Origin of the sequence: Paeniglutamicibacter antarcticus (assembly GCF_039544305.1) — a bacterium.
GTDB classification, from domain to species: Bacteria; Actinomycetota; Actinomycetes; order Actinomycetales; family Micrococcaceae; genus Paeniglutamicibacter; species Paeniglutamicibacter antarcticus_C.
Genome location: NZ_BAABLK010000035.1, coordinates 56,227 through 113,897, shown reverse-complemented (window position 1 = coordinate 113,897; position 57,671 = coordinate 56,227). Strand labels below are relative to the sequence as shown.

45 protein-coding genes and 2 tRNA genes (2 of these 47 only partly in view) are annotated in these 57,671 nt (G+C 64.0%); 24 read left to right on the top strand and 23 right to left on the bottom strand.

The window, feature by feature from the left end:
• From ABEA12_RS13585 to ABEA12_RS13565, 5 genes are all read right to left on the bottom strand, one after another.
• On the bottom strand, window positions 1–728 hold the 5' portion of the coding sequence (locus tag ABEA12_RS13585) for a metal ABC transporter permease (RefSeq protein ID WP_210100343.1). It extends 151 nt beyond the left edge of the window; the window shows 728 of its 879 coding nt (coding positions 1–728); it begins with the start codon at window positions 726–728; its stop codon lies beyond the left edge, outside the window.
• A gap of 5 nt (window positions 729–733) precedes the next feature.
• Window positions 734–1,513 (bottom strand): metal ABC transporter ATP-binding protein, encoded by a 780-nt coding sequence (locus tag ABEA12_RS13580; RefSeq protein ID WP_210102508.1) that lies wholly within the window; start codon window positions 1,511–1,513, stop codon window positions 734–736.
• 70 nt (window positions 1,514–1,583) lie between these two features.
• Window positions 1,584–2,543 carry a metal ABC transporter solute-binding protein, Zn/Mn family gene (locus tag ABEA12_RS13575; protein WP_210100342.1) on the bottom strand — a complete coding sequence of 320 codons (960 nt, stop codon included), beginning with the start codon at window positions 2,541–2,543 and terminating at the stop codon, window positions 1,584–1,586.
• Between the two features lie 69 nt (window positions 2,544–2,612).
• On the bottom strand, window positions 2,613–3,680 hold the full coding sequence (locus tag ABEA12_RS13570) for a hemolysin family protein (protein WP_210100341.1): 1,068 nt from the start codon (window positions 3,678–3,680) through the stop codon (window positions 2,613–2,615).
• Window positions 3,677–5,032: a hemolysin family protein gene (locus tag ABEA12_RS13565; RefSeq protein ID WP_345468626.1), complete on the bottom strand. Its 1,356-nt coding sequence runs from the start codon at window positions 5,030–5,032 to the stop codon at window positions 3,677–3,679. The genes ABEA12_RS13570 and ABEA12_RS13565 overlap by 4 nt, the downstream gene beginning before the upstream one ends.
• A gap of 469 nt (window positions 5,033–5,501) precedes the next feature.
• Between ABEA12_RS13565 and ABEA12_RS13560 the strand changes: the two genes are divergently transcribed.
• From ABEA12_RS13560 to ABEA12_RS18720, 3 genes are all read left to right on the top strand, one after another.
• Entirely contained in the window at window positions 5,502–9,299 is a 3,798-nt protein-coding gene (locus tag ABEA12_RS13560; protein WP_210100340.1) for a multifunctional oxoglutarate decarboxylase/oxoglutarate dehydrogenase thiamine pyrophosphate-binding subunit/dihydrolipoyllysine-residue succinyltransferase subunit, read from the top strand.
• Window positions 9,300–9,440: 141 nt separating this feature from the next.
• On the top strand, window positions 9,441–10,046 hold the full coding sequence (locus ABEA12_RS13555) for a GDSL-type esterase/lipase family protein (protein ID WP_210100339.1): 606 nt from the start codon (window positions 9,441–9,443) through the stop codon (window positions 10,044–10,046).
• Between the two features lie 100 nt (window positions 10,047–10,146).
• Entirely contained in the window at window positions 10,147–10,221 is a 75-nt protein-coding gene (locus ABEA12_RS18720; RefSeq protein WP_372342882.1) for a 50S ribosomal protein bL37, read from the top strand.
• A gap of 165 nt (window positions 10,222–10,386) precedes the next feature.
• On the opposite strand, the gene rsrA is transcribed toward ABEA12_RS18720, so the two are convergent.
• Both rsrA and ABEA12_RS13545 read right to left on the bottom strand, forming a co-directional pair.
• Window positions 10,387–10,653 (bottom strand): mycothiol system anti-sigma-R factor, encoded by a 267-nt coding sequence (gene rsrA / locus ABEA12_RS13550; RefSeq protein ID WP_210100338.1) that lies wholly within the window; start codon window positions 10,651–10,653, stop codon window positions 10,387–10,389.
• Entirely contained in the window at window positions 10,653–11,372 is a 720-nt protein-coding gene (locus tag ABEA12_RS13545; RefSeq protein ID WP_425571784.1) for a sigma-70 family RNA polymerase sigma factor, read from the bottom strand. Before ABEA12_RS13545 ends, rsrA begins: the two co-directional genes overlap by 1 nt.
• A gap of 381 nt (window positions 11,373–11,753) precedes the next feature.
• Between ABEA12_RS13545 and aroA the strand changes: the two genes are divergently transcribed.
• A complete protein-coding gene (gene aroA, locus ABEA12_RS13540; RefSeq protein ID WP_210100337.1) occupies window positions 11,754–13,079 on the top strand; it encodes a 3-phosphoshikimate 1-carboxyvinyltransferase in 1,326 nt (441 codons plus the stop codon).
• A 4-nt stretch (window positions 13,080–13,083) separates the two neighbouring features.
• Entirely contained in the window at window positions 13,084–14,187 is a 1,104-nt protein-coding gene (rsgA, locus tag ABEA12_RS13535; RefSeq protein ID WP_210100336.1) for a ribosome small subunit-dependent GTPase A, read from the top strand.
• A gap of 449 nt (window positions 14,188–14,636) precedes the next feature.
• Here the strand turns inward: rsgA and ABEA12_RS13530 are convergent, their stop codons facing one another.
• Complete coding sequence (locus ABEA12_RS13530; RefSeq protein WP_345468621.1) at window positions 14,637–15,290, bottom strand: PHB depolymerase family esterase; 654 nt, start codon at window positions 15,288–15,290, stop codon at window positions 14,637–14,639.
• A 1,041-nt stretch (window positions 15,291–16,331) separates the two neighbouring features.
• Window positions 16,332–16,505: a hypothetical protein gene (locus ABEA12_RS13525; RefSeq protein WP_210100335.1), complete on the bottom strand. Its 174-nt coding sequence runs from the start codon at window positions 16,503–16,505 to the stop codon at window positions 16,332–16,334.
• Between the two features lie 585 nt (window positions 16,506–17,090).
• Between ABEA12_RS13525 and hisN the strand changes: the two genes are divergently transcribed.
• Together hisN and ABEA12_RS13515 are read left to right on the top strand one after the other, a co-directional pair.
• Window positions 17,091–17,891, top strand: a complete 801-nt coding sequence (gene hisN, locus ABEA12_RS13520) for a histidinol-phosphatase (RefSeq protein WP_210100334.1) — start codon at window positions 17,091–17,093, stop codon at window positions 17,889–17,891.
• Window positions 17,891–18,532 (top strand): metal-dependent transcriptional regulator, encoded by a 642-nt coding sequence (locus ABEA12_RS13515; protein ID WP_210100333.1) that lies wholly within the window; start codon window positions 17,891–17,893, stop codon window positions 18,530–18,532. Before hisN ends, ABEA12_RS13515 begins: the two co-directional genes overlap by 1 nt.
• A 233-nt stretch (window positions 18,533–18,765) precedes the next feature.
• On the opposite strand, the gene ABEA12_RS13510 is transcribed toward ABEA12_RS13515, so the two are convergent.
• The 5 genes from ABEA12_RS13510 to ABEA12_RS13490 form a co-directional block, all read right to left on the bottom strand.
• Window positions 18,766–20,313: a YrdB family protein gene (locus tag ABEA12_RS13510; protein ID WP_210100332.1), complete on the bottom strand. Its 1,548-nt coding sequence runs from the start codon at window positions 20,311–20,313 to the stop codon at window positions 18,766–18,768.
• A gap of 246 nt (window positions 20,314–20,559) precedes the next feature.
• Window positions 20,560–20,633 (bottom strand) — tRNA-Met (locus tag ABEA12_RS13505).
• A 282-nt stretch (window positions 20,634–20,915) separates the two neighbouring features.
• Window positions 20,916–20,989: transfer RNA gene (locus ABEA12_RS13500), tRNA-Met, on the bottom strand.
• A gap of 110 nt (window positions 20,990–21,099) precedes the next feature.
• Window positions 21,100–24,045: a UPF0182 family membrane protein gene (locus ABEA12_RS13495; protein ID WP_210102505.1), complete on the bottom strand. Its 2,946-nt coding sequence runs from the start codon at window positions 24,043–24,045 to the stop codon at window positions 21,100–21,102.
• 285 nt (window positions 24,046–24,330) lie between these two features.
• Window positions 24,331–25,497 (bottom strand): YlbL family protein, encoded by a 1,167-nt coding sequence (locus ABEA12_RS13490; RefSeq protein ID WP_210100331.1) that lies wholly within the window; start codon window positions 25,495–25,497, stop codon window positions 24,331–24,333.
• A 206-nt stretch (window positions 25,498–25,703) separates the two neighbouring features.
• On the opposite strand from ABEA12_RS13490, the gene ABEA12_RS13485 reads away from it, so the two are divergent.
• Window positions 25,704–27,185: a zinc-dependent metalloprotease gene (locus tag ABEA12_RS13485; RefSeq protein ID WP_210100330.1), complete on the top strand. Its 1,482-nt coding sequence runs from the start codon at window positions 25,704–25,706 to the stop codon at window positions 27,183–27,185.
• Between the two features lie 127 nt (window positions 27,186–27,312).
• On the opposite strand, the gene ABEA12_RS13480 is transcribed toward ABEA12_RS13485, so the two are convergent.
• On the bottom strand, window positions 27,313–28,005 hold the full coding sequence (locus tag ABEA12_RS13480) for a M48 family metallopeptidase (protein WP_210100329.1): 693 nt from the start codon (window positions 28,003–28,005) through the stop codon (window positions 27,313–27,315).
• Between the two features lie 225 nt (window positions 28,006–28,230).
• On the opposite strand from ABEA12_RS13480, the gene ABEA12_RS13475 reads away from it, so the two are divergent.
• Complete coding sequence (locus ABEA12_RS13475; protein ID WP_210100328.1) at window positions 28,231–29,241, top strand: ThiF family adenylyltransferase; 1,011 nt, start codon at window positions 28,231–28,233, stop codon at window positions 29,239–29,241.
• A 19-nt stretch (window positions 29,242–29,260) separates the two neighbouring features.
• On the opposite strand, the gene ABEA12_RS13470 is transcribed toward ABEA12_RS13475, so the two are convergent.
• Both ABEA12_RS13470 and nudC read right to left on the bottom strand, forming a co-directional pair.
• Complete coding sequence (locus ABEA12_RS13470; RefSeq protein WP_210100327.1) at window positions 29,261–31,402, bottom strand: ATP-dependent DNA helicase UvrD2; 2,142 nt, start codon at window positions 31,400–31,402, stop codon at window positions 29,261–29,263.
• A 3-nt stretch (window positions 31,403–31,405) separates the two neighbouring features.
• Window positions 31,406–32,371 (bottom strand): NAD(+) diphosphatase, encoded by a 966-nt coding sequence (nudC, locus tag ABEA12_RS13465; RefSeq protein WP_210100326.1) that lies wholly within the window; start codon window positions 32,369–32,371, stop codon window positions 31,406–31,408.
• Between the two features lie 236 nt (window positions 32,372–32,607).
• Here nudC and ABEA12_RS13460 point away from each other — a divergent pair, with 236 nt between their 5' ends.
• Entirely contained in the window at window positions 32,608–34,008 is a 1,401-nt protein-coding gene (locus ABEA12_RS13460) for a phosphotransferase (protein ID WP_345468614.1), read from the top strand.
• Window positions 34,009–34,159: 151 nt separating this feature from the next.
• Entirely contained in the window at window positions 34,160–34,831 is a 672-nt protein-coding gene (locus ABEA12_RS13455; RefSeq protein WP_210100325.1) for a hypothetical protein, read from the top strand.
• A gap of 91 nt (window positions 34,832–34,922) precedes the next feature.
• On the opposite strand, the gene ABEA12_RS13450 is transcribed toward ABEA12_RS13455, so the two are convergent.
• Genes ABEA12_RS13450 through ABEA12_RS13440 form a run of 3 tightly spaced genes read right to left on the bottom strand, consistent with a single transcriptional unit; the run spans window position 34,923 to window position 42,204 of the window.
• Window positions 34,923–38,441 carry an ATP-dependent helicase gene (locus tag ABEA12_RS13450; RefSeq protein ID WP_210100324.1) on the bottom strand — a complete coding sequence of 1,173 codons (3,519 nt, stop codon included), beginning with the start codon at window positions 38,439–38,441 and terminating at the stop codon, window positions 34,923–34,925.
• Window positions 38,438–41,788: an ATP-dependent helicase gene (locus ABEA12_RS13445; protein WP_345468611.1), complete on the bottom strand. Its 3,351-nt coding sequence runs from the start codon at window positions 41,786–41,788 to the stop codon at window positions 38,438–38,440. Before ABEA12_RS13445 ends, ABEA12_RS13450 begins: the two co-directional genes overlap by 4 nt.
• 8 nt (window positions 41,789–41,796) lie before the next feature.
• Window positions 41,797–42,204 carry an MGMT family protein gene (locus ABEA12_RS13440; RefSeq protein ID WP_345468609.1) on the bottom strand — a complete coding sequence of 136 codons (408 nt, stop codon included), beginning with the start codon at window positions 42,202–42,204 and terminating at the stop codon, window positions 41,797–41,799.
• A gap of 119 nt (window positions 42,205–42,323) precedes the next feature.
• On the opposite strand from ABEA12_RS13440, the gene ABEA12_RS13435 reads away from it, so the two are divergent.
• The 5 genes from ABEA12_RS13435 to ABEA12_RS13415 all read left to right on the top strand — a co-directional run bounded on the left by ABEA12_RS13435 (window position 42,324) and on the right by ABEA12_RS13415 (window position 46,858).
• On the top strand, window positions 42,324–43,004 hold the full coding sequence (locus ABEA12_RS13435) for a 3'-5' exonuclease (RefSeq protein WP_210100322.1): 681 nt from the start codon (window positions 42,324–42,326) through the stop codon (window positions 43,002–43,004).
• A gap of 404 nt (window positions 43,005–43,408) precedes the next feature.
• Window positions 43,409–44,389, top strand: a complete 981-nt coding sequence (locus tag ABEA12_RS13430; RefSeq protein ID WP_210100321.1) for a methionine ABC transporter ATP-binding protein — start codon at window positions 43,409–43,411, stop codon at window positions 44,387–44,389.
• A 3-nt stretch (window positions 44,390–44,392) separates the two neighbouring features.
• On the top strand, window positions 44,393–45,073 hold the full coding sequence (locus tag ABEA12_RS13425; RefSeq protein ID WP_210100320.1) for a methionine ABC transporter permease: 681 nt from the start codon (window positions 44,393–44,395) through the stop codon (window positions 45,071–45,073).
• Window positions 45,074–45,193: 120 nt separating this feature from the next.
• Complete coding sequence (locus ABEA12_RS13420; protein ID WP_210100319.1) at window positions 45,194–46,045, top strand: MetQ/NlpA family ABC transporter substrate-binding protein; 852 nt, start codon at window positions 45,194–45,196, stop codon at window positions 46,043–46,045.
• A gap of 246 nt (window positions 46,046–46,291) precedes the next feature.
• Window positions 46,292–46,858 (top strand): MarR family winged helix-turn-helix transcriptional regulator, encoded by a 567-nt coding sequence (locus tag ABEA12_RS13415; RefSeq protein WP_345468605.1) that lies wholly within the window; start codon window positions 46,292–46,294, stop codon window positions 46,856–46,858.
• A gap of 261 nt (window positions 46,859–47,119) precedes the next feature.
• On the opposite strand, the gene ABEA12_RS13410 is transcribed toward ABEA12_RS13415, so the two are convergent.
• The 3 genes from ABEA12_RS13410 to ABEA12_RS13400 all read right to left on the bottom strand — a co-directional run bounded on the left by ABEA12_RS13410 (window position 47,120) and on the right by ABEA12_RS13400 (window position 51,219).
• Entirely contained in the window at window positions 47,120–48,751 is a 1,632-nt protein-coding gene (locus ABEA12_RS13410; RefSeq protein ID WP_210100317.1) for a protoporphyrinogen/coproporphyrinogen oxidase, read from the bottom strand.
• Window positions 48,752–48,910: 159 nt separating this feature from the next.
• The gene (locus ABEA12_RS13405; RefSeq protein ID WP_210100316.1) at window positions 48,911–50,401 is read right to left on the bottom strand and encodes an SDR family oxidoreductase; all 1,491 of its coding nucleotides are present in this window, start codon (window positions 50,399–50,401) and stop codon (window positions 48,911–48,913) included.
• Window positions 50,398–51,219, bottom strand: coding sequence for a tryptophan-rich sensory protein (locus ABEA12_RS13400; RefSeq protein ID WP_210100315.1), 822 nt, complete (start codon window positions 51,217–51,219; stop codon window positions 50,398–50,400). Before ABEA12_RS13400 ends, ABEA12_RS13405 begins: the two co-directional genes overlap by 4 nt.
• A 125-nt stretch (window positions 51,220–51,344) precedes the next feature.
• Between ABEA12_RS13400 and ABEA12_RS13395 the strand changes: the two genes are divergently transcribed.
• The 8 genes in view from ABEA12_RS13395 to ABEA12_RS13360 are tightly spaced (at most 35 nt apart) and all read left to right on the top strand, a layout consistent with a single transcriptional unit that may run on beyond the window.
• A complete protein-coding gene (locus tag ABEA12_RS13395) occupies window positions 51,345–51,842 on the top strand; it encodes a MarR family winged helix-turn-helix transcriptional regulator (RefSeq protein WP_210100314.1) in 498 nt (165 codons plus the stop codon).
• A complete protein-coding gene (locus tag ABEA12_RS13390) occupies window positions 51,839–52,930 on the top strand; it encodes a polyprenyl synthetase family protein (protein WP_210100313.1) in 1,092 nt (363 codons plus the stop codon). Before ABEA12_RS13395 ends, ABEA12_RS13390 begins: the two co-directional genes overlap by 4 nt.
• 4 nt (window positions 52,931–52,934) lie before the next feature.
• Window positions 52,935–53,813: a phytoene/squalene synthase family protein gene (locus ABEA12_RS13385; protein ID WP_210100312.1), complete on the top strand. Its 879-nt coding sequence runs from the start codon at window positions 52,935–52,937 to the stop codon at window positions 53,811–53,813.
• Entirely contained in the window at window positions 53,810–55,435 is a 1,626-nt protein-coding gene (gene crtI, locus ABEA12_RS13380) for a phytoene desaturase family protein (protein ID WP_210100311.1), read from the top strand. The genes ABEA12_RS13385 and crtI overlap by 4 nt, the downstream gene beginning before the upstream one ends.
• Entirely contained in the window at window positions 55,432–55,770 is a 339-nt protein-coding gene (locus ABEA12_RS13375; RefSeq protein ID WP_210100310.1) for a lycopene cyclase domain-containing protein, read from the top strand. Before crtI ends, ABEA12_RS13375 begins: the two co-directional genes overlap by 4 nt.
• Complete coding sequence (locus ABEA12_RS13370) at window positions 55,767–56,093, top strand: lycopene cyclase domain-containing protein (RefSeq protein ID WP_210100309.1); 327 nt, start codon at window positions 55,767–55,769, stop codon at window positions 56,091–56,093. The genes ABEA12_RS13375 and ABEA12_RS13370 overlap by 4 nt, the downstream gene beginning before the upstream one ends.
• Complete coding sequence (locus tag ABEA12_RS13365; protein WP_345468599.1) at window positions 56,093–56,947, top strand: prenyltransferase; 855 nt, start codon at window positions 56,093–56,095, stop codon at window positions 56,945–56,947. The genes ABEA12_RS13370 and ABEA12_RS13365 overlap by 1 nt, the downstream gene beginning before the upstream one ends.
• 35 nt (window positions 56,948–56,982) lie before the next feature.
• Window positions 56,983–57,671 carry the start of a cryptochrome/photolyase family protein gene (locus tag ABEA12_RS13360; RefSeq protein ID WP_345468597.1) on the top strand. Its footprint extends 715 nt past the window's final position, so 689 of the gene's 1,404 nt are visible here — the first part of the coding sequence; its start codon is at window positions 56,983–56,985; its stop codon lies off the right edge, out of view.

Below are 57,671 nucleotides of genomic sequence, written 5' to 3'. Positions count from 1 at the left end.
ACCACCGACGTCATCGCGAAGGCCACCGAGAGCACCACGGTCACCACCGGGTTGGCGGCCACCTTCATGGCCGCGGCCGCCGGCGTGATCAACAGGGAAAGCACCAACAACGCACCGACCACCTGGATCGACAGCGCGACGGCCAGGCCCAGGACCACCATGAAGGCCACCGAGAGCCGTCCGGCGGGCACCCCGCGCGCAGCAGCCACGGCGGGGTCGACGGAAATGAAGGTCAGCGGGCGCCACATGGCAACCAGCGCCACCATCACGATCACCGAGCAAACCGCCAGCAGGCCCAGCTGGACCGTGTCAACGGCAACGATCTGGCCGGTGAGCAGCCCGAACTTGTTCGCGCTGCGGCCCTGGTACAGCGCCAGGAACAAGATCCCCAGGCCCAGGCCAAAGGGCATCAGCACCCCGATGATGGAGTTGCGGTCCTTGGCCGCGGCCCCCATCAATCCCAGCACCAGTGCGGCAAACACGGATCCGACCAGCGATCCGATCACCACGTTGGCACCGATCAGCAGCGCAAAGGCCGCCCCGGCGAAGGAGAGCTCGGCGATGCCGTGCACGGCAAAGGCCATGTCGCGCATCATCACGAAGATGCCGATCATGCCGCCGACCAGGCCCAGCAGCGCGCCGGCGATCAACGAGTTGGACACCAGCGGCAGGATCTGCGCATAGTCCTGGAAGCTGAAGACGGTGTTCCAGAAATCGGAAAAGTCCATGGTTCCTAGGCTCCTTGCTGCGGGTGGGCGTGGTTGACGGTCTCGGGCATGCCCACCACGACGATGCGGCCATTGGATTCAAAGACCTCGATCGGTGAACCGTAGAGTTCGGAGAGCACCTCGGAGCGCATGACCTCCGCCGGGGTACCGACGTGGAACCGTCCGCCGGCCAGGTAGAGCACCCTGTCCACGTATTGCAGGATCGGGTTGATCTCGTGGGTCACGAAGACCACCGCGGCACCGTGGTCGCAGGCCTGGCGGTGGATCAGCGAGGAGACCGCCTGCTGGTGGTGCAAATCAAGGGAGAGCAAGGGCTCGTCGCACAGCAGCAGTCTCGGATCATCGGCCAGGGCCTGGGCTGCGCGCAGGCGTTGCTGTTCCCCGCCGGAGAGCACCCCGATGGGCCGCTCCGCGTATTCGGTGGCGCCGACGAGCTCAAGAAGCTCATCCACGCGCCGACGCATCTTGGCTCGGCCCAGCCTGATGCCCCATTTGTGTCCGTCGATGCCCAGGGCGACAAGGTCGCGGGCCCGCAGCGGGGTGTTGTTGTCGAAGGATCGCTGCTGCGGGATGACGCCGATCTGGCGCGATCCGCGGGTCGCCGGCTTTCCGGCGACCTTGACGGTTCCCCCGGAGAGTTCCTGCAAACCCATCAGGGTGCGCAGCATCGTGGTCTTGCCCGACCCGTTGGGGCCCAGCACCGCGAGGAATTCCCCCGCGGCGATGTCCAGGTCCAACCCGTCCCAGAGCAGCCGCTCGCCAAAACGCAGCGAGGCGTTGCGCATGCTGACCACCGGTTGGACCTTCGGCCCACCCCCGGCGGGCGGGTTCGAGGCAATTGCTTCGGAGCTGGTGCTAGCGACCAAGGGCCACCTCGAGTTCTTGCACGTTCGTTCCCATCCAGGAGATGTAGTCATGGCCCTCGGGCACGGTTTCGGTCAGGTCCAGCACCGGGACGCCGGCATCCTTGGCCATCGTGGCGACCTGCTCGGTTTGCGGCCCGGAAGTCTGCGTGTTCACCGCCAGCACCGAGTATTCCCCGGCAGCCAGCCCGTCACCGAGCCTCTTGAGCAGCAGCGGCGGCACGTCCTCGCCCGCTTCCATCGCGGCGCTCATTCCCTCCGGGGTCCCGTCGGTCATCCCGGCATCGGTGAGCAGGTAGAAGCCCAACGGTTCGGTCATCGCGAACTTCTTGCCCTTCGCCACTGCCCGCAGGTCCGTGATCGATGCGCCTAGTGAGTCGATGCTTTCCTCGAAGGCCGCTGCGGAGGCCGTGAATTCATCGCTCTTTTGGGGCATCAACGTCGAGTATTCCTGCGCCAGCCCCTCGGCCAGCGCACCGACGGTATGGACGTCGTACCAGACGTGCTCGTTTCCCTCACCGTGGTCGTGGCCGCCGTGCCCGGCATCCTTGCCTTCGGTAGAGTCGGCAGGACTCTCGTGCCCCTCCTGGAAATCGACGGCGTGGATCATCGCACCGGCGGGCAGCGTGAGCCCTTGGGCCAGCGCGTCCATGAACGGGTCGTATCCCCCGCCGTTGGCGATGATGACGTCGGCCTTGGCCAGGGCAAGCTTGTCGCGCGCCGTGGCCTCGTAGGAGTGCGGGTCCTGGGAGGTCTTGTCGACGATCGCCTGGACCTGGACCGAGGAGCCGCCGACCGCACGTGCCACCTCGGCATAGACAGAGGTGCTGGCAACCACCCGAAGCACCGCACCCCCGTCCGTGCCCCCCGGGCTAGCCGGCGCCGTGGCGGCGCAACCGCCCAAAAGCAACATGGAAGTGGCCAGGGCGAGGACGCGGAGTGGTTTGTTCATGCGGGGTGTGCTGGGCCTTTCGGGGGGAATCCTAAAACACCAGACTACCCCAATTGCGAGTCGTTCGCATTATTGGGCGCTGCGGTTCTCCCTGCGGATGCCGCGCTTCTGGTTCTGGTCATCGATCTCCCCGACCAGCTGTTCCAGCACGTCCTCGAGGAACAGGACCCCCAGTGTGGCACCGGATGCATCCACGACGCGGGCCAGGTGCTTGCCGTCGGCGCGCATCTGCTCCATGGCATCCTCGATTTCGGTATCGGGGGCCACCACGCCCATGGGGCGGGGCTCGATCCCGGAGATCGGGGCGCGGTAGCGCTCGTCGGGCAGCGCCATGACGTCCTTCATGTGCCAGTAGCCCACGAATTCCCCGCCCCTGGAAATGATGAGCCGGGAGAACCCGGTCCGGCCCACGGTGCGTTCGAACTCCTGCACTGTGGCCCCGGTTTCCAGGGCGACGACCTGGTCGCGTGCGACCATGGTGCCTGCTGCGGTGAGGTTGGAGAATTCCAGGGCCTTGCGCAGCATCAGGGCGTCATCGGGCTCAAGCGTTCCGTAGAGCGCGGAGGAGGCAATGATCGACTGCACCTCCGCGGCGGTGAACGCGGAGTTCACCTCATTGACCGGCTCCACCTTCATCGCGTGCAGGAACAAATTGGCGACCCAGTTCAGCGAGACCACGATCGGGTGCACCAGCACCGAGAGCGCCAGCAGCGGCCCGGCCAGCATCAGCACCGCCTTGTCGGCCATCGAGACGGAGACGTTCTTGGGAACCATTTCCCCGAAGGTCACATGCAGGAAGGTCACGATCCCCAAGGCCAGCAGGAACGCGAGGGTTGAAGCCAGGGACTCGGAGATCCCGAAGAACTGCAGCGGCACCGCCAACAGGTGGTGGATCGCCGGTTCGGCGACGTTCAGGATCAGCAGCGAACACACGGTAATGCCCAGTTGGCACACCGCGAGCATGATGGAGACCTGCTCCATGGCCTTCAGTGCACGGATCGCGCGTTTGTCCCCGGCATCGGCCAACGGCTCGATCTGGGAACGGCGCGCGGACATCACCGCGAACTCGGAGGCAACGAAGAAAGCGTTGCCCAGCAACAGGATGATCAGCCAGATCAGGCCGGCAATCTCGTTCATGCCCGTGACCCCCGTGCCTCGTCTGGGCTGGCTGCCGAGGAGGCGCTGGCCGCCGAGGCGGGCGGACGCGGCACGAAGTGCAGCTCGGCGATGCGCCTGCGCTCCAGCGCGGTGACCGCGAACATCCCGCCCTCGGTGTCCACCTCGTCGCCGAGGAAGGCGATCCGGCCCAGTTCGGCCATCACAAACCCGCCCACCGTCTCGTAGGCGGCGTCGTCGGGGATCTCGACCTCACCGATGAGCTCGTTGAGCTGGTCGGGACGGAACATCCCGGGGATCATCCAGGAGCCGTCGGGCAGCTGGCGCACCTCGGGCAACGCCTCGTCGTGTTCATCGGCGACCTCGCCGACGATTTCCTCCACCAGGTCTTCCAATGTCACCATTCCGGCGGTTCCGCCATACTCATCAAGCACGATGGCCATCTGCAGGCTCGCTCCGCGCAACTGCACCAGTAACGTATCCAGGTGTACGGTCTCCGGCACGAAGATCACCGGGGACTTGTTCTCCCCGACCTCCTTGCCAGCGCGCTTGTCGCGCGGGATGGCAATGATCGTCTTGACGTGGCAGACGCCCTTGATCTCGTCCGAGGACCCGTCGGTGACCGGGAACCGGGAGTACCCGGTTTCCTTGGCCAGCTCGATGACCTCGTGGACGTGGGCTGTGTGCTCGATGGTCTGCATGTGGATGCGCGGGGTCATCACGTCGGCTGCCGAGCGCTCGGAGAAGCGCACGGTGCGGTCAACGAACAGCGCCGCGTCCTTGTCCAGGGTGCCCATGGCCGCGCTGCGGCGCACCAGGGAGACCAGCTCGGCCGGTGAACGCGCCCCGGAGATCTCCTCCTTGACCTCCAGGCCAAAGAGGTGCAGCACCTTGTTGGAAAATCCGTTGAGCAGCAGGATCGCCGGCTTGAAAATGGCGGTGAAGATCAATTGCGGGCGTGCCACGGCGCGCCCGATGTCGTAGGCCTTGGCGATCGCCAGGTTCTTGGGAACCAGTTCGCCGATGACCATCGAGAGCAGCGTGGCAAGCAGCATCGCCACGATCAGGCTCACCGGAACAGCCGAATCCCCCAGGCCCAGTCCAATCATGGGGCCTTGGAGAAGCTTGCCCACCGAGGGTTCGATGACGTAGCCGGTCAGCAAGGTGGTCAGCGTGATGCCCAGTTGGCATGAGGAAAGTTGGGTGGAGAGCGATTTGAGGCAGTGCAGCAGGGCCACTGCCTTGGTGTCCCCGGCGTCGACGGCCTGCTGGACGTTCGCCTGGTCCAGTGCGACAAGGGAGAACTCGACGGCAACGAAGAACCCGGTGCCCAGGACCAGCAACAGGCCAATGGCCAGAAGCAACCATTCCATCTAGTGGCTCACCGACCCGGAAGGGCTCGGGAGGCGGGGGGCTTCAGAGCCCGGGCCCGCGAATCCAAGGTGTGTGCCGTCCCAACAAGAAGGCTCCGAAAGGGAGGCTGAGTCGGGCGGGCAATGACATGTGTGGCCGGCACCGCGTGATTTCACGACTGGCCGGCACAGAGAGTGGCTGTCCATAACATTGCCAGTGTATCCGAACCACGACGTGGACACATGCTGTTTGCGGCGCGGCGGACAGCCACGCCCGGGCGAAAGGATCACCATCGGGGAACCGGGGTGTGGGTCCGTCGCCCAGATCACCGTTCGACGCGCCCGGGGTGTGACCCCCGGCTCATAGGTTCCCATTCGGAGTCGATTTGTCACTAGACTACTAAGCAGGTCCAGAAGTATGCCCCCGTGTGGCTTACCCCCGCGGCGGCGCTTGGACAAACGGAAATTCAGGGAGAAGAGGCGTTATACCGTGCCAGATCAATCGCACCACCGACTCACCGAAGAGTTCGGCGGGAACGAATGGCTAGTTGATGAGCTGTACCAGCAGTTCCTCAAGGACAAGAACTCGGTAGACAAGAAATGGTGGGACATATTCGCGTCCCTCGATGCCGGCCAGACCCCCGGGGCCCCAGCCGCCCCGGCAGCGTCCCCGGCACCTTCCTCCGCGCAGGAGGCCGCTACGGCGGTACCGCGCTCGGCAACCCAGGCCCGTGTCGTTGACACCTCCGGGGACACGCCCGAGGACTCCACCAGCACCCCTCCCACGGCTTCACTCCCGCGTGTACCTGCCGAAACAACCCCGCCAACCAAGTCCGACCCGACCCCGGCAACCAAGTCCCAGCCGATCCCGGCCCAGGTTCCCAAGGCCGCCTCGCCTTCGGCATCCGGTGAGGAAAAGCGTACCCCGCTGCGTGGCCCGGCCAAGGCCATCGCCACCAACATGGAAGCCAGCCTCACCGTACCGACGGCCACCACGGTCCGCGCCGTCCCTGCCAAGGCACTGATCGATAACCGCGTGGTCATCAACAACCACCTCAAGCGCGCCCGCGGCGGAAAGATCTCCTTCACCCACATCATCGGCTTTGCCGTGGTCCGCGCGCTGAAGCTCTTCCCCTCGCAGAATGTCACCTACGCGGAGGTCGATGGCAAGCCCACCGCCGTCCAGCCAGCGCACGTAAACTTCGGCATCGCCATCGACATTCCCAAGCCCGATGGATCGCGCATGCTTGCCGTGCCGAACATCAAGGCTGCGGAGACCCTGAGCTTCAACGGGTTCTGGGAAGCCTACGAGACCCTGATCAAGCGCGCACGGGCCAACAAGCTCACCGCGGATGACTACGCCGGCACCACCTCTTCGTTGACCAACCCCGGCGGCATCGGCACCGTGCACTCGGTCCCCCGCCTGTCCAAGGGCCAGGCCACCATCGTGGGCGTCGGCGCCCTGGAATACCCGGCCGAATTCCGCGGGTCTTCCGAAAAGACCGTTGCGCTCCAAGGCGTTGGCAAGACCATCACGCTGACCTCGACCTATGACCACCGCGTCATCCAGGGTGCGGGCTCCGGGGAGTTCCTCAAGATCGTCGAGTCGCTGCTGCTCGGAGAGCAGGGCTTCTACGACGAGATCTTCGAAGCGCTGCGCATCCCCTACGAGCCGGTCCGCTGGGCCGTCGACAACCAGGTCGACATTGACCTGCAAATCAACAAGATCGCCCGGATCCAGCAGCTGATCCACTCCTACCGCGTGCGCGGCCACCTGATGGCAGACACCAACCCGCTGGAATACGTCCAGCGACGCCACCCCGACCTTGACATCCAGACCTACGGCCTCACCCTGTGGGACCTGGACCGCGAATGGGTCACCGGCGGATTCGGAGGCAAGGACAGGCTGTTGCTGCGCGACATCCTGGGCGTGCTGCGTGATGCCTACTGCCGCACCATCGGCATCGAGTACATGCACATCCAGGACCCGGTGGAACGCACTTGGTTCCAGGACAAGCTGGAGCACCCCTACACCAAGCCCACCCGCGAGGAGCAGCTGCGCATCCTGGCGAAGCTGAACTCCGCCGAGGCCTTCGAGACCTTCCTGCAGACCAAGTTCGTCGGACAGAAGCGCTTCTCTCTCGAGGGCGGCGAATCCCTGATTCCGCTGCTTGACGGCGTGCTTTCCGACGCAGCGGACACCGGGTTCGACGAGGTCGCCATCGGCATGGCCCACCGTGGCCGGCTGAACGTACTGACCAACATCGCCGGAAAGACCTATGCACAGGTCTTCCGCGAATTCGAGGGCACCGCCACCGCGGGCACCGTCCAGGGTTCGGGCGACGTGAAGTACCACCTGGGCACCGAGGGTTCCTTCACCTCGGACTCCGGGAACCAGACCAAGGTCTACCTGGCCGCCAATCCCTCGCACCTCGAGGCCGTCGATCCCATCCTCGAGGGCATCGTGCGCGCCAAGCAGGACCGCGACAAGTCCAAGGGCTCCAAGGTCCTGCCGATCCTGGTGCACGGTGACGCGGCCTTCGCCGGCCAGGGCGTGGTGGGCGAGACCCTTTCGCTCTCCCAGCTCGAGGGATACAAGACCGGTGGCACAATCCACGTGATCGTGAACAACCAGGTCGGCTTCACCACCGCACCTTCGGACTCGCGTTCCTCGGTCTACGCCACCGACGTCGCCAAGCAGGTCCAGGCGCCGGTCTTCCACGTCAACGGCGACGAGCCCGAGTCCGTGGTCCACGTGGCCCAGCTGGCCTTCGCCTACCGCCAGCGCTTCAACAAGGACGTCGTCATCGACATGGTGTGCTACCGCCGCCGTGGGCACAACGAGGGCGATGACCCCTCGATGACCCAGCCGATGATGTACAACCTCATCGAGGCCAAGCGCTCGGCCCGCAAGCTCTACACCGAGGCCCTGGTTGGTCGCGGGGACATCACCCAGGAGGAAGCCGACCAGGCACTGCTGGACTACCAGCAGCGCCTCGAGCGCGTCTTTGCCGAGACCCACGCGGCGCAGACCTCCCCGATCCCGGTCATCACCCCCGGGACCTCGGCCATCCACGATTTGGAGCTGCCCGCAGCCCAGCGCGAGGACGAGGCAGCACCGAACACCGTGGTCCCGGACACCGCCATCACGGCCGAAACGCTGGGAGAGATCGGTGCCGCGCACCTGGCCATCCCGGAGGACTTCACCGTGCACCCCAAGCTCAAGGTACTCCTTGAGCGCCGCGAGAAGATGAGCCGCGAGGGCGGGATCGACTGGGGCATGGCGGAAATCGCCGCCTTGGGCGCCCTGTCCATGGAAGGCGTGCCGGTTCGCCTGGCAGGCCAGGACTCGCGCCGAGGCACCTTCGTGCAGCGTCACGCCGTGTTCCACGACCGCCTCAACGGCAACGAGTGGTACCCGCTGCTGAACCTCTCCGAGGACCAGGCCAAGCTGTGGATCTACGATTCGCCGCTAAGCGAATACGCGGCACTGGGCTTCGAATACGGATACTCCGTGGAGCGTCCCGATGCACTGGTGATCTGGGAAGCGCAGTTCGGCGACTTCGTCAACGGCGCGCAGACGGTGATCGACGAGTTCGTTTCCTCGGCAGAGCAGAAGTGGGGCCAACGTTCCTCGCTGGTCATGATGCTTCCGCACGGCTACGAAGGACAGGGACCGGACCACTCCTCGGCACGCATCGAGCGTTTCCTGCAGATGTGCGCGGAAAACAACATGGTCGTGGCCCAGCCCTCCACCGGCGCCAACCACTTCCACCTGTTGCGCCGCCAGGCTTATGCCCGTCCGCGCAAGCCGTTGGTGATCTTCACCCCGAAGCAGCTGCTGCGACTGAAGGCAGCTGCCTCCGCGGTGGAAGATTTCACCACCGGCACCTTCCAGGAAGCGATACCCGACACGACGAACCTGAATCCCGCCGAGGTCGATCGCGTGCTGCTGGTTTCCGGGCGCCTGTACTATGACCTCGATGCAGCCCGCGCCAAGGCCAATGACACCAAGACGGCAATCGTGCGTGTCGAGCAGCTCTACCCGCTGCCCGCCACCCAGATCGCCGCCGAAGTGGCCAAGTACCCCAACGCCGAGATCGTTTGGGCACAGGACGAGCCTGCCAACCAGGGACCATGGCCGTTCGTCGGCCTGAACCTGCCGGCCGAGCTGGGCAAGACGGTACGCCTGGTTTCGCGCAAGGCCTCGGCCGCAACCTCGACCGGCACGCACAAGCGCCACGAGATCCAGCAGTCCCAGCTCATCTCCGACGCGTTCACACGCTAGGGATCGATGCTGGAGCGCCTCGCCCCCACGGGTAAGCGAAGGCCATGAATTGACCTCGGGGCGGGACACTGACGGTGTCCCGCCCCGAGGTCGCTTAACCGACTGCTAATGTTGGTTGGTACGCCCCGAGAAAGGTCATTCGTGGAACACCGCACTATTCGACTTACCGCCATCGGCGACGAACTACTGGCAGGCCACGGGGATCCACGGGCCCTGGGCTGGTACGGACGGGTGCTGGCACGCAGCTCAAACAGCCAGGTCCGCATCGAGAGCTATACCCTGGCCGCACCCGGCGAGGGTTCCGAGGCCTTGAGCACCCGCTGGTTCGACGAGGCTTCGCGCCGCTTCGGGCAGAACGTCGAGAACCGTCTGGTCATCGCGCTCTCGGATCGCGACCTTGACCTGGGCCTGTCCACGGCGCGTTCGCGCCTGAACCTGGCCAACATCCTGGACTCCGCATCGCAAATGAGCATCAAGGCACTGGTCGTGGGTCCGGCCCCGGGACTTGACCCCGAGCGCAACGCGCGTCTTGCCGAACTGTCCCACGTCTACGCCGACGTGGCAACGCGCCGCAAGCACCACTACGTGGATACCTTCACCCCGCTGCAGAACCACACGCAGTGGCGCAACGATCTCACCGTCAATGGCGGCCTGCCCGGCCAGGCCGGGTACGGGCTGATGGCTTGGCTCGTACTGCACCGCGGCTGGTACTCCTGGCTGGGGCTTCCCGAACCGGGCACCGACTAGCCGATTCCCCCACCAGCAAAACGACTTGGGCACGGCGCCGGGATTGTGCAAGACTGGGAAAAGTCCAACTTGGGCCAGAGAATTGCAAAGGAGTCCTCACATGAGCAAACGTTCACGTAAGCGCAAGGATCGTAAGCGCGGCGGAGCCAACCACGGCAAGCGCCCCAACACCTAAGCCAGCACCCGCACGTTACCGGTGAGTCACCGGGAACACATGTGCAACGGCCATAAGCGCCGAAAAGGGTCGGCCCCTGCAACTTCCGTCGTGGCGACGATGTTGCAGGGGCCGACCCTTTGTTGTCTTGGTGAACCGACGGGCTTGGCCCTGTCAGGCTGTGTCCTAGGCGTGTCCGCTTTCGATCCGGATCTCGGAGATCCGCGAGATGATCTTGGACTTCAGCGTATCCGGGGCGATCTCCTGGCAGCTGCGGCGCACCACCGAGCGGATGATGCACTCCAAGTCGTATTCCTCGGCACACTCCGCGCAATGCTCCAGGTGGGCCTTGACCTCCGAGAGGTCCTGAAGTGACAACGCACCGTCAAGGTACTCATAGAGACGTACGATGCGCTTGTCGTCGCAGTCTCCCAATGACTGGCAGTCACCCATTATTTCTTCTCCGCTCCGGGCGTGGGCGCCCCTTGGGTGTTTTTCGCTTTTCCGATCCCGCGCTCCTGCGCATAGTCGGCAAGCAATTCTCGTAACTGTTTGCGTCCTCGGTGCAAACGGGACATCACCGTGCCGATCGGGATGCCCAGGATCTCCGCGGCGTCCTTGTAGGGGAAGCCCTCGACGTCGACGAAGTAGACGGCCAGCCGGAATTCCTCGGCAATGGACTGCAAGGCGTCCTTCACATCGGAATCCGGCAGGTGGTCAAGGGCCTCGACCTCGGCCGAACGAAGCCCGGTGGGCGTATGCTCGGCGGCCTTGGCCATTTGCCAGTCCTCAACGGTGTCCGTCCCGGTGCGCAACGGCTCGCGTTGGCGCTTGCGGTAGAGGTTGATGTAGGTGTTGGTCAGGATCCGGTAGAGCCAAGCCTTGAGGTTGGTTCCGGGCTTGTACTGGTGGAAGGCGGAATACGCCTTCGTGTAGGCCTCCTGGACCAGGTCCTCGGCATCGGCCGGGTTGCGCGCCATGCGCATGGCCGCTGAGTAGAGCTGGTCAACATATTGCATCGCGTCGCGCTCGAAGCGCTCGCGACGTTGTGCGTCGGTCTCATTGGCTACCGGTACAGTGTCGGTGCTCTGTATTGGTTCGGTCATCACAGCCCAGTCTACGCGTTGCCGTGGCGCATCCCGGGCAGGGGCCTCGAGCTGCAGTACTGCCATATCCACTCCCCCGCTTGCTCATTGTCTTCTCCGACGGCAATGGTGCTGCCAAGCGATACTTCGCCGCCTGGCCGTTGCACGTCCTGATGAGGACAACACGCAACCGGAGCAGAGTATTCCACCGAGGGCACCGCACTGCGGCTAGAATTGCAGCGGTGAGGGACGCGCAGCCTTTGGCAGCCGAGCCGGTTTTTTGCGCTCGGGGACCCCGATGGGCGCGAATCCCCCGTGATGCGTGTTTTTGCCAGACCCGAACGATCCCGCATCCACGCCTTGCGGCCAAGGTGCCCTTTGCCGTTCATGACCTGACTCTCTACCCCAGTAAACCCCCAGCCGGCGGACGCACGAACAGCGGCCCACCTTGAGACCCGGAGGCAGCAGTTGAACACCCAAGACACCCTGGACGCCGCGTGGGACGCACCGCACCCCGCACACCCTGTTGATGGAACGCTCATCGTTCCGGCGTCCAAGTCCTTGACCAACAGGTACCTGCTGCTCGCCGCCCTGGCCGATGGTCCCTCCCGCATCCACAACGCGCTGGCATCGCGCGACTCGGATCTGATGATTGCCGCGCTGCGTGCCCTGGGCACCGGGATCGAGACCCGCGAAGCCCCGGACGGGACCCTTGAACTGCGCATCACACCCATGGACCTTGCGGTGCAGATGGGCGAGGTGGACATCGACTGCGGCCTGGCCGGAACAGTCATGCGGTTCGTTCCCCCGCTCGCAGCGCTGGCCAACGGATCCTTCACCTTCGACGGTGACCCGCATGCCCGCCTGCGCCCCATGGCCCCGGTGCACACCGCTCTGTCCGATCTCGGCGTCAAGATCACCGAGCACGGCGAGCCCGGACTGCTGCCGGCCACCGTGACGGGCACCGGTTCGGTGTCCGGAGGAGGCATCGAGGTCGATGCCTCGGGCTCCTCGCAGTTCATCAGCGCCCTGCTGCTTGTTGCCGCGCGCACTACAAACGGCGTGGAAATCATCGCCGCCGACGGGCCCATCGCCAGCCCCGACCACATCGAGATGACGGTGGCGACCCTGCGCGAACTCGGCGTGTCCATCACCCGTCCGACGAAGCGCAGCTGGAAGGTCGAACCCGGGAAAATCAGTGCGTTCGAACGCACCATGGAACCGGACCTCTCCAACGCCGGCCCCTTTCTGGCCGCTGCCATGGTCACCGCCGGAACCGTGCGCATCGCGCACTGGCCCACCGAAACCACCCAGGTCGGGGACCAGTGGCGCACCATCCTGGAGCGGATGGGCGCAACACTGACCCATCACCAGGACGGCACCCTGGAGCTCACCGGACCGAAAGAGATCTCCGGGATCGACTTCGCCGATGCCTCCGAGCTGGCCCCGACCCTGGCGGCAATCTGCGCCCTGGCCAACGGGCCCTCGCGCTTGACGGGAATCGCGCACCTGCGCGGCCATGAAACCGACAGGCTGGCGGCCCTCGCGAAGGAAATCAACAACCTCGGCGGCAAGGTCACCGAACTCGACGACGGGTTGCTGATCGAACCGGCACCCTTGCACGGCGGGGTGTTCGAGACCTATGCGGACCACCGCATGGCCACCGCCGGAGCGATCATTGGCCTGGCCGTGCCCGGGGTGAAGGTCGTGGACATCGCCACCACCGCCAAGACCATGCCCGATTTCCCCACCCTCTGGACGACGCTGGCACTTAGCGGAAAGGCCGCACACTAAGCACATGACACGAAGCACACGGGACTGGGACGAGTCCGATGTACGCATCCGACCCAACAAAAAAGGAACACGCCCGCGCACCAAGGACCGCCCCGCATACGAGGACGCGCTCATTGGCCGGATCATCACCGTGGACCGCGGCCGCTACCGGGCCATCCTCGACGAGGACACCGCGAAGGAGCGGATCATCATTGCCGCCCGCGCCCGCGAGCTGCGCCGCAACCCGGTGGTCCCCGGGGACTTCGTGGCCTTGGTGGGCGACACCTCCGGGGAACCCGATACCCTGGCCCGGCTGGTGCGCATCCAGGAGCGCACCACGTTGCTGCGCCGCAGCGCCGATGACACCGACCCCGTCGAGCGCGTGGTGGTGGCCAACGTGGACCAGCTGGTCATCGTGGTTGCGGCCGCGAACCCCGAGCCGCGCACCGGCTTCATCGACCGGGCGATCGTTGCCGCGTTCGACGCCGGGATCGCCCCGTTGCTGTGCATGACCAAGGCCGACGTGCGCGACCCGGAACCGTTCCTGGAGAACTACCGCCACCTGGACATCGACATCATCGTTTCGCGCACCACCGACGAGTCGGCCTCGGGCATCGATGCGCGAAGCGCCGACGGGCTCTCCGCCAGGCTTGCCGGCACTCCCGTCGAGGAGTTGCGCGAGAAGCTCGCCTCCAAGGTCTCGGTCGTCATCGGGCATTCGGGGGTCGGCAAGTCCACCTTGGTCAATGCGCTCACCAGTGCCCAGCGTGCCACCGGCAACGTGAACGCGGTGACCGGCCGAGGACGCCACACCTCCTCCTCGGCCCTGGCACTGCGCATCGATGATGCTCCTGCCGGCAGCTGGATCATCGACACCCCCGGCATCCGTTCCTTCGGCCTGGCCCTGGTGGACCCGGAGAACATCCTCAACGCGTTCGACGACCTGGTCCCGGTTGCAAACAAGTGCGCCCGCGGGTGCACCCACAAGCCCAGCGAACCAAAATGCGCTCTCGATGCCTGGGTGGCAAACGGCGAGGCAGGTCCCGTGGGCATTGCCCGGCTCGAATCCTACCGCCGGCTCCTGGGCCAGGACGAGATCGCCGAGGCCAAGGAGCTGGGAGCACGGTAAGCACCCCGGCTCCAGCGTTGCCATCCATCCGGGACGACTCGAGAGGAGCCCCGTCCCGGCAGCCCAATCGCAGTTTCTCCTGAACCTCTGGAGTGCACCAGCTGCGATGCCGTACAAGCTTCAGGGGCGTTTGCCCCGCCATGGGCATGAACCTGGTCACGGCCATCGCCGATACTCATACCCGCCCAACACGCACAGCCGCCTGGGTTGGCCAACCCCGCCACGCAAGGCCGAGAAGGGCTACCGTCCCACCGGACACCGAAGCGGTGTCCACGAAACCATCGTGGACACCGCGTCACCGTTGAGCCTCCGAGGCACGCCAAGCGATCAGCGACAGGACTGCACGATGTCCTAGCGCCCCTTGCTGCTGAGTTCCAGCGACGTTCGCGTCGCGTCGCTCTAGCCAAGGTAATCCAGGGTGCCGAGCGCATAGAACGGATTGTACGGATTTATGCCGTAGCTGATCGCTCGGCCCGCCACCCGATGCTCAGCATTCGTGGCGCTCCAGCATGCACTAACCGGTTCGGTCGGCGTGGCCGTTGGCTCCGTGGGTGTCGGTTCGGGCCTGCATTGATCCCGATGCATGCGAAAATATCTGGTGCCAGGCAACCCATCACCATGGTTTCGCCGGCTCCGGAGGACAGCCCGCCCAGATACACCTGGTCGGGATCCAAATCCAGTGACGGGCGAGCCAACAGCGTATCGGTGAGGGCCAGCAGGTTGTCGTCGTGGCGCGCGGGTGATTGGCTGCTGTGGTTGGTGTCGTAGTAGTCCCAGCAGCCGGCAATGACGCCGCCATTGGGTGCAGCGGGCAACGCGACAACCATTTCCAGGTCGTCGGCAACCGCTTGCCAGTTGCCGCCCGACTGCAGGTTCGCGTTGGTTTGGATGCAACCGTGCAACGAGACCATAAGGGCGCGGCCTCCGGGCAGGGCCGGCGCGGATGCGGGGACGTAGGTCCGGACGTTCATCCCGGCGATGGACTCATTGCTCCAAGTTCCATTGTCCGCGACCGAAGGTTGTGACCATTCGAAGCCAAGGGCGAGCATCTCGACGAAGAAGGAAGCCAGCACCCCCGCTCTCGTGCGACGTTTCCAGCTCATTGCAGCTTGCGTGCCTTCGTTCATCTTCCCGACCCTTCGCATTGATGAATCTGAAAGATGATTCAGGTCACAGTCCATACGGTCAAGCCCGGCCAAGGATGGTGTCAACGGTTCGAAAGCCGTGACGCCGATGGTGCGGGATCACCAATGCACGTGCCGACACTGGTGGGTACGTCCAGGGTCGCCCCGCGGGATACGATCTTGGCAAGCGAGATCCAGGGAAGTTCCCAGGGGCCTCTCGACAGGCGCGGCACTGAACCGCCTATCGGGTTCGTCGCGGAAACCGCCGAGAAAACAGCACGCCGTTTCGCAAGCCGACAGCCTGGGCGAAGGCACTCGCGGGGATAAGCTCGGCACGCACCCCAGGCATCTGGCTTGATGGGACTCTTGATGGGACTTGAGTCCGCTTCATCAAGGGCGTACCCCGTAGATCGATTTCGCCGTCGGACCACTGGCTCGAGTTGGGTTTGGAAGAGCGTACGGGAATCGGTCAGTCGTGGGACACCCTGATGGCTCCCTGGTCCACGAGAGACAAACACCGTTCCGTGGCGTGGACCTGAATCCACCCGCGGACAGATAGAACGGCATGACAACCCTGCGCCACCCGAGAAATCCAAAGTCGACCCCGGCTTCATCCCGCATCGCCTGTTGGGCATCCCGGATTGCTCGTCCCCCCGAGGCCGGTACCGCGTGAGCCCCCATCGGACAGGACTCCTCCCCGTTCCAGCCGTTGCGACCTCGTCACCACCCACTATGCTCGGGCGGGACCGGAAGCCGACATGCGCAACCAGCGCCTGCCCATGGAACCCCATGATGTGTGCCTGCTGGCGAATATCCCTATGGAGCATCGGGGTTCCGAGAGCCGAACTCGTTGGTACCCACGATCAAAAAGCCGTTCGATGCCATCCAGTTCCGTGGCGCTGAGGTTCCGGTACCCTCGCACCCGTATCACTTCTTTTATGGTCCGTGAATATGCCGCCGCGCCGGCCGCCCAGGGGCCGGAACAGTATCCACGGGTCGTGGACGGATCATGGATTCGCGCTAATGGGTCGCGTCCGGATTCACGACCAGGAAATCGCTGAGGCTCACCCAACCGTCCAGGACCTCCTCGCCGCTGGTCACGACTTCTGCCCCACCGACCCGGGAATCTGTTTTCTCCAGGCCGATCAGGTCGTTGCTGCATGTTGCCACCGCGGCATCTCTCGCCGAGTCCACGATGATCAGGCAGCCTCCCGAGGCCCCGTACCCAGCAACGAAATAGCGAAGGGTACCGACGACACCGACTACCCTGCTGGATTCTGCGTCAAGTCCCTCAATCTCGGGGATGAACGTTTAAGCGTCCTCCGGGCCTCGCTGCGTCGCCAGGAACGAGCGTATTTCTGACCCGGGAACTTACTGCTGCGTACATCCGGTGCTTGAAACGACCACGCTGCACAAGATGATCGCAGGTATCCAAGTTTTCTTGTTCATGGCTAGTCTCCTCCTGCCGTCGCCATGGCGCCCAGTCTCACAGGTTTCTTCATGGCGAACCACCATTCACTCGCGTGTGAAGATGCCGTGCGGCATCGGGAGCCTGAACGAATCGCTCAGGGCATGTTCTTCGCTTTCCCACGGTTGATCCATCTCTTGGAGTGGGCCGGTTGATGCAACCGCCAAAACCCAACACTCGTGCGCCAGCACTTCCCCCACGAAGCACTGGCGCCCTGGCGGGGCCCGCGCAACATGTCTTGGAGTCGATTTACTCCGCCGTACCCGGTTTCCTGCGAACCTGATGACCCCCCGTGGGATAGGTTTAACCACATGAACACCGATGTGATGACCTACAACGATGACCTGCGCCTGGCGCACGTCATCGCTGACTCGGTCGATGCCCTGACCCTCTCGCGATTCAACGCCGTCGACCTGGTCGTGGAGACCAAGCCTGACCTGACACCGGTCACGGATGCGGACAAGGCTGCTGAGGAAGCAATACGCTCACACATCTCCCGAGCTCGTCCGCGTGATGCGATCACCGGCGAGGAATTCGGGACAACCGGCAAGTCAACCCGGCACTGGGTCATCGACCCGATCGACGGAACCAAGAACTTTATTCGTGGCGTGCCCGTTTGGGCTACGCTAATCGCCCTGCTCGATGACGGGGAGCCGGTTGTCGGACTCGTCTCGGCCCCTGCACTGAACCGCCGCTGGTGGGCAGCGAAGGACATGGGCGCCTACACCGGGCGCTCCATGTCCAGGGCCCACAAGCTCCAGGTCTCTTCGGTGGCCAAGATCGAGGACGCCTCGCTGTCCTATTCCTCCCTCTCAGGGTGGAAAGAGCGCGATCAACGGGATAACTTCATCGAGCTGACGGACTCGCTGTGGCGTACCCGGGCCTACGGAGACTTTTGGTCCTATTGCATGGTTGCCGAGGGAACCGTCGATCTGGCGTGCGAACCTGAATTAAGCCTCTACGACATGGCGGCTTTGGTCCCCATCGTGCGCGAGGCCGGCGGTCGGTTCACCTCGGTTGAAGGCGTCGATGGCTGCAACGGCGGAAACGCAGTAGCGAGCAACGGCTTGGTTCACGACGCCGCACTGGAAATCCTGAACGCCGGACGCTAATGAGCCCGGCTGCGCTAACCCCCAGTGAGGAAAACTACCTCAAGGCCCTCTATTCACTGACCGAATGGGAAGACGATCCCGTCACCACCGGAAGTATTGCCATCCAGCTCGGAGTGGCCCCGGCCTCTGCAACCTCAATGGTCTCCAAGCTGGCCGGCAAGGACCTGTTGGTCCATCCCCCGTACGGAGCCATTTCCTTCACCGACGCCGGACGACTGGCCGCACTGGGCGTGGTCCGGCGCCACCGACTCATCGAGACCTTCCTGCTCAGGGAACTGGGATACGGCTGGGATGAAGTGCACGAGGAGGCCGACCGACTCGAGCACACGGTCTCGATCCGCTTCATCGAGGCGTTGGCTGCGCGCCTGGGCAACCCCGCCTCGGATCCGCATGGAGACCCGATCCCCGGGCCCGACGGGAGCATGAAGAAGCCCCCGGCGATCCGCTTGGACCGGTTCCAAGCCGACGGCGCACCCACCGAGGCCCGCATCTCGCGGATCAGTGACGAAGATCCCGCCTTCCTGCGCCTGTGCGCCGGACTTGGCATCTGCCCCGGGGCCATCATTACCCTGCCACACCACCAGATCAGCAACGTAGACGCAACAATGTTGTGGGTGCTTCCAATGCACCGGGACAACTAGCCACAAGGATCATTTCGGGGACAGGCAAGGCCACCCTCCGGAATCTCGTTGGCCTCGCTGGATTCCCGGCGACATGGGCCGTGCAAACGCCACCTGGGCCAAGTCGGTGGTTGAGGGCGTTCGCCGTCCCCGCCATGGCGTTCGGGCATCCGCTAGGGCCGCCCCATGGCACGCTGCGTAAGTGCGTACACGTTCCTCGTTGGCTCCCGCCAAAGGAGCCTCCTGGTGCTCTGTCAGCGGGCAGCGCGGCGCCCGGTGCCCTTCGGCGGGCGACCCGCGACGTTCTGTCCGCGCACGGCAACCGTCAGGGCAAGGCTGATAGCGATCAGAACACCCATGCAGATGGCCAACACCGGCTGGCCCGAAAGTGCCAACAACCCCGCACCTACCGCGAACAGCACGTGCGCCGTGACCGCGTGGAAAGGCTGGGGCAGTCGCAGGCTCGCCTTGGGCGACATGAAAACGGCCCACAGGATGACCAGCGGCACGACGGTGATGATGACAGCCACGGCCGGACTGAACGGAAGCTCCGCCATGCCCCAAATAGCCACGGCACCCAACAATGCGACTTCCAAGATGAACGAGACGATCATCAACGCCATCATCAGGCCGCGCGAAGCTCCCTTTGACGGCTTGCCGGTGGGTTTCCCCGGCGTCGATTGCGCCATTGGCGCTGCTTCCACGGACCTATCGACAGGCACTGCGCGTTTATCACCGGTCAACGGCGTTGCGGATTCGGTGCCCGCTGCGGCAACAGGAGTCGCTTCCGCCGCCAACCCTGTTTTTGCTCCTGGTTTCTTCGCAGTAAAAGGGTCGCGTTTTTCGGCGAAGTTCGCAGGGGCGGGTTCCTTCGTTCCTGGCTTGCTCGAGGTGGCCGGAGCCGCTGCCACCGGCTCGCCGGCTTCTGCCTGGGCCTGATTGGGGTCCACTGCCAGGACTGCCTTCGAGGTTGGCTTGGGTGCCGGTTTAGGATCCGCGCCGTTCTTGGGTGTCGGCGTCGCGGACACCGTCTTGGTTCCGGCCGAATCCTTGCCCGGGTTCGGTTCACTCTTGGCGGTGGATTGCTTGTTTGGCTCCGTGGAAGTCGCCGGGGCCTTCGCCGCCAGTTTGCCAGGCTTGCTGATAGAGGCTGCATCTGGTTTTGCAGCCATTGACTGGGCTTTGGCGGCCTCGGCCTGGACGGGCTTCGTATCCGACGTGGCTACCGGATTGGGAGCCCCTGCGCCCTTTGGGTTCGGTGCGGAAGCGCCGGTCTTGGGTACTGCCGATTCATTCCCGGGAACCGCTGGATTCTTGGTCGGCGTCTTGGCATCCACCGCGTTCTTGGCTGGCCGGTCCGCGGACATCGCATTTCCAGCATTCTTGCTGGACGCCTGGGGCCACTTGGCTGCCGATTCCTTGGAAGTGAAGGCGCTCTGCTTGCCTGGGGACGGGGCGGGAGACGTCTTGGCTGCGCTCTTGTGGGCGCTATCGCCAGGAGTTGGGTTGGCTCTTGCTTCCGTGGCTTGGGCCTTGGCAGGATGCGCCTGGGAGTCCTTGGAACCGGCTTGGCTGCCCGGCTTGGTGTCTCTCTCCCCGACCGCACCCTTTTTCACAGTGTCGTTCATTGGGCCACTGGCCATGGGCTTCGGCGTTGTCGCGGGATCCTTGCCCACGGGAACCGTGACCGTTTCTGGCTGTTTTGGTGCTCCGGTGGCCTTGGCAGGCTTCTCACCTGCCGCGTCGGGCACGACGGTGTCCTTTGCTGGCACATCGTTCTTTGACGCTGGCTGCTTCGGCATGTTGGCCTTACCTCACATGGACTCGACAATGCTCGACATTTTCCAAGCCGACCACTTACTGCTCAAGTCTATGACCTCAGCCCTGCTGTAAGGCAAAACAACAGGTCGATCGGCATTTCCCCGTTTTCTTGGGTTGCCGGCCCAAGACGGAAAGGATCGATCGCGGGACTTGAATGCGAAGAAGCACTGCATGTTCTTAAAAAGTAAGGTTCCGTGGTCCTTTTCAGGACCACGGAACCTTTTTCGTGGCGGGGGCAAGATTTGAACTTGCGACCTCCGGGTTATGAGCCCGGCGAGCTACCGAACTGCTCCACCCCGCGTCGGTAAATACAACATTAGCAGTGTGAATACTTCGTACCTAATCGGAGGGCAATTCCGTCGATTTCCGATCCCAGACGGTAGTTATGACTGCTGAAGCCCATCGGTGGATCGCTAGCATCGCCGAAGATCGTTCTCGGCGAAACCGCTGGGCCGGGCAACCGGGATCATCGCCGGCATCCGAAGGGACCGGCCCCGACAGCGTATACGGACGAATCGCCCAAAGCGGGGCCAAAACAAAGCAAAGACCCCGACCGGGTTTCCCTGGTCGGGGTCTTTATTCGTGGCGGGGGCAAGATTTGAACTTGCGACCTCCGGGTTATGAGCCCGGCGAGCTACCGAACTGCTCCACCCCGCGGCGATATATCAATCATCGCCGATGGGGAGACTTCGAAGCAAATCCCAGCGGTGTCGCCCTGCTCACATACCCGGCAGGGCGACACCTTTCACTCGCGGATAGCCGGCGCCTTACGGTGCCGGAGTGCCCTCGGCCGGTGCCGGGGTGCCCTCGGCCGGAGCCTCGGCATCCGGTGCTGCGGCGTCGGGTGCATCGGTCGGTGCAGGTGCACCGGTCAACTCGTCCTGCGCCTTGGTTGCGCGCTCAAGGGCGCTCTGCAGCTTGGTCTGCTCGGCGCCGTACTTGCCGAAGTCGCCATCGGCAAGGGCCTTCTGGCCCGCCTTGATTGCATCGTTGGCGTCACTGAGTGCATCGCTAAGCTGCTGCTCAACCGTCAGATCGAGAGGTGGCGCCCCTGGGTCGGTGGTGGTTCCACCCTTGTCGGTTTCACTTGTCACCGCACCGGAGGTTCCCTGGAACACCTGGTCCAAGGCTTCTGCGAGGGTGTCGGCGAAGCCCACCTTGTCTCCGAAGGCAACAAGCACCTTGCGCAGCGTCGGGTACGAGGTCTGACCGGAGGACTGGACGTAGACCGGCTGGACGTAGAGGATACCGCCACCGACCGGCAGCGAAAGCAGGTTGCCGTTCTTCACTTCGGATGCGCCCTGGCGCAACAGGTTCAACGCCTGGGAAACAGTGGCGTTGGAGTCGAAGTTCTGCTGGGCCTGTCCCGGACCGGGAACACTGAGCTCACGAGGGATGGCCAGCAGGCGAAGCTTTCCGTAACCGTCGGCCTTGACACCTGCCTTGTTTCCGGCATCGGCGTCTGCCGCCAGGAAGCCGAACAGCACGTTACGCTGCTGGCCGCCGGGAGCTGTCTGCGGAATGAAAGTCGAGGTCAGCGAGAAGGCTTCCTTCTCCTGCTTCGGCATCTTCAGCGACAGGTAGTACGGGGGCTGCTTGACGTTCGCGTTGGACTGCGTCGGGTCTCCGGGCACGGACCATGCATCGTTGGCGTCGTAGAAGCCGCCCGGATCAGTCATGTGGTACGTGGCAAGCAACTCGCGCTGAACCTTGAACAGGTCCTCGGGGTAACGCACGTGGCTCATCAGATCGGAAGACATGTCTTCGAAGGACTTGATGTTCGTCGGGAAGACCTTCTGCCATGCCTGCAGCACCGGCTCGTCAGGTTCCCACGCGTAGAGCGTCACCGAGCCGTCATAGGCATCGACGGTCGCCTTGACCGAGTTGCGGATGTAGTTGATCTGCCCCGTCTGGGCCACAGCGCGGGTACCGCCGGTCAACGAGTCGGTGACCGCCGAGTCCAGTGCCTGCTGCTTGGAGTACGGGTAGTTCTTCGAGGTCGTGTAGGCATCCACGATCCACTGCACGCGTCCATCGACGATAGCCGGGTAGGCGTTGGAATCAACGGTCAGGTACGGAGCGACCTTCTCAACGCGATCCTTCGGGTTGCGGTCGTAGAGGATCTGCGAGTCTTCGTTGATGGCATCAGAGAGCAAGAGGTCCGTGGAGCCGAACTTCAACGAGTAGACCAAGCGGTTGAAGAGGTTGCCCACCGAGGGTCCCCCGTCACCGGAGAAGGTGTTGCGGGTGTCCTCGCTGCCCGAGCCGGAGGCCGGACGGTCAAGCTCACGCGGGTCCCAGCCCTCGGGTCCGCCGACGATCGAGTAGTCCGGAGACAACTCGCCGAAGTAGATCCGCGGTTCATAGGTGTCGTCGTTGGCCAGCACACCGGTTGTCGGGATGCCGCTGAGCATGAAGTCGGGGCGGCCACCGGCGGCCACGCGGTTGCCGAATGCTGCGACCACGCCGTAGCCGTGGGTGTAGGTGATGTGCTGGTTGACCCAGGTATCCCCCGGGTCCACGTTCAGTTCGCGCACACCGATGACGGTGTCTTCGGTCTTGCCGTCGATCTCGTAGCGGTCAACGTTCAAGGTGTTGGTGAACTTGTAGTACGTGCGGAACTGCTGCAACTGGTCAAACGCGGCCGCGACCAGGTTCGGATCCAGCAGGCGGATGTTCGTGGTCGTCGCACTGTCCTTGGCCAACGCATTCTTCTGCGGGTTCAACTTGACGTCGTAGTTGGTTTCTTCCACCACATCCAGGCCGTAGGCCTTGCGCGTCATGTCGATATTTTTCTTGATGTACTCGCGTTCAAGCGTCTTTTCAGACGGCTTGACCTGGTACTGCTGCACGATGAACGGGTAGATCCCGCCGGCGACGATGACCGTCACCAGCAGCATCGCGGTACCGATGATCGGCAGACGCCAACGCCCCATGATGGCGGCAACGATGAACGTCACGGCAACCAGCGCGGCGGCAATGGCAAGGATTGTCTTGGTCGGGATCACTGCGTGCACGTCCGTGTACAGGGCACCGGCGACGCGGCCGTCCTGGCCGAGCAACGTGGAGTAACGGTCGACCCAGAAGTTCACTGCCTGCAAGAGCAGGAACGCCACGGCAACCACGGCGATGTGGATGCGCGCGGGCTTGCCGATGACGACGCCGCCGCGCTCCTCGATGCGGATTCCGCCGTAGAGGTAGTGGGTCAGCAGGCCGGCGATTCCGGCGATGAGAACCACCGAGATCAGGTAGCCGCTCAGCAGGCCGATGAATGGCAGGGAGAACATGTAGAAGGACAGGTCCAGCCCGAACTGCGGATCCTTCTCACCGAAATCGACCTGGTTGAAGAACAGCAGCACCTCTTTCCACTGCGAGGTGACCGCCGTGGCGGCGAAGATGCCGATGACCACGGGAACACCGATCATCAGCAGGCGGCGCATCGGCTCCAGCTGCGACTGGTACTTGGACATCGTGTCCTGGCGTTGCCCGTCCGGCGCGTAGACCGGACGCGAGCGGTATGCCAGGCGCAGCGAAATCCAGATGGCGAAGCCCATGAGCAGGAAGGCGGCGACAAAGATGCCCGCCTTTGCCAGGTACTCGGTCCAGAACACGCGTTGGAAACCAAGCTGGTTGTACCAGAGCACGTCTGCATAGATGCTGGTGACGAACACGAAAATCGCGACCAGGATGCCGATCACGATGATCGTGGGCATCAGCGGGGATTTACGTCCCCGCTGCGGCTGCGGGTCGGGACGCCCTTCGGGGCCACCTGGAGGGCCACCGAAGGGGCTGTCGTTGCCAAAACTCAATTTTTACCTCACCATTGGGACGATCGACGCGCGGAAAACGCATCATAACTGTGTCTTTGTTCTCCATTCTGCCTTGCCCGGGCGCCGGGTGAAGAACCGCCGACGGGGGTGTCGCACAAACGTAAGGAGATTGTGATGCCACGGGCATCGCATGTCCCGGTTCCGCCCGCCGGATCCTTAGGTCACGCCCTAGCCGCAGCCGGGGAACGAAGCGGGATCCTTGCCCGCGCCGATGCCTTCGACCGCCGCGCGAGCCTCGCCGAGTGTCGCCACCTTGATGACGTCCAGTCCAGATGGAATCCTGCCCCGGACATCAGGGCAGTTATCCGCGGGTGCCAGGAAGTATTGTGCGCCCTGTGCATTGGCGCCAACCAGTTTCTGGGCAATGCCGCCGATGGGTTCGACCTTGCCGTCGACGGTGATCGCCCCCGTGCCTGCAAAATGCTTGCCCCCGGTCATCTCCCCCTCGGTGAGCTGGTCGATGATCGCCAAGGAGAACATCATCCCGGCGCTTGGCCCACCGATGTTCTCCACTCCGAAGGTGACCGAAAGCGGGAAATCAAAGCTGCCCGACAGCAGGATGCCCATCTGGCGCTGGCCGGACTCACCGGGAGTTGTGGTCACCGTGACGGTTTCCTCCTTCTTATCCCGGATGATCCCGAGCTTGCTCGGTGCCTGATCTGCCGCATCGAGCTGTGACTTCAGCATGTCGAGGTCGCCGATCTTTTTCCCGTTGATGGCTTCGAGCCGATCGCCGTTCTTCAGCGTCTCGGCGTTTTGCTGGGTCGCGAACCCGACCACTGACAGGTGGCTGGAGAATTCGATGCCCAACTCCGTCAGGGCGGCCGCGGTGGAGAGCTGCTGCGAGTCGTCCATCATCACGGTGTTCTGTTCGCCCTGTTCCGAGGAAGTGGTGCCACGCGGCAGCACCATCTCCTCGGGTACGACATCTTGCTTCGGGTCCGCCCAGCCCCAAAGGACGTTGAAGAACGGCAGCCGTTTCTCCCCGCCGCCCTGGACGTACACGGTTGTCATATCCAGTTCTCCGGCCGTCGGGTAGGTCTTCTTCCCGGAAATGCTCACCATCGGGGTGCCTTCTACGCTGCCGATGGTGTTCAGTGCGGGGCCCGCGGATTCAACGACGAAGTGTGTGGGCAGCAGTGTCGCGGCCACGACCAGCCCCATCGCCAGCCAGCCGGCAACGGCCCGGTTGCGGCGGGCCCGTTGGAGACCGGCCGAGGGTTCACGCAAACGGCGCCGCAGTCCGCGGTGGTCCGCGCCATCCGGGCCCGTGCCCGGGCTACCTGCGGTGTGCCTGCCCTCGTCGGATCCGGCTTCTTCATGCGCTGCTGGCATGACTCCCTCTTCCATTGCTGTCTCATGCGCGAGGCGCCGACATTTACAGCGCGCCCCGAGCAGCCTCCAGCCTACAAGCCGTTGCCCCGCCGCGGCATCAGGCGCGGAATCCGGGCATGGAATTCACAGCGGATTCCGATGTGCCCACAGCGAACTGCCCAGACCGGTCATGGGCCGATCCACGGGCCCGGGGGTACCGTGGAACCATGGCTGAAAATCCCCCATCAAACCGACCTGACGACTCCGGCAACGACGATGAGAACGAGAAGGATCCGTTCGCAGAGATGTTCGGCTCGCTCTTTGGCGGCGCCGGCGGATTCGACCCCAAGAACCTTCCCGAGGGCCTGGGCGAGGCCATGGGCCTGTCCAACAACCCCGAGGCCATGGCACAGATGATGCAGCAGGCCCAGGCGATGATGGCTGCGATGTCCAAGGGCGACGGCGGACCGGTGAACTGGAAGATGGCCACTGATTCGGCCCGCCAGGCCATTGCCTCCGATGACCCATCGATCTCGGCGAACCGTTCCGGCGCTGTGACCAGCGCTGCGCGGCTGGCCGAAATGTGGCTCGACGCTGCCACGACGTTCGAGGCGGACGGAAGTGAATGCCGCTCCTTCACCCGGGCCCAGTGGGTCGAAAAGACCATGCCGGTGTGGAAGTCGCTGACCGAACCGGTGGCACTGAGCGTCGGCAAGGCCATCACCACGGCACTGAGCGAGCAGATCCCCGAGGAGATGCGCCCCATGATGGGCGGGGCCCAAGGCATGCTCCAATCCCTGGGCGGGACAATGTTCGGCATGCAGCTGGGAACCGCCGTCGGCGGCCTGGCCAAGGACGTGCTGGGAGCATCCGACATCGGTTTGCCGCTGGCCGGCTCGACCCCGGCGCTGGTGCCCTCCAACCTTTCGGTTTTCGGCGAGGGACTGGAAATTCCCGAGCAGGAGGTCCTGCTCTTCGCCGCCCTGCGCGAATGCGCCCACGCCCGGTTGTTCAACCGCGTGCCGTGGCTGCGCCCCGCGGTGATCTCCGCGGTCGAGTCCTATGCCCGCGGTATCCACATCGACATGTCCCGCATCGAAGAAGCCGTGCGTGACATCGACCCGATGAACCCCGAGTCTTTGCAGTCCCTGCTGGGCGAGGGACTGTTCATGCCCAAGCGCACCCCCGCGCAGGAGACTGCGCTGTCCAAGCTTGAACTGGTGCTCGCGTTGATCGAAGGCTGGGTCGACGAGGTGGTTGCCGCCGCCGCGGTGAATCTGCCCAGCGCCTCGGGATTGCGGGAGACGATCCGTCGCCGCCGGGCTACCGGCGGTCCGGCTGAGAACGCCTTCGCCTCGCTGGTCGGACTGGAATTGCGGCCACGGCGCTTGCGCGAGGCCGCTGCATTGTGGGCGCATCTGCTGGAGGAACGCGGCATGGATGGGCGCGACGCCATCTGGGCTCACCCTGACCTCTTGCCCACCGATGAGGACTTGCAGGACCCGACTGGGTTCACTTCACGCCGCGAGCTTGCCGAAGCCAGCATGGATGACATCGATGCTGCGTTGAACAAGCTACTGGACGGCGGGTTTGACGAACCGGTTTCCGACAGCGAGAGCGACGGCCCGGAGTCCGGCCCGGAGGATTCCACCGGAGACAGCGACGGTACCGACCAAGGACCCGAAGACGGGGATCCCACCCAGAAGTAGCCACAAGGCAAAACTGCAGCGACAGGTGAATGGACAAGAGGACCGGCGTGTTTGCGCCGGTCCTCTTGCATGTCCCGGCGTGGTAAGTTCTTCCACCGGGATTGTGCACCCGGGCTGAACGACGGGACTATCCGAAGAGCTGGCCCTGGCTCCCGGTTCCTTTGTCCCAAAGCCCGGGGAACTCGTCATAGTCCCCGAAGTCGTCGAAATCCTCATCATCGCCCATCGACTGCTCGGCGAGTCCTGGTTGCGTCGCTGCGCGCTCCGCAGCGTGGAAACCGTGGCTGGCCCCGGCCAGGAAGATCTTGGCATCGTTGACCCGTGGGTACCTATCCAGCGCTGCCTTGAACCGGGGGCCGTGCCCGTCGCGCGGCTCGACAAGGTGCGCCAGCTCATGCGCAAGCACATAGTCCTGCACCCACTGCGGCATTGAACGCAGCTTCTCCGAGAGCCGGATCCGACGGCTGGCCAAGCTTGCCGATCCCCACCTCGTATTCTGGTTGGACACCCACCGCACAGAGACCGGGTTGGCGCGCCGGGCAAAGAGCTGGACGTCCATCTCGTGCGCCCGGGCCAGCAGTTGCGCATCGGCATCCACCCCGGTTCCCCGATCCACCTTGCGCTTGACCTTCTTGACCATGTCATCGACAAGCATCCGTTCCGCGGCCTCGGTCAGGCCGGCAGGAACGGAAACCACCATCGTGTCTTGCTTCCAGGCACCGGAGATCGTCTTCTTGCGACGGGCCGAGCGCACCACGCGGACGGGCGTGCCCTCGGCGTCCAGGTATTCGATCGTGGATGGTTCGGTGCGCACGTTCATGTCCTCTCTTCCCTTTGCCGCATGCCATGGTTTAGCTTGACATGTTCGTCTGCGGCGATTGCATTCCTGTTGACCATAATGCCCCGCCCACCGCTTCGGCACTCTCCCGCTCCGAGATGTGGACAGCCGTTCGGGTAGCGGATCCCGGTGCCACGATGGGTGGATACAGGGCACCATCAGAAACGGCTTCCGGCAGGCGCCCGCCCTCGGTCAAGGAGCAACGTCATGAGAATCAACCCGGGTTTACAGGTACTCAGCCTAGTGGAGGACGTCATCCAGATTGGAACCGGGCAGCGTGCCCGCTGGATAACCGGGCTCAGCGACGATGAGAAGCGTTTCGTGCTCTCTCTCGGCCAAGGCGTTCGCGCAAGCTCTCCAGCGCACGGGGGTGAACCTGGGCCCGCACGCCGCGCCGAGATCCTCTCGATGCTGGCTCCTGTACTTCTCGACTCCCCTACGTCCTTGACATCCCAGCCCGTGGCCGGCCAAGGGCTCGGTGAAAGGCTTCTACCGGATGTATTGGCGTGGAGTGCCAGCTACCGCATGGACGCTGTCGAAGTGCTGCGGCACCGCACCGAGGCCAGGGTGGCGGTGCACGGTTGCGGAAGGATGGGCCAGTTGCTGGCGCATATCCTGGCCGCAGCCGGCGTCGGTGGCTTGCTTCTCATTGATCCGGACCCGATCGATGCGGGCGACCTGGGTGCCGGCACCACCGGCATCACCAGCGTGGGTTCCGGCCGCGCCCGGGCCACAGCCCGCGCCCTGCAACCGATCTACCCTCAACTGCGGGTGGCGGAAACCGCTGTTCGAGGTCCAGCCGCCGAACCACTGGACATCGCCGTGGTTGTTTCCGGCGGGAACCTCCCACGCTTGGATACGCTCACCGAGGATGCGTCGATGCTTCCGGTGCTGTTCACCGATACAGGAATGAACCTTGGCCCGCTGTGCCTGCCGGGGCTGACCATGTGTGCACGGTGCGCATGGGAACAGTGCGATCCGACGCTGCACATGCTGCCCGAGTGTACCGGGATCGGTGCGGTGCCCAGACCAGAGTCATCGCTGGCTGCGCTGGCCGCGGGCATGGCGGCGATGCAGGTTTTGATGGTGCTGGACCGCATCAATATCCCATCTGCGGCCGGATCCATGATCATGTGCGACCTGCCCACCGGTTCCACCACGTCGGTACCGGCAAAGGCCCGGCCTCACTGCCGTTGCTTGGACCCTGTCGCGGCTTGAACGAGCCGCACCCGCTGCCTCAGTCGGCGCTTTCGCCGGCCAGGATCGCCAGCACTGCTTCTCCGTACCGGTCCAGCTTGCTCTTGCCGACCCCGGCAACCCGTCCCAGCTCCGAAACCCCCGACGGGTTGGCTTCGGCGATCGCCATCAGCGTGGCATCGGTGAAGATCACAAAGGCGGGCAAGGAGTTGGACTGGGCTACGCCCAAGCGCCAAGTCCGCAGCGATTCGAACACTGCCTCGTCGTATCCCGCCGGGCAGCTTCCGCAACGGTTCAGTTTTCGTTCCGTGGCACTGGTGAGCAACGTGCCGCAAACCCTGCACATCGGCGGTCCGGCCGGGCTCTTGCGCCGGGCGGTCCGCGGCGCCACTGCCGTCTTCGAAGCGCCAGCCGGGCGCAACCCGTCAAGGAAACGCGATGGCCTGCGGTTCGCCCGTCCTCCAGGGGTCCGGGCCAAGGACCACGAAAGGCCCAGATGCTTCCGGGCACGGGTGATGCCCACGTAGAGCAACCGTCGTTCCTCGTCGTATCCGGCTTGGTCGTCGGCGAACGAAATCGGCATCAAACCCTCGGAAAGCCCAACCAGGAACACGGCATCCCACTCCAGGCCCTTGGCCGAGTGCAATGAGGCCAGGGTCACCCCTTGCAACGTCGGTGCGTGCTGGCTGGCGGCGCGTTCCTCCAGCTCGGCGACGAAGAGCCCGAGGGTGAACGGGATCTCGGATCCGGCGCGGGCCTCGGCCATCTCGTCGGCGAGCGCCACCAGTGCCCCGAGCGACTCCCATTTTTCGCGCACGGCGCCGGACGCCGTCGGTGCGGTGGCACTGTAGCCCAGGGAGACCAGGATGTCGCGGGTCAATTGCGGCACCGACTGGCCTTCGGCCTCGGTGGTGGTGTGCCTGGCTGCGGAACGCAACTGGAGCATTGCATCACGTACCTCCCGCCGGGCGAAGAAGCGTTCCCCTCCGCGCAGCAGGTAACCGATCCCGGCGGCGGCCAAGGCCTGCTCGTATGCAGCCGATTGCCCGTTGGTGCGGAACAGGATCGCGATTTCCGCCGCGGGGGTTCCGGCAGCAATCAGTTTCTTGATCCTGGCGGCGGCTTCCGCCGCCTCCACCTCATCGTCCTTGGCCTCGTAGAACGTCGGCTCGGGACCGTTCTCGCGCTGGGCGATCAATTCCAGCGGCGTGGGCCAAGCGATGTCGCGGTCAGGCACCCCGGGTTCGGGTCGGCGTGCGGCGAGCACCCGGTTGGCAAGGTGGACAACCTGCGGAGTGGAACGATAGTCACGGACAAGTTTCACCACGGGGGCGTGTTCGTACCTGGAAGTGAAATCAAGCAGGTGACGCGGGGTGGCACCGGTGAAGGAGTAAATGGTCTGTGAGGCATCGCCCACCACGCAAAGTTCGTCACGTCCGCCCAGCCACAGATCCAGCAACCGCTGCTGAAGCGGGGAAACGTCCTGGTACTCATCGACAACGAAGTGCCTGTATTGCTCGCGTACCGAGGCCGCCACCCGGGCGTCGTCCTCCAGGATCGCGACGGTAAGCAGCAGCACGTCCTCGAAGTCTATGTATTGCCTGTCGGTCTTCACATCCTCGTAGGCCTGGAAGATTCGCGAGACGGTGATGGGATCCAAGCCACCGGGTTCCCCTCGGTCGCTGGCTGCGGCCACGTATGACTCCGGGGTCAGCATCGAGACCTTGGCCCATTCGATCTCACTGGCTAGGTCCCGGACCGTGGCCCGGTCGGCGTTGGTCCGCAGCCGTCGGGCGGCTTCGGTAATCAGCGGCGCCTTGTAATCTACGATGCTGGGAAGCTGCCCACCGATGGCCTGCGGCCAGAAGTACTGCAGTTGGCGCAGTGCAGCGGCGTGGAAGGTGCGGGTCTGCACCGCACCGGCGCCAAGGTCGCGCAACCGGGAGCGCATTTCCGCCGCGGCCCTGGCGGTGAAGGTGACAGCCAGCAAGGAGGTCGGCTTATAGACCCCGGTGTGCACACCGTAGGCGATGCGGTGGGTGATGGCCCTCGTCTTGCCGGTCCCGGCACCTGCCAGCACACAAAGCGGCCCGCTGAGCGTAGTGGCTACCTGTCGCTGCTCGTCATCCAGTCCACCCAGGATTCGATTTTCAATCGTTTCGATGTTGTTGGCCTCCGTCATTGCCTAGTTTTCCAGGCTTTCAGGCTCGGGCAAGGCGCCCCCGAACCATTGCTCAATCAGCGCACTGGAGATCGAAACGCCTAAGGGGACGGTAATGGCACCTGAACGGACTTCAGCAGCCAGTTCCTCGCGGGTGAACCAGCGCAGGTCGATGATCTCCACACCGTCCGGCTTCAACTCGGTGCTAAGGGCGGTGGCCGTGAATCCCAGCATCAAGGAGCGCGGGAAAGGCCAGGGTTGCGACCCCATGTAACGCGGATTCTCCACGACGATCCCCGATTCCTCGGCAACCTCGCGGACAACAGCGCCTTCCAAGGATTCTCCCGGCTCCACGAATCCGGCCAGCGTCGAGAAACGTGTTCCGCCCCACGCTGCGTTCGCACCCAGCAACAAGCGGTCCTCTGCATCGGTGATTGCGACGATCACCGCGGGATCGGTGCGCGGAAAATGCGATTTTTCCTCGGCTGGACAATATTTGACCCACCCGGAGTCACGTACGATCAGCTCTCCACCGCATCCGGGACAGAAATTCATCGAGTGGCTCCAGTTGGTGATGGCCACGGCCTCCACGAAGAGCCCCGCATCCCGGGCCCCGATCCCGGCGGCGACATCACGCAGGCCAAGCCATTCACTGGGGTGCGTGGCATGGGTGCCCACCGCGCCTTCGGTCGCCTCCGGGGCGTCGTGGAAGGCATGGAGTACGATTTCCGCGCTGCCGTCATTGCCCAGGTAGACCTTGGTTCCGCCCTCGGGCACCTCAGCCAGCCCAAGAAGCACCAGCGTCCCGTCAACCACACGGGCACGGCCACCGATCATCACCAAGTGGAGGGTTGCCGGATTCATGAGCAATGTATCTAGCCAGCCTTCCTCTGTGCGCTGCTCGCAGCCGCGGTCGATGGCTACGCGGGACAGCGGCAAGGCTCCCAGTGCCGGATGATTGGTGACGGGATGCTGCACGGATTCGCTCATAGGATCCACCGTACTGATCCACTGGCACCAACGCATACTTCAGGACACCGGTTGTGGCTATCAGCGCACAAAACGGGGACGCTGCAAGTCCATCGACATCTGCCGGGCCAGCGCATCTTCCCGGGTACCGGCTTGCATGCGAGAAAGCTGGACGCCAGCAGGGAATGGTGGCCAATCGCACGACTCGCCGCGATCGGGCAGTACTCGGGCGCAGCTTGCGGACTACGGTAGATACTGTGAAACGCTCCCCCATGGAACTCGCTGCCATCGCCACCGCCGCGGTACCCGGCTTGGCGCCCACGGGCGTGGCCACGTTGCCTGACGACTCCAACGATTTCGACTCGGTACTCATCGTCGATGCGGCGAAAAACAGGTGGCGCGTGCGTTCCCCGCGCCACGAGGAAGCCAGCATGCGCCTGGAAACCGAGTTGGCCGCCCTGCGCGCCTTTTCCGCCGGTATCCGCGCATCGCTTCCCTTCCAGCTGCCATCTGTCGCCGGCACCGTGCGGCAGGGTTCGCTGCGCACCTTCGTGTACAACCACCTGCCCGGCCGGCAGTACTCGCTGGAGGACCTCGTCGGCCTGGGTTCACGTTGCGCCCGCGACCTGGGCGCGGTCATGGCCGCCATCCATTCCATGCCCGCCTCGGCGATCGATAGAGCCGATTTGCCTTCCTACACCGCCGAGCAGGTGCGCCAGCGCCGTCTGAACGAGCTCGATGCCGCCGCCACCACCGGCATGATCCCCTCGCGCCTGCTGCGCCGCTGGGAACATGCATTGGAAGACGTCGCGCTGTGGCGCTTCAACGCCACCGTCATCCACGGGGACCTGCATGAGGACCAATTGCTGGTCCAGGACGCCAAGGTCGTTGCGGTCACCGGTTGGACGGACCTGCAAGTGGGTGACCCGGCCGACGACTTCGCGTGGCTGGCAGCCGTGCACGAACAGTCCTTCGCCGAGGCCGCGTTTGAAAGCTATGTGGCCGTGCGCGGGGACCGCGCCGACCCACACATCATGCGCCGTGCATCGCTGGCCGCCGAGTTTGCGCTGGCCCAGTGGCTTGTCAAGGCTATCGCCGGCGGTGAAGCAGACCGAATCGCCGAGGCCAAGACCATGCTCGAGGAACTGGACTCTGACATTGCGGAGTACGGCGGACAGCCGATCTCCGTGGTTGAACCACCGCGCGCTTCCCGTCCCGAGCTGGCCGCCGCACCACTGCGCTCCGACACGACGGCCGAGACAACGCCGAGGCATGACGCGGACAAGACTCCCGCCACCGCAGGCGAGACCGACCCGAGGCCCGACAAAGACGGCGCTGGCGCAATCGCCGCGGAACCGGAAACCTCGGCACTGAAGATAGTGCCTTCCCCGGTGAGCGCCGTACCCGGCCCACCCGCGACACCGCCGGTTCGGCCAGGGTCCCCGCAGAAGCCGGCCGAAGCACCCAAGCCCGTTGCGGTTCCTGCACCCGAAAAGGCCGCAGAGACACCGGCGCCTTCCAAGTCGGCTCCCGGGCGAGCCGGCGAGCCGACCAGCGGCAACAGCGGATCGAAGGACGACTCGGCACAGTCTCCTGCCAAGGATTCGGCCGGGGCCGACACCACCGCGATCCCGATTCAACCAACCGAACCCAAATAGCAGGTCGGATTCCGTGTCGGCAAGCCTGCCGACATGGAGCCCCTTTTGCGGTTCACAGTAAATCCATTGTCTAGACTGATGGGCGTGCAATGGCGCCCCCCCAAGCGTTGCGGCATCACTTTCACCCTCAACGCACAGCGGAGTCCAACCAATGAAAACCTTCAAGAGCAGCTCCTTGCTTCTGGCAGTGGCAGCTTCAGCGGCGCTGGCCCTGGACGGATGCTCCAGCTCGGCAGAAAATCCGGCTGGTTCGGAGAATCCCCCGGCAGAGAAGCAGATCCAGGTCCCCGAAGCTTCGAAGATCCTTCCCCAGACTGCCGAAGTCATCAAGAACGCCACCTCGGTGTCGATGTCCGGTGAGATCACCCAGGAGGGCCAGATCATCAAGGTGGATCTTGCCGGAACCAACGACGGCTCCAACTCCAAGGCAGCGGTCTCCCTGGACGCGGGGAAGGAAGCTGCGGGCATGATTGATTCGCTGGTCGGTGACAAGTGGATTTCCACCTCCAATGCCAGTCAATTCGGCGACTTCAACGTAGGTGCCATGCTCAAGACCATGACATCGGGCGACTTTGAAGGCTCCGATTCGGGGAAGTTCACCGGTTCGTCCCTGGAGGACCTGGCCGGCGTGAAGGCATTCAAGTACACCGGTGACGAGAACGCCTACTGGATCGCTGCCGAGGGTGAACCGTACCTGTTGCAGGTCGAGGGTTCCGACGCGAAGGGCAGCGGATCGGGAAACATGAGCTTCAGCGACTGGAACGCCGTTTCACCGTTCAAGGCCCCCGCGGACTCCGAGACCGTGAGCATCCCAGGCCTCTAAGGCGCAAAGGCCACAATGCCGCGGGCCGGGAAGACCGGATGTAATCGATCTTCCCGGCCCGCGGCATATCTTCCGCCATTGTTGCTGGCTCCTACTTGTTCAGTGTGCTCATGGACGCGCTGATCAGTCTCTCGAGATCCGCCTCGTCGGCCAGGTCGTGAGGCCTGATGGTGGTTCCGGAGCCCACGTAGTAGAACGCCGCACGGACCTCGGACACGTCGATGCCGCGCAAGCGGGCCCAGCCCAGCCGGTACACCGCCAGTTGCAGCGTCTTGATCCGCAGTTCCTCTCCGCGTGGAACCCGCCCGGTCTTCCAATCCACCAGCAGCCAAGCGCCGTCGGGTTCCTGAAAGATCGCGTCGATGCGTCCACGCACGGACACCGGACCGATGCGCGTCTCGATGGCGGCTTCCACAAAAGCCGGTTGCCGCTCGGCCCACTCAGAGGCGAGGAACGCACCCTTCATTTCTTCCAGGTCCAGCGCATCGTCGATGTAGGCGTCGGCGGCCTCCATATAGTCGCCGAGTTCGAGCATTCCGGTGGCATCGAAGTACTCCTCGAGCCACGCGTGGAACGCGGTGCCGCGACGAGCAGCGGTTCCCGGACGGCGAGGGACCGGACGCCTTAGCTCCGCGAGCACGGCTTCGGCATCGGTGGCCAGGTCCACGAAGACCGAGGCCCGCACGTGCTTGGGGATCCCGGTGGTGCGCTCGGCGGTGATTTCATGTTCCCTGCGGGCCAGCAGCAGTTCGGCTTCCTTGAACCATGCCTCTCCCGTCGGGGTGCACCATGGGTCCTGGCCGGGCACCTGTCCCTCGCCATTTTCCCCGCTCTGCCCGGATGCGCGCTCGGGCGGATGCTCCGCGACAGGCCCGGCGGCATCCAGCACCGCATGTGCTGCGGCTTCCAATTTCGCCCGGCGCCCCACAGGGCGCGGCCGCTGCACGCCACCGCCAGTAACCACGGGACCCTCCAACGGGTCGTAGGGCCAACGGGCTTCCAGCGGCTGTTCGCGGAACGGGTTGGCTTCGGGCGCTTCCTCGTCCTCCACCCATGCGGTACGAGTGGCGCTGGGCCCCGGCGGGTCCGCCAGCGCCAGCATGTCCAGCAGGAAGCTGGAGGGTTGCGTGAGTTTGGTGCGTGTCCCCGTCCATGCAGTTGCCGAACAAACCAACAGCGACTTGGCCCGTGTCAGTGCGACGTAGGCCAGCCTGCGTTCCTCCAGCTCGGCGTGGGCCAGCACCTCGGACTTGAACATTCCTTCGGCCTTGACCACATCAAAAAGGGACTCCTGGTCGGTGTCCCACTGCGGCAAATCGTGCCTGTCCCCGCGCAGCGGCCACGGCAGCGCTGCGTCCCCGCTGGTCCAGCGTGAGTCGTTGGCACTGGGGAAGATCCCCTCATTCATGCCGGTCACGGCAACCACGTCCCATTCCAGCCCCTTGGAGGCATGGATGGTCAGCAGCTGCACGGCGTCCGGGTTCGATTCCCCCGGCACGATCGCCAGGCCGCCCTCCTTTTCGGCGGCGGCCTCCAACCAGGTCAGGAATCCTGCCAGGTCCACCCTGACCGAAGTGCTGGCGTAGTCCTGGGCGATGTCAGCGAAAGCGTCAAGATGGCGCCTGGCCTCGTGGATGCCCACCCCTGGCTTGGCAGCTACCTCGATGTCCAGGCTCATGGCGCGTTCGGTTTCGCGCAGCAGCGTCGCCAGGTCGTCGTCGATGAAGCCGCGCAAGTATCGCATTTCATCACGCAAGCGCCGCAGCCGGGCCAGCGCCTCGATGCTGAGCGCGCGTCCGTCGCCCGAGACCCAGTCAGGATGCGGCAGGTAGTCCAGGGCCTCGATAAGGCTGGCGGCATCGTTGAGTTCGGCGCGTGCTTCGGCACGGGTGATCTCCTCGGCGCTTTCGACCGCCTCGAGGTTTTCGGTTGCCCCGTTCCGAAGAGCGTATTCACGACGGCGTGCCAGGAAGCGCGACCAGTCGGCGAAGGCCATCAGGTCTGCCGGGCCGATGCGCCAGCGGGCTCCGGCCAGCAACCGCAACAGGTGGTCGGAGCGGTTGGGATCCACCAGCACGTGCAGGGTGGCAACGATGTCGGCGACCTCGGGCATGCCCAGCAGTCCGCCCAGGCCCAGGATCTCATAGGGGATTCCGGCGTCTTCGAGGCCTCGGGCTATCGGCATCAGTGCCGAGCGCGTACGGCAAAGCACCGCCATTGTAGGATTGCGTCCGTTCTCGGCGGCAAAGACCCGGCGTTCGGTAAGGAAACGTTGGGCCAGCGCCGCAGCTTCTTGGCCCCCGGTCGCGTAGCGGGCCAGCTCCACTGATCCTTCCCCGGCAAATGCGCTGGGTTTCAGCGACGGGACATTGATTCCCTCGGGCGCGACGGAATTCAACCGTGCCGAGACGGCGTTGGCAGCCGCCAGCACGTTGATCGAGTTGCGCCAGGCGGTGCTTAGGTAAGCCACCGAAGCCGGACGCAGCTGACGAGGGGGCTTGTCCGCCGCTGCCGCGTCACCGTCCCGCGAACCCCCGCTCCCGTGCGCCAATGCAGGAAACTCGGTGGGGAAGCGAAAGAGCTGGCCGGCCGATGCCCCGCGGAAGCCGTAGATGGACTGGTTTGGGTCCCCCACTGCCGTCAGTGCGTGTCCGTCGCCGAAGATGCATGAGAACAGGACCATCTGGGCGTGGGAGGTGTCCTGGAATTCGTCGAGCAACACCACCTTGAAGCGGGCGCGTTCACCGTGTGCGGCCTGTGGGATCTCCCGGGCGATGCGCGCAGCAAGAGCCACCAAGTCGCCGTAGTCAAGGGCGTCACGTGCGGCCTTTGCCCGAGCGTAGTCCACGGCCAGCTCGGCAATGGTGCCCCGAGTGCGCAGCCTGTCGAGCAACTTGCGGGCATCGAGTGAGGGCGCGGCCTGCTTGTCGATCCGGTACGGCAGCGCCTCGAGCCTGCCCACCAAGTCATCGATCCATTCCTTGGCCCTCACCAGGTCCACGAGGTGCTCGGCGCATTCCCCGGCGAAGGTCACTACCGCGTCGATGAGCGTGTTCTTCGAGGAGGCCAAGTGGTCGTAGTCCCCGTCGTAGGATTCGATGACCCCGGCAGCGACCTGCCATGCCTGCGCGGTGCCCAGCAATGCGGTGTCGGGCTCGACGCCGATGCGCAGCCCGTGTTCCTTCACCAAGGTGTTGGCGTAGGAGTGGTAGGTGGACACCGTGGGATCCAGCAGCCCCTCGTCCTCCAGCTCAAGGATCCCGGAGCGGGCGAGCTTCTCGAGCTGACCGCGGATGCGTTGGGCCAGTTCGCCGGCGGCCTTGCGGGTGAAGGTCACCCCGAGGATCTCCTCGGGGCGCACGAATTTATTGGCCACCAGCCAGATCACCCTGTCGGCCATGGTGGCGGTCTTGCCCGATCCCGCACCGGCAATGACCAGCAATGGTTCCAGCGGGGAGGAGATGATCGCGGCCTGCTCGTCGGTGGGCCGGTGTTGGTCGAGCATATCGGCGAGCTCGCGCGGCGAATACGTCCTCGTGGCTGCCGAGGGTTCAACGAGCCCGGCCTGGGCATGCTGCGCCGTGTCGTTCACTTCTTGAATCCGGCTCATGGCTCGGTGACCTGCCTTCCCTCGGAACACAATGGACAGATCCCGGGCAGGCGGCAGTTGCTGCCGCTGCGTCCGCCGCGCGCCGGGTCGTGGCGCGAGAGGAAGTCTGCATCGCCCATCAACGCTGCGGCCGCCAACACCATCGGCGTGGCCCAATCCTCGGTGGTGATTGCCTCTTGGGCTTGTTCGCGCGGGGACTTGGTGCTTGTGCCAAGCTGGACCAACGAGGCCCCCGCGGGAACCCGGGTCAATTCCTCGGCGGTCTTCCCGGCGAGCGCGCCGTTGATGACGGCTGCCTGGTAAGCGCCGAGCTGCGGATGGCGTTCAACGTCCTTGCCGCTGGGCTGGGACTTGCCGGTCTTCAGGTCAACCACCCATGGGTTTCCTGCCTCGTCGGCTTCCACCCGGTCAACGACCCCGCGCAGCAGTGCCGCTCGCGGGGCACCCGGATCTGCCGGCGCGTCCGGTTCTTCGGTGGTGGGCGTCGTGGCATCGCCCGGGGCCGGGATAACGACCTCGAAGGGGATCTCCCGGCCGATCAGCCGCCTGTTCGCGGTGCGCATCATCACGTTGTAGGCGGCCAGCTTCTTCAACATCGCCTCGGCGCGCTCGCGGTCCCGGGCCCCTTCCCAGTTCTGCGGCATTTCCAGTTCGCCCCAGCGTTGACCCAGCACCTGCTGGTATTGGTCCCCGCTGGCTTCGGGATGTTCCTCCGCGATGGAGTGGACCAAGGTACCCAGGGACCTGGCGAAGTCGGTGGCGGCTTCTCCCCCGGCCGCCTGGACAAACCAGTTCAGCGGGGAGTTCATCACCGCTTCGACCTTCGAGGGCGAGACCTTCACCGGCTCCCCGAGCGGAACCACCGCTCCGCTGGACGTCGATTCGGCCAATCCCCACCACTCATCAGGGTGTGCACCGCGAACCGGATGCCCGGTGGATACAAGGGTTCCCAGCACAGCGGTGGCATCTTGGTGCAGCGGCGCCCGCGCATCATCAAAAGCGGTGGCCTCGGCTGCCTGCCGCAGTTCGGCAACCAACGCGCTCAGCGTCCGGGGCCTTGGCACGAAGACGGTGCGTCGCCCCGCCACCGCCCCGAGGGGGTCGATGATGTCAAGGAACGATGATGGCTGGGTGTCTTCTGAGGCAACGGCCACGGCGATGGCTTTCTCGGCGGCGCGGGAGATCGCGTTGGCGAAGGTGCGCAGTTCATCGGCCCGAGTCTCGCGGATCAGCGAGGCCAGGTTGCGCCCGGGCAGGATCGCCGGGCCATGTTCGATCACGTCGCTGAGCGCCCCTCCACCAAGAAGCTCCCCGCGCAACTTGGTGTTGGGCCAGATCCCTTCCTGCATCCCGGGGATCAACACCAGGTCCCATTGGCGTCCGGCCGCGGCCGCGGTGGTGAGCACCTGGACCGAGGCAATGTTGCCACCTCTGCTGGCCAAGGTGTCCATGGGCAGTTCCTGTCCAAGCACGTGCTGGACAAACTGGGCGACGGAGGACCCCGGCAGTTGGTCAACAAAGCGTTCGGCGGATTGGAAGATGGCCAGCATCGCATCGAGGTCGTGGTCCGCCCGGCTGCCCAGCACCCCGCCCTCCAATGCGGTCTTCGTCCATTTCTCACTCATGCCGCTGGCTGCCCAGAGCGACCACAAGGCGGTTTCTGCGTTGACGTTGCTGCTTTCGAGCTCCGTGGCCAGCGCCTTGTACATCCTGGCCAGGCGCCTGGCCCCGGCGGCCTCCCGTCCCATGGTCTCCAAGAGCTCCAGCTCCTGGAGCATTCCGGCGAGCAGCTCGGCGCTGGAGAGGTTTCCGCCTTGTTCGACCTCGTGGCGACGCAGTCCCTGGCGCAACCTGCGCACATCGAGCGCCGAGGCGTTCGCGTAGCGGGACATCAACAATTCCTGTAGCAGCAAGGGGTCCTGTGGCTCGGCCCCGGGTGTCAGGGCCAACAGCATCAAATCCAGCAGCGGACGCACCGCCGGTTCCTCGCGCAGCGGTGTTTCGGCCGGCGGGGTATTCACCGCGATCCCTGCCCCGGCCAGGTACTTGGCCATGGAGCGGACCTGGGCTCCATTGCGCAGGATCACCGCCATAGTTTCCAGCGGGCGCTTGTGGATCAGGTGTTCCTCCAGCAGCCGTTGGGCCACCAGGCGTTGCTCATGGATCGGCGAGTCCACGAGCGCGACCTCCACGCTTGCCGGTTGGACCTGCGCGGGCTCATCGGGGGCTGTTTGCTCCGCTGGCTCCGGGCCCGTCGCGGCATCCCGGGGGGCGGGCTGTTGCGTGTGGGGGAAAGCCAAGGTCCTTCCGCTGGCCCCGGCTGCCACCGGGATGCGCCTGGCGATCCTGCCCCAGGCCTCGGCCAGCTCGTGGTTCAGCCGGTAGGAGGTGGTCAGTTCGATCCTCCGGGCGGGGTTTGTCTTGGTTCCCAGCCGCTGCCCGAATTCGCCCAGCATGTCCGGACGGGCACCGCGGAACCCCTGGACCACGTTGTCGGGCACGGCGAAGGCCAGCAGGTCCCGTCCACGTGCCAGCATCGCGAGCAGGCGCTGTTGCGCCGGGTTGGCTTCCTGCAGGTCATCAACCATCACCAGGTGGAGCCGCTCGTGCTCTGAGGCGAGAAACCCGGGGTTGTCCTCGAGGATGTTTGCCGCGGCGGCCAGCAAGCCCGCCGGGTCGAATGCCTCGGCGCTGCCCAGGTCCAAAAGGTCTCGGTACTCCTGGTAGAACTGTGCCGAGGCCACCCATTCGGGACGCAGCAGGGACTCACCGAGGTCCTGCAGCGTTCCGGCCTCCAACCCGTGCTCGGAGATCCGGTCAAAGAGTTCGCGCAGCTCCTTGCGGAAGCCGCGGGTGCCGATGGCCTCACCCAGGGACTCTGGCCATTGGGGTCCGGCAGTGATCCCCTGCGCGTGCCCCTCGAGCAGGTGCCCGATCAGGGTGTCCTGCTCGGGCCCCGAGAGCAGGCGCGGCGGACGCGTCAGTCCCGGCAGCAGGCCCTCGAGCCTGGCCCGGCGGATCAGGTCGAATGCATAGGCAGACCAGGTTCGCACAGCCGGCTCGGAGAAGGTCTTCTCGGTGCTGGCCGAGAGGTCCTCGCGCAACGTGGCAGCCGCCGACCGCGTGGGTGAAAGCACCAAGACATGTTGCGGGTCAAGCCCTGCATCCAGTCGCCCGGCGAGTACCCGCAGCAGCGTCGTGGTTTTTCCTGTGCCAGGTGCGCCCAGGACCAGGACCGGACCGTGTCCGGGTTCCAGGTCCAAGAGTTCCTGCTGCGCGTCATCGAAATCCGGTCCATCGCAGGTGGCTGTTGCCATGGGGTTCGGTGTCGGGGCGAGGGTGTCCATGTGCTCCATCAGATCATTCGCGGGTGACGTTTTGGAATCGGGAGCTTGCCGGCCAGCTTCTCGATCCGCTGGTGCTCCTCCTCCGTGGGGATCCAGCGCGCCAGCTTCATCCTGACCCCGGACGCGGTGCAAGGAATCGCCTCGTTTTCCCAGTGCACCCGGGCGCGCTGTTGCAGCTCTTGGGCCAGGGTGCCGTTGGAACGGATGACCCGCCACCAACACCCCTCGGAGCTGCCGCCCATCGCCTTGCCGACCTGTCGCGGCCCGCCGGAACCCAGCAGTTCGGCGACGTCCCCGTAGGAGAGCACCTTGCCCGCGGGAATCATCGAAACCAGGGCGAACACCGCTTCGTCGTACTCCAGGTCCGCACCCGCGAAAGGATCATCGGCAGTCGCCGCGCAACGTTGCTGGTTCACCGTTCTCCCCCGTACATGCTCATGGCCATCCACCCATTATCGGGTCTCTGCTTCGCGAACCAACCACAACCGCGCTGCGGTGTGCCAAAGTGTCGCCCGTTCCCGGTAGCGTTGGGCCCATGACTTCTTGGCACACCCTCCCCCGCGCCGCGTTCGACCTCGAAACCACCGGTCGCGATCCGCTCGATGCGCGTATCGTCACCGCTTCAATCGTTGTGATCAACGGTCGCTCGGAAATCCTGCAGTCCAAGGAATGGCTGGTGGACCCCGGGGTGGCAATCCCCGAGGAGGCGTCGGCCATCCATGGCATTTCCACCGCCAAAGCCCAAGCCGAAGGCATGGATGCCGCTACCGCGGTGGCCGAGATCTCCGCTTTCCTGGCCGATCTCTTCCAGACCATGCCGGTGATGGCGTTCAACGCCGCCTATGACTTCACCGTGCTCGACCGAGAGGCCAAGCGCCACGGGTTGGCACCGATCTCACCGGTCCCGGTCATCGACCCCTACATCTTGGACAAGCAGGTCGACAAGTACCGCCGCGGCAAGCGCAATCTTTCGGTGATGAGCGAGTTTTACGGGGTGAAGTTGCTTAACGCACACACCTCCGCGGCCGATGCCGCAGCCACCATCGGGATTGCCGACGCGCAGGCCACCAAGTACCCCCAGCTCCAGGTCGAACCAGGGGAATTGCACGGCCGGCAGGTCAAGTGGGCAGCGGAGCAGGCAGCAAGCCTGCAGGAATACTTCCGCCGCAAGAACCCGGACGCCGTCGTTGACGGTCAGTGGCCCGTCAAGTCCTAGTCAACGCCGCACACACCAATTCACGGGGATCCTTCCGGGGGTCCCCTTGGGCATGTGGTGGGCGCGTTCGCTTCACCCTGCCTTGGGCGCCGGCAACCAGACAGCGGTGGCGGACGCTCTATCCACCCGCCACCGCGGAATGGACGCTCCCCTGCCGACCCAAACCCCGGCGTGTGCCAGTTCACCCCGTGGCCGGGAACCCCCTTTGAGCACTAATACAAGACTCGTTCATCGGGTTCTTTGATGAAGTGTCCGTTCAATCGATGAACAAGCACCCAAACCTGTCCTTGCGATGTTGAGATGCAAGGAATAACACTATCTGGCCACGATTGCGCTGCGATCGTTCGATCGTGATTGAATAACTGGTACCCCTTTTCTTTGTTTGATTGCTAAGGACACCCCTTTTGATCACAGTCACCGACCTGCGCAAGGTCTACCGGCAGGGCGACCGCACCGTCGTTGCCCTCGACGGTGTCTCCCTGCGCGTGGATGCCGGACAAATCCACGGCATCATTGGCCATTCAGGCGCAGGCAAGTCAACCCTCGTGCGCTGCCTGACCTTGCTGGATCGACCCACCTCCGGGTCCGTCTCTGTGAACAACAAGGAACTGGCCAACGTCTCCGACAGCGATCTGCGCACCGCACGGCGTCGCATCGGCATGGTCTTCCAGCATGCGAACCTGATGGACTCGCGCACCACGGCACAGAACGTGGCCTTCCCCCTTGAATTGATCGGCACGCCCAAGGCCAAGATCGCGCCAAAGGTCTCTGCCCTCCTGGAACTCGTTGGGCTGACCCAGTTCGCCGATGCCTACCCGGCGCAGCTCTCCGGTGGACAGCGCCAGCGCGTGGGCATTGCCCGGGCACTGTCCTCGGATCCCGATGTGCTGCTGTGCGACGAGCCCACCAGCGCACTGGATCCCAAGACCACCGACGAGATCCTTACCCTCATCAAGTCGGTGCGCGACAGACTGAACCTCACCGTGCTGATCATCACCCACGAAATGTACGTCGTGAAGCAGGCCTGCGACTCCGTCTCGCTGCTCGAGGCAGGGCGCATCGTCGAACACGGGGACATCGCCAAGGTTGTGGCCGATCCCGCAGGAAGGCTCTCCCAGGCGTTGTTGCCGATGCCCGAGGGACTGCCCGCCGGAGTCGTTCTGGACCTGCTCTACTCCGGGGACCAGGCTGCCGATCCGGTCATCTCCTCTATCGCGCGCACCTTCGACACCGATGTCAACGTCTTGGCCGGGTCCGTTGAGCAGCTCGGTGAGCACCAGTTTGCGCACCTGCGCATCCAGCTTCCCGAGGGCTCGGACATCACCGCCATCACCAATCACCTGCTCGCCAACGGCGTTGCCGTGACGCTCAAGGAGGCCAAGTAGTCCATGGACTTCTTCAACGACCTAATAGCCAATCCCGGCATTACCAAGGCCATGTGGCCTGCGACGCTCGAGACCCTGCAAATGACGGGGATCTCCGCGCTGTTCACCGTCGTGATCGGCTTGCCGCTGGGCGTCCTGTTGCTGAACACCGCCCGCGGCGGACTCACCCCGATCCGCTGGCTCAACGTGGTGCTCTCGGGAATCATCGTGAACATCACCCGCTCGATCCCGTTTGCCATCCTGATGGTTTCCCTGATTCCTTTTGCCGCACTGGTGGTGGGCACCTCGCTGGGCCCCGTCGCCGCATCGGTGTCCCTGACCATCGGGACCATCCCGTTCTTCGCCCGGTTGGTGGAAACGGCGCTGCGTGATGTCTCCTCCGGAAAAATCGACGCCGCCTTGGTCATGGGTTCGACCAAGCTGCAGGTCGTGCGCAAGGTCCTGGTTCCCGAGGCGCTGCCCGGGATCATCGCCGCGGCCACCACGACCATCGTCACCCTCATCGGGTACTCCGCGATGGCGGGCCTGGTCGGCGGAGGTGGGCTGGGGCGATTGGCCTACAACTACGGGTTCCAGCGCTACGACTTCACCATCATGATGGTCACCATCGTGATCATGGTCGTCCTGGTCCAGTTCGTCCAGATCCTCGGTGACTGGTTCGCCCGCGTGGTCGACCACCGCTAGACGTTCACCATCCACAGTATTCCGGCGGTTCGTTCCGTCGGCACGCAGCCAGTAGCCGCTAGCCGCGTAAGCCGCCCGATGTCCAAGAAACACGGGTCTTGATGTAAAGGAACGCAGCCAATGCGTAAGAAACTCGCACTTGCCCTGACTGGTGTCGCCACTTTGTTCGCACTGACGGCTTGCGGTGGCGGCACTGCCGCTGCCCCCAGCGCGGATGCCAAGCTCGACCCCGCCAACCCCACGATCGTGAAGGTCGGTGCCAGCCCGATCCCGCACGCACAGATCCTTGAGTTCATCGACGAGAAGCTCGCCAAGGATGCCGGCATTGACCTGGAAATTACCGAGATCGATGACTACCAGACTCCGAACATCGCCCTGAGCGACGGCACCATCGATGCCAACTACTTCCAGACCCAGGCCTACCTGGATGACCAGGTGGCGACCAAGGGCTACAAGTTCGACCACGGTGCGGGCGTCCACGTGGAGCCGCTGACCGTGTTCTCCAAGAAGTACAAGGACGCGGCCTCGGTTGAAGAGGGAGCCGTCGTGGTCTTGAACAACGACCCCGTCAACCAGATCCGCGGAATGCGCGTACTGGAATCCGCCGGGTTGCTCGCGGACCTAGACGACAAAGACTCCGCCTTGACGGTGCAGGACGATGCCGCCAAGAACCCGAAGAAGCTCAAGTTCCAGGAAGTGAACTCCGAGCAGGTGCCGAAGTTCTACCAGGAGGACCCCACCGTCGGCCTGGCCGTGGTGAACGGCAACTACATCATCCAGGCCAAGCTTGACGCCAATGAGATCCTGGCCCAGGAATCGCCCGAGAACAACCCGAACGCCAACTTCCTGACCTGGCGCGAGGGCGAAGAAAGCGCAGGAGTCGCGAAGCTCGAGGAGCTTCTCCACTCCGATGAGGTCGCGGAATACATCAAGACCACGTGGACCGAGGGTTCGGTCATCCCGGCCACCTAACATCTCGTTGCCCGGCGCTGGATGCCGGGAAAACAAAATCAACCCTCGTGGTGCGCATCCCCTCTACCGAAGACTCGTGTCGGGGGCTGCGCACCATCTTGGTTAAGGCAAAAAACCCAGAGCAACGCTTGACAGCCGGTTACGGCACCGGCACCGGCACCGATAAAGTTGGCCCATCGTGGGCCTCAGCGCAGTATCATGGGTAAGTATGATTATCATTCTCCCCAGCGAAAGGGTGCGATCCGCTTGAAACTCGAAGAGCTTCCAAAGATCTACGACCTCAGCGCAAGCGACCCTCGCAGTGAATTGATAGACCGATCCGCCCAAAGCCACGAAGAGCTTCAGCGGATCGATCGGATCATGGCCGAGATGGGCAGACTACGTGCTGTCGAGCGTAAGATATCGCTCGCGTCACAGCAATACATGCAGCTAAACGAGACAGATATGAGGGCAGTCCGTTTCCTGATCTCTGCAAAAAACACAGGTTCCTTTGTAACACCCAGCGCGCTGGCGAAGCATCTGAAGATCAGCACGGCCTCGGTGACCAAAATGATCGACAAGATGGAAAAGGCCGGGCACGTTGTGCGCACCGCCCACCCCACGGACCGGAGGTCCCTGTGTGTCGAGGTGACCAATGGCGCGCACATAGCCGCCCGAGAACAAGTCGGACGTCATCACGCCGCACGCTTCGGTGCTGCAGCTCGGCTGAGCCAGGCCGAGCAGGAAACCGTCATTCGTTTTCTAGCCGAAACAGCACATGACGTTGAGGCCAGCATTGCTTCGGTTCGCGAGCCGGGTGTTCCTGCCGCCTAGCGGCGTAGATCCGCGATGTTCGGGAACCTGCAACCGCAAGTTGGTCCCCGCAAGCCATCAGGATCCTTCGACCGATGGCGGGCCATGAGTATCGTTGTCCCGATCCGATCGGTGGCCCTTCGCTGTCCATGGATGACATACAAGCTGCCTAGTCCTCCGTGTTGCCCCCGCGAGCGGAAAGATCTGCTCCGTGCCAGGCCACGACCGGGGACCACGTGGACCCCAGGGTTTTCCGACGGCTGATCCTTGGGATGGATCTGATCACCCAAGTAGTTTGCGCAGGCCGATTCCGTATCCGGCCTTCGCGACCACGGCTCCGGCTGGCCGCAGCCACCGCGGCAACCACGCGGGGCGAAGGCTCTGGCGCCAAATGATCAATACATCAGAACCCTGCTGCTCGACGGTAGCCTCTACTTCGCCTGCCACGGGCCCGAACTTCGATACTTTCAAGAACCCCGGGGATCGGTCTGCCGGGGGCTGCGCCAGCCGTACCGTCATGCGGTCAGCGAATTTCACCGGACCTATTTGCGTCAGCCCGACAAATTCCAGGCCTTCATGCATGTGGCTTGCAGCAGGCGTCACCGCAGTGAATGGGATGGCCTTGCTGTGGCGATCGAGATCAATAAGTTTATGCCACACATCGGACGCGTTTCCGCGTTGCCGTAGGCGGACGGTGAAGGTGTCCGTGCCTCTCGTTCGCCGATTCTGGACGGCGTGTGGGCCGCTGAGGTCCGCAGCGGCGGCTGCGCCGCTGGCAAGCGCTCCTTGGATGGAGGCTTCGGCGGTGTCACCGGCGATGAGAACACCGGGCATCGTGCTGTATAGCGCGCGATGGCCCGGTGTGATGACAGGTAGCGCATCGTGGACGTCGTGGCGCACCAGCAATCGCCAATCAGGGTTATCGATCCCGAGGATCCCGGCAGCCTGGGCCAGCGCCTCCCCATCATCCAAACCGTGCGCGCCGACGGCCGTGGCTTGCACCAGATGCTGGCCTGCCGGGGCGTACGACGGACAGATATTGGATATGACCGATGTGTGAGTGAGCCTGGCACCGTCGCGAACGTCCACGTGCAGGAAGGTCGACGCCGTGGGACGCCGGGATGCGGCAAACCACCACGTCGTGAGACCGTTCATGGCGGGCTCTGCTTGCCCGGTAAGTCTGGCGCTGGAACGGGGGCCAGCGGCCAACACCACCCGGTCTGCGCTTAAGTGTTCTCCGGAGGCGCAGTGCACGCTGACCCGACCGTCCTTGGCTGTCAGTGACTCTGCCGCCGTGGAAAATCGGATCCGGTCCATAACCGGTTCGGCCAGCTGATGGGCCATGGCGCTCATTCCCTTGGCCGGAAGCGAGGGGATTCCCTTGAGGAAGTACCAAGCAAGTTTTCGGGCGAACGGGGCAGCAACCACCAGCTCCGCATCTCCCACCACCCCGGCGAAGAAGCGCTCAATGACCTTGCGGAACGGATCAGATAATCCAGCAGCTTCGACGCTTTGTTTCAGTGTCCGTGACTTGTCGCCGGCCAGACGGGTCCAACGCAGAAGGGCCAAAAGATCCGCCGGCGCCACGATGCCACTGATAAGCCCCAAAATGTGGGAGGGGTGACGGAAAGGATCGGCCAGGACGCGGACACCGTGCTCATCCCGCACCGCGACGCCACGGCCCGAGGCGTGCAAGACCAGCGCTTTCAAATCCAGCGCTCGCTTGGCCTCCGGGTACCCGGGATTAATAAGCTGAAAGCCCCGATCGCAGCGGAACCCGTCGATCACCTCGGTGTCGACGCGTCCACCGATTCGCTCGGAAGCCTCCAATACCGTTACGTGGTGGCCCTGTGAAACCGCAAGCCTGGCGGCGTGCAACCCCGCCAGACCTGCACCGACGACTATTACTTCCATGACAACTTCCCTACTTCTTCGCTTCCCCTAGCACCCTCGGTGTTTGAGCACCGAAGGTGCCAGAGGGAGCCAACCATTAACCGTGCACCACTGCGTACCTGAATCCTAAAGTCGCCGGAAACTGGCATGAATGTTCTCCGCCATCTTCTGGCGAGCGGTTTACGTCTCGCTTAGGCCCTCGGCCTTTTCTTCCTCAAGCTTCTCAGCAGTGCTGGTGATCTGTTTGGCCATCGAGGAGAAAATGATTCCGTGGAACGGCAGGATGGAGAACCAGTAAAGCCGTCCAGCCAATCCACGCGGGAAGAATACCGCACGCTGGCGATAATGGCTTCCTCCACCGTCCCTCGGTTCAACGGACAACTCCAGCCAGGCCTTGCCCGGTACACGCATTTCAGCGCGCAACCGCAACAGCTCATCAGGAACCAGGGCCTCAACGCGCCACCAGTCCAATGGATCACCAAGCGCCAAGGTCGTGGCACTGCGCCGACCACGACGCAACCCGACCCCGCCGACCATCTTGTCCATCAGTCCGCGTAACGCCCACATCCCTGACAACGAGTAGTAACCCGTAGTCCCGCCAATTCCCTGGATCACAGTAAAGACCGAGGCAGGTGAAGCGGTGCTGTCGCGGCCCCTGTCGTCGGTGTATACCCGTTGTCCGGCCCATTCCGGGTCAGAGGGCAGGGACTCTGCCGGCAAGGCCAGCGCCTGGGCCGTGGCCCAAGTCGTCACCACCTCATCTTGCTCCATCTTGGCCAGCGCCAGTTCCACGGACTGGCGGTAGTCAAGTAGCCCCTTGTCCGGAGGCGGAATAATGCCATCTATGTCGGAATTGTGCATCACGCAATCATGCTGCAAGGACCCAACCAGAGGGATCGCCAGCGAACGGGGAATCGGTGTCACCAGGTTCACCCACTGGGCCGACAGCCACGGGGTAAGCACAGGCAGCGCCAAAATAGTCGGTCGTCGCAGCTTCGCGGCGTCGGCATAAATCCGCATGATATCAGCGTAGGAGTAGGCGTCGGGACCGCCAATGTCGTAGGCCCCCGAGACCTCCGGCGGGAGATCCGCGGCATGGCTGAGATAGTGCAGGGCGTCCCGCACGGAGATCGGCTGAACCCTGTTAAGCACCCACTTGGGGGCAGGCATCACCGGCAGGACGTCAGTGAGGTGGCGAACCATCTCAAAGCTCGCCGACCCCGATCCAATGATCAGTCCAGCCTGCAACGTGATGGTCGGGATCCCACTGGCTTCCAGGATCTCACCCACCTTAACCCTTGAGGTCAAGTGTCGGCTCAGCTCCCCTTCGGGGTGCAGACCCGAGAGGTAAACAAAGCGCTTGATTCCCTCGACCTTAGCCGCCTCGACGATGGTGTTGGCGCACCGCTCCTCAACGGGGACAAAATCTGTCCTCCCGCCCATGGAATGAACGAGGTAGTAGAGGACGTCCACGCCTTCGCATAGCTCACGCGCGGCCCGATGGTCCGTCAGGTCACCTTCTATGACCTCGACTTCGGATCTCCAAGGAACATCGCGCAGGGCGCTGGCCCGCCGGGTCATCACCCGGATCTTGTGCCCCTGGGCCAACAAGATCGGGACCAATCTGCCACCGATGTATCCGGTGGCGCCGGTGACTGCTATGACGCTCATGGATGAACCGCCGTTCTGTTAGTGGTTGGTGCCGCGGATCGCAGCCGCCAGGTGGCCGCTGCGGTAAAGATAAGCAGGGTTGCAGCGGAGACAAACGCTCCGGTCGCGACGGCGCTCGAGGTCATGCCCCCGTCGCTGCGCCCCACCCCGATCCAAGCGATGCCCCAGATCATGGCCAGGGCAGCAGAAACGTGGCCCCTGGAATACACCACGGTAGCGGCTCCAATCAGTGCGGCAACTACACACAGGCCAATGGCAGCGGCGTCGATCCACTCTGCATCACGGCCCAGGCCCAGCGATGCCAGCCATGCGGCGATGTTGGCCACCGCGGCGACGCTGACCCATCCCAGATACGGGCCAAATGTTAGCCACATGATCCAGCGTTCCGCCGGTGAATCCATTTGACGCTTGGCCATGAGCATGAACATGAAAATTAGGACCAGCAACAGGACCAGCATGACCACCACGCTGAAGCCGAGCCAGTTCAGTTGCACCACACCGAGCCACAAGGCATTGAGGATCGCCGAAGCCGCGGCCAGCGGGCGCAGGCTGCGCTGGGTCGATGATTGCCTCGCCGTGCCGGTGAGCTGCCAGATCGCGTAAACCGCCAACCCCGCATAAACCAGGCTCCAAATCGAAAAAGCACCGGTTCCCGGTGCCAGGAGTGTGCCGTCGGCACCCAGCCGACCTTGGGCCGCGTCCTGGACCGGAGTTCCTCCGGCTGCTCCACTGCCATAAAATGCGCCAACAATGGCCGCTATCACCGCAGCCGTCGTGAGGATCGGTACGGTACGGCCGACTTTGACATCGGTGTTCATCAGGGGTTCCTCCTGGGTACCTGGAGTGGTCTGTGGTGAAAATTTCTTCTCCACTCGACAAACACTATCCTGTTAAACAATGATGTAGCTAGACAAGCTAGTAATCAATCTATGGAGCTAAAGCGATGGGCCTTACCCCGGAGGATGTTTCAGCAGTTCATCCCGCCTCGAAGCTGCTTTCGGAGGTCCTGGTCGTCAACGATGCCTTGGAGCGTGCGTTGTGCCGCTACCTCAACACAAATGAAACCGACCTGCAGGCCCTGCAGCATTTGATCCGCGCCCATGACCTGACCCCCAGTGGATTAGCCGCCCGGTTGCAGATTTCCACGGCAGCGACAACAGCAGTCATTGACCGCATGAGCGAGCGCGGGCATGTGGAGCGCAAACCCCATCCCAGCGACCGGCGAAGCCAACTGATTTCCGCGAGTCCGGCAGCCGTGCAACAGGTCCTGGAGGCACTTCGTCCCCTTTTCAACGACGCCGAGCGCATCATTGGCGGATTCGGACGTCATGAGCAAGCCGCAGTGGTACGTTATCTTGAAGCCACGCTTGAGGCAATGAACTCCCGGATTGACGATTTCCTGCAATCCCCAGACACCACTAACCGGAGCCCACGACCATGAGCCAGCCAACCCGGAGCGCGACACAGAGCCACGGAGTTCCTGCCGAAGCCCTGCCGCCAGAAACCACGGTGGCTGTGCGCCACGAACTCCAAGAAATCATTCGCCGGCAGCAGGCCACAGCAACCGAATATTCCCCGGCGACCGGAATCATGTGGGAACGCATCGGCTCCGCTTTAAGTGGTGGAAAACTGACCCGTCCGCAGCTGGTGATGCTGGGCTTTGAGGCCTTCGGCGGCACAAACACCCGCAACGCAGTTACGCTCGGATGCGCGTTCGAGCTGCTGCATGGATCCCTGCTGATGCATGACGACATGATTGACAGGGACTTCGTAAGGCGCGGGAAACCCACGCTGTCTGCGCTTTACAGGGATGAGGCCTTGGCCTTGGGCAAGAGCCTGCGCGATGCCGAGCACGCCGGCCATTCCGCGGCCGTGATCGCCGGGGACCTGTTGCTGGCCACTGCGATCAGGCTGAGCGTCACCGCTGCCTCCTCGTGTGCCTCCGCCGAGGCCATCATCGATTCCTTCCAGCGTTGCATCCACCATGCCGGAGCCGGTGAGCTCGAGGACCTGCTTTATTCGCTGAACGATTCCCCGGCGAAGATCCAGGATGTCCTGCGCATGGAAGAGCTCAAGACCGCCGGATACTCCTTCCAAGTGCCATTGGAAACAGGTGCGCTGCTCGCTGGCGCCAGCGTTGAACAGGCCGCCGCGATCGGGGACATAGGCAGCCAACTCGGTGTGGCCTACCAACTCATCGACGACGTGTTGGGAACCTTCGGGGATCCCGGCGTCACCGGCAAGTCCATTGAATCGGATTTGCGCGAGGGCAAGAGCACCATCCTCACGGCATTGGCCTCCACGACCCCGGCCTTCTCCGAAAACCTTCAGCTCTTCCGTGAACAGCGCATCGGTATCGATACGGTGCGCCAAAGCCTTGAACACACCGGGGCCGAATCCTTGGCCAGGCAGCTGGCCGACGAATTGTGCAACTCCGCGACCCAGGCAGCATTGGGCATGCGCCTGCCGCAGCGGGCAACCGAATCCATCGAAGGCTTCGCCTCGCTGATCCTGCGCCGAGGAGCCTAGCGCCATGGAACCCACTGCACTTCAGCGCTATACCGCTGCCGCCGAACGCAGTTCGCGGGTGGTCATCACCCGGTATTCAACCTCGTTTTCCCTCGCGTGCCGGATGCTGGATCGTGCCACCCGCCTACACATCTCCAACATCTACGCGCTGGTGCGGTTGGCGGACGAAGTCGTCGACGGGGTCCCCAGCGAGGCCGGGCTTGGACCCGAGGCCGTTGCCGAAGCCCTGCAACGCCTTGAGGAAGAGACCGAGGCTGCCCTGGACACCGGATACAGCACCAACCTCATCGTCCATGCCTTCGCCTGCACCGCACGCAGCCAAGGAATCGACACCTCACTGACACGGCCCTTCTTTGCCTCGATGCGCAGCGACCTCTCCGTGGAAACCCACGACGCCGCCACGCTTGAGAACTACATCTACGGTTCCGCCGAAGTGGTGGGGTTGATGTGCCTAGAGGTCTTCCGCAGGATGCTACATGCACCCTCCGGCCATGGCTGCGACCTCGATGCTGCCGCCCGCCACTTGGGCTCGGCTTTCCAGAAGGTCAACTTCCTGCGCGACCTTGCCCAGGACACCAGCGAACTGGGCCGCAGCTACTTCCCCGGCCTGGACCCGAAAGCCTTCAGCGACAAGCACAAGGACCAGTTGGTCGCCGAGATCCGCGCGGACCTGGATGCGGCCGCCGTCGGCATCCGCCACCTCGCCCCGCGTGCCGCCCATGCCGTAGGCACGGCGCACGGGCTCTTCGAAGCCCTGGTCAACGAGCTGGACAACACTCCCGCCAGCGAGCTTTTGCGCAGGCGGATATCCGTACCCAATAGGCGCAAGGCCATGATCGCCTTGCGCTCCAGCTGGGGATACCGACGAAAGGCCGCGGCATGAGCCCGAACAAGAACCCTGTCCAGTCCCCCGCAGACATAGTGGTCATAGGCGGTGGATTTTCCGGGTTGGCCACCGCCGGGCTGCTGGCCCGTTCCGGGCACCGTGTGACCCTGCTCGAAAAGCAGGAGGAACTCGGGGGCAGGGCGGGACGTCTGCACCGCGACGGATTCAGCTTCGACACCGGACCATCCTGGTACTTGATGCCCGAAGTCATCGAGCACTGGTTTGGGCTCATGGGAACATCCACCGATCAAAAGCTCGAGTTGGCCGATCTGGCCGTGGGCTACCGGACCTGGTTCCAGGGCCACCCCGAGCCGTTGGACATGCCTACCGGGGACGGTGCGGTCGCTGCCTTCGAATCCTTGCAACCCGGAGCCGGCGATGCCTTGGAGACGTATCTCGCCAAGGCGAAAACCAGCTACGAGCTTGCCCTGGAACACTTCCTCTACGACGATTTTTCCTCACCTAAATCGTTCATGAATCCCAGTACGCTGGGTTTGCTGCCGCAACTGGCCCCGTTGCTCACCGGTTCCCTGGATTCCTTCGTGGCCAAGCGTTTCACCGACCCTCGACTGCGCCAGGTCCTGGGCTATCCCGCGGTCTTCCTGGGCTCCAGCCCTAAGCGCACCCCGGCGCTCTATCACCTGATGAGCCACCTGGACCTGACCCAAGGCGTCAAATACCCGATGGGCGGGTTCATGGCCTTGGTCGATGCCATGGTCGCGCTATGTACCGAATCCGGTGTGGAGATCATCACCGGGGCCACGGTGGAGGCCATCGAGACCCTGGGCACGGGCAAGGAAGCGCGCGTCAGCGGGGTTCAATGGATTGATGCACAGCAGGAGCCCCGGCGTCGGCAGGCAGGAATCGTCATTGGCGCTGCGGACCTGCACCACGTGGAAACCAAGTTGCTTCCCCCTGTCCTGCGGGCTTCCTCCGAATCGGCGTGGAAACGCCGGGATCCGGGTCCCAGCGCCGTTTTGCTTTGCCTGGGCATCCGCGGCAAGCTGCCAGAACTCAGCCACCACAACCTGTTCTTCACCCACGACTGGGACGATAACTTCGGTCGAATCCACCGCGGAGAGGAACTGGCCACCGAAACCAGCATCTATGTGTGCATGCCCAGCGCCACCGATGGCTCCGTCGCCCCGGCTGACCATGAGAACCTCTTTGTGCTCGTCCCCTCCCCTGCCCTGCCCCAGTGGGGCAAGGGAGGCGAGGACGGCACCGGCAGCGAGGCGGTCGAGGCGGTCGCCGATGCTGCCTTGGCACAAATCGCGCGCTGGAGCGGGGTCCAAGACCTGGCCGACCGCGTCGTGGTGCGCCAGAGCTACGGCCCCGGCGATTTCGTGGAGAACGTCAATGCCTGGCAGGGCGGTGCACTGGGACTGGCCCACACCCTGGGCCAAAGCGCTTTCTTCCGGCCCGCCAACAAGAACCCGAAGGTCTCGGGGCTCTACTATGCAGGAAGTTCCGTGCGACCGGGCATCGGCATTCCCATGTGCCTGATCAGTGCCGAGATCATCGCCAAGGCGGTCAACGGCATCAAGGACCCCGGCCCGTTTGATCTGGACGCCGTGTCCAGGGGTTCCAACGGCAACGAACCGGCTGGACGTCCATGATCTATTTGTCCATACTGCTCGCCCTCATTGCATGCATGGTTTTGCTCGATGCCAAATTCCGGTTGGTCGTTTTCGCGTCCCCGCTGGCGGCTGCGATTTCACTGCTGGGAGGAACCGGCATGTTCCTGCTCTGGGACGTCATCGCCATCGACCAAGGGATATTCCTGCACCGGGATTCAAAACTGATGACGGGCATCATGCTTGGGGACCAGCTGCCCCTTGAGGAAGCCTTCTTCCTGTTCTTCCTTTGCTACCAGACGATGGTGCTGGTCACCGGGTACCTGGCCTGGCGAACGCACCGGGCCAAAGCCGCCGGAAAGGTCGATGCCCGATGAGTTTCGCAACCCTCTCCGGATGCTTCCTGCTTGGTTCGTTTATCCTTTTCATGCTGGCTGTGCGCCTGCGCAGGATCCGGCTGCGCGCCGTCCTGCCGGCCCTCGGTGTTGCCGTGGCCATTTTGTTCGTGCTCACGGCCGTGTTCGACAACCTGATGATCTACTCGGGACTCTTTGACTACGAAAGCGACACGCTGCTCGGGGTGCACCTGGGCTTGGCGCCGATCGAGGACTTCACATATCCGCTCGCCGCCGTGCTCTTCGTCCCCGCCCTTTGGTGGCTGGCCGCAGGACGCTCCCCGGTCCTGGAGGAACAAGATTGATGCGTGAGCTCTTCATGACCAGCCGGCCCATCTCATGGGTCAACACCGCATTTCCCTTCGCCGCCGCATACCTGCTGACCACCGGTGGCATCGATTGGCTGTGGGTGGTGGGAACGATCTTCTTTCTCATCCCCTACAACCTGGCCATGTATGGGATCAACGACGTCTTCGACTACGAGTCCGATCTCTTGAATCCCCGCAAGGGCGGGGCCGAAGGCGCTCTGGTTGAACGCAGCCGGCACCGTGGGATCCTCATGGCCTGCATCGTAGCCACCATCCCGTTCCTCGTGGTGCTGGGGATCGCCGGTTCGTGGGAATCCAACCTCGTGTTGCTCGTCTCGATGCTGGCGGTGTTGGCTTACAGCGCCCCAAAACTGCGGTTCAAGGAACGGCCCTTCGTGGACTCCTTGACCTCCAGCACCCACTTTGTTTCCCCTGCCGTCTATGGGCTGGTCCTGGCCGGGGCGCAATTCAACGCACCGCTGCTGGCCTTGCTTTTGGCCTTCTTTCTCTGGGGGATGGCTTCGCACGCCTTCGGCGCCGTCCAGGACATCGTTCCCGACCGGGCCGCCTCCCTGGGTTCCATCGGTACCGTGCTGGGAGCCAAGTGGACGGTGCGCGGAGCGGCGCTTGCCTACCTGGCTGGCGGGCTCCTGTTGCTGGCCACCGAGTGGCCCGGACCACTGGCCGGATTGCTGGCCCTGCCCTATTTGGCCAACGTACTGCCCTACGCCAACCTCAACGACGTCGGGTCGGAGCGCGCCCATGCCGGGTGGGTCAGGTTTCTCTGGCTCAACTACGCCACCGGCTTCTTCATCACCATGATCCTGATCTGGTACGCGTTCGTCCGTTAGGACACCGCGGCACTTCAACATCGAAAGGCACGACAGTGAGCCAACAGCCCACCACCTTGATGTGGTTCCGCGACGACCTGCGCCTGGCCGACAATCCCGCCTTGGACGCCGCCATGGCCGGCGGCCCGGTCACCGCGGTCTTCATCCTCGACGAGGAATCGAAGGGAATCCGCCCGCTGGGAGGCGCCGCCCGCTGGTGGTTGCACCACGGACTTGAATCCCTCTGCAAGGACCTGGATTCAATCGGTGTGCCGTTGCAGCTGCACCGCGGGCCGGCGGCCGCGATCCTCCCAGGGATCATGGAGGCGCAGGGCGCATCGGAGGTGCACTGGAACCGGCGCTACGGCGGGCCCGAACGCATGGTGGACACCCACATCAAGGAACTGGTGGAATCGGCTGGATCCACGGCCCACAGCCATTCCGGATCACTGCTTCACGAACCGTGGGTCCCGCAGACCCAGGACGGCAGGGCCTTCAAGGTCTTCACTCCCTTCTACAATGCCGTGCAACGACTTCAGCTGCGCCCGGCACTGGGAGAGCCCGGCGCACAACGCTCTTTCCCTTCCCCTGCTCAACAGCCGTTCGGGGACAGCCTGGCCGAGTGGAAACTGTTGCCAACCAAGCCAGACTGGTCCCACGGGCTGGCCGCGGCGTGGACCCCCGGTGAGCGCGGAGCGCACGAGCGCCTGCAGTTGGTGTTGGAAGAGGTCGCCGGGGACTACGG

What these genes read in the sequence shown, in the direction of transcription:
- ABEA12_RS13570 (WP_210100341.1), bottom strand. Translation starts at nt 3,680, where the DNA reads ATGAACGAGATTGCCGGCCTGATCTGGCTGATCATCCTGTTGCTGGGC.
- ABEA12_RS13530 (WP_345468621.1), bottom strand. Translation starts at nt 15,290, where the DNA reads ATGAGCTGGAAACGTCGCACGAGAGCGGGGGTGCTGGCTTCCTTCTTC.
- ABEA12_RS13580 (WP_210102508.1), bottom strand. Translation starts at nt 1,513, where the DNA reads ATGCGCAACGCCTCGCTGCGTTTTGGCGAGCGGCTGCTCTGGGACGGG.
- nudC (WP_210100326.1), bottom strand. Translation starts at nt 32,371, where the DNA reads ATGAGCGAATCCGTGCAGCATCCCGTCACCAATCATCCGGCACTGGGA.
- ABEA12_RS13575 (WP_210100342.1), bottom strand. Translation starts at nt 2,543, where the DNA reads ATGAACAAACCACTCCGCGTCCTCGCCCTGGCCACTTCCATGTTGCTT.
- ABEA12_RS13375 (WP_210100310.1), top strand. Translation starts at nt 55,432, where the DNA reads ATGATCTATTTGTCCATACTGCTCGCCCTCATTGCATGCATGGTTTTG.
- ABEA12_RS13510 (WP_210100332.1), bottom strand. Translation starts at nt 20,313, where the DNA reads ATGCCGAAGCAGCCAGCGTCAAAGAACGATGTGCCAGCAAAGGACACC.
- ABEA12_RS13565 (WP_345468626.1), bottom strand. Translation starts at nt 5,032, where the DNA reads ATGGAATGGTTGCTTCTGGCCATTGGCCTGTTGCTGGTCCTGGGCACC.
- ABEA12_RS13480 (WP_210100329.1), bottom strand. Translation starts at nt 28,005, where the DNA reads ATGAACGTGCGCACCGAACCATCCACGATCGAATACCTGGACGCCGAG.
- ABEA12_RS13470 (WP_210100327.1), bottom strand. Translation starts at nt 31,402, where the DNA reads ATGACGGAGGCCAACAACATCGAAACGATTGAAAATCGAATCCTGGGT.
- hisN (WP_210100334.1), top strand. Translation starts at nt 17,091, where the DNA reads ATGAACACCGATGTGATGACCTACAACGATGACCTGCGCCTGGCGCAC.
- ABEA12_RS13445 (WP_345468611.1), bottom strand. Translation starts at nt 41,788, where the DNA reads ATGGACACCCTCGCCCCGACACCGAACCCCATGGCAACAGCCACCTGC.
- ABEA12_RS13390 (WP_210100313.1), top strand. Translation starts at nt 51,839, where the DNA reads ATGAGCCAGCCAACCCGGAGCGCGACACAGAGCCACGGAGTTCCTGCC.
- ABEA12_RS13385 (WP_210100312.1), top strand. Translation starts at nt 52,935, where the DNA reads ATGGAACCCACTGCACTTCAGCGCTATACCGCTGCCGCCGAACGCAGT.
- ABEA12_RS13435 (WP_210100322.1), top strand. Translation starts at nt 42,324, where the DNA reads ATGACTTCTTGGCACACCCTCCCCCGCGCCGCGTTCGACCTCGAAACC.
- ABEA12_RS13405 (WP_210100316.1), bottom strand. Translation starts at nt 50,401, where the DNA reads ATGAGCGTCATAGCAGTCACCGGCGCCACCGGATACATCGGTGGCAGA.
- ABEA12_RS13420 (WP_210100319.1), top strand. Translation starts at nt 45,194, where the DNA reads ATGCGTAAGAAACTCGCACTTGCCCTGACTGGTGTCGCCACTTTGTTC.
- rsrA (WP_210100338.1), bottom strand. Translation starts at nt 10,653, where the DNA reads ATGGGTGACTGCCAGTCATTGGGAGACTGCGACGACAAGCGCATCGTA.
- ABEA12_RS13410 (WP_210100317.1), bottom strand. Translation starts at nt 48,751, where the DNA reads ATGGAAGTAATAGTCGTCGGTGCAGGTCTGGCGGGGTTGCACGCCGCC.
- ABEA12_RS13495 (WP_210102505.1), bottom strand. Translation starts at nt 24,045, where the DNA reads ATGCCCACGATCATCGTGATCGGCATCCTGGTCGCGATTTTCGTGTTC.
- ABEA12_RS13400 (WP_210100315.1), bottom strand. Translation starts at nt 51,219, where the DNA reads ATGAACACCGATGTCAAAGTCGGCCGTACCGTACCGATCCTCACGACG.
- ABEA12_RS13515 (WP_210100333.1), top strand. Translation starts at nt 17,891, where the DNA reads ATGAGCCCGGCTGCGCTAACCCCCAGTGAGGAAAACTACCTCAAGGCC.
- ABEA12_RS13395 (WP_210100314.1), top strand. Translation starts at nt 51,345, where the DNA reads ATGGGCCTTACCCCGGAGGATGTTTCAGCAGTTCATCCCGCCTCGAAG.
- ABEA12_RS13490 (WP_210100331.1), bottom strand. Translation starts at nt 25,497, where the DNA reads ATGCCAGCAGCGCATGAAGAAGCCGGATCCGACGAGGGCAGGCACACC.
- ABEA12_RS13370 (WP_210100309.1), top strand. Translation starts at nt 55,767, where the DNA reads ATGAGTTTCGCAACCCTCTCCGGATGCTTCCTGCTTGGTTCGTTTATC.
- ABEA12_RS13455 (WP_210100325.1), top strand. Translation starts at nt 34,160, where the DNA reads ATGAAAACCTTCAAGAGCAGCTCCTTGCTTCTGGCAGTGGCAGCTTCA.
- ABEA12_RS13545 (WP_425571784.1), bottom strand. Translation starts at nt 11,372, where the DNA reads ATGGCAGTACTGCAGCTCGAGGCCCCTGCCCGGGATGCGCCACGGCAA.
- ABEA12_RS13450 (WP_210100324.1), bottom strand. Translation starts at nt 38,441, where the DNA reads ATGAGCCGGATTCAAGAAGTGAACGACACGGCGCAGCATGCCCAGGCC.
- ABEA12_RS13365 (WP_345468599.1), top strand. Translation starts at nt 56,093, where the DNA reads ATGCGTGAGCTCTTCATGACCAGCCGGCCCATCTCATGGGTCAACACC.
- rsgA (WP_210100336.1), top strand. Translation starts at nt 13,084, where the DNA reads ATGACACGAAGCACACGGGACTGGGACGAGTCCGATGTACGCATCCGA.
- ABEA12_RS13485 (WP_210100330.1), top strand. Translation starts at nt 25,704, where the DNA reads ATGGCTGAAAATCCCCCATCAAACCGACCTGACGACTCCGGCAACGAC.
- ABEA12_RS13475 (WP_210100328.1), top strand. Translation starts at nt 28,231, where the DNA reads ATGAGAATCAACCCGGGTTTACAGGTACTCAGCCTAGTGGAGGACGTC.
- ABEA12_RS13425 (WP_210100320.1), top strand. Translation starts at nt 44,393, where the DNA reads ATGGACTTCTTCAACGACCTAATAGCCAATCCCGGCATTACCAAGGCC.
- crtI (WP_210100311.1), top strand. Translation starts at nt 53,810, where the DNA reads ATGAGCCCGAACAAGAACCCTGTCCAGTCCCCCGCAGACATAGTGGTC.